The sequence below is a fragment of the Salipiger sp. PrR003 genome (assembly GCF_010500785.1).
GTDB classification, from domain to species: Bacteria; Pseudomonadota; Alphaproteobacteria; order Rhodobacterales; family Rhodobacteraceae; genus Salipiger; species Salipiger pacificus_A.
Genome location: NZ_JAAGOV010000039.1, coordinates 1 through 55,141 on the forward strand (window position 1 = coordinate 1; position 55,141 = coordinate 55,141).

54 protein-coding genes, 1 tRNA gene and 1 pseudogene (1 of these 56 cut by a window edge) are annotated in these 55,141 nt (G+C 66.8%); 27 read left to right on the plus strand and 29 right to left on the minus strand.

What is annotated here, in order from left to right; all coding sequences use genetic code 11:
- Positions 1–220: 220 nt before the first annotated feature.
- Together G0D83_RS12555 and G0D83_RS12560 are read right to left on the minus strand one after the other, a co-directional pair.
- Positions 221–472, minus strand: coding sequence for a hypothetical protein (locus G0D83_RS12555; protein WP_108967212.1), 252 nt, complete (start codon positions 470–472; stop codon positions 221–223).
- Between the two features lie 185 nt (positions 473–657).
- The gene (locus G0D83_RS12560) at positions 658–894 is read right to left on the minus strand and encodes a hypothetical protein (protein WP_108967210.1); all 237 of its coding nucleotides are present in this window, start codon (positions 892–894) and stop codon (positions 658–660) included.
- Positions 895–1,306: 412 nt separating this feature from the next.
- Between G0D83_RS12560 and G0D83_RS12565 the strand changes: the two genes are divergently transcribed.
- Entirely contained in the window at positions 1,307–2,299 is a 993-nt protein-coding gene (locus tag G0D83_RS12565; protein WP_164194356.1) for a zinc transporter ZntB, read from the plus strand.
- A 33-nt stretch (positions 2,300–2,332) separates the two neighbouring features.
- Here G0D83_RS12565 and G0D83_RS12570 read toward each other — a convergent pair whose 3' ends face one another.
- The gene (locus tag G0D83_RS12570) at positions 2,333–2,935 is read right to left on the minus strand and encodes a response regulator transcription factor (RefSeq protein WP_108967206.1); all 603 of its coding nucleotides are present in this window, start codon (positions 2,933–2,935) and stop codon (positions 2,333–2,335) included.
- 167 nt (positions 2,936–3,102) lie between these two features.
- On the opposite strand from G0D83_RS12570, the gene G0D83_RS12575 reads away from it, so the two are divergent.
- Together G0D83_RS12575 and G0D83_RS12580 are read left to right on the plus strand one after the other, a co-directional pair.
- Positions 3,103–3,606: a molybdopterin-dependent oxidoreductase gene (locus tag G0D83_RS12575; RefSeq protein ID WP_164194360.1), complete on the plus strand. Its 504-nt coding sequence runs from the start codon at positions 3,103–3,105 to the stop codon at positions 3,604–3,606.
- Complete coding sequence (locus tag G0D83_RS12580; RefSeq protein WP_164194363.1) at positions 3,603–6,161, plus strand: ATP-binding protein; 2,559 nt, start codon at positions 3,603–3,605, stop codon at positions 6,159–6,161. Before G0D83_RS12575 ends, G0D83_RS12580 begins: the two co-directional genes overlap by 4 nt.
- A gap of 3 nt (positions 6,162–6,164) precedes the next feature.
- On the opposite strand, the gene cueR is transcribed toward G0D83_RS12580, so the two are convergent.
- From cueR to G0D83_RS12605, 5 genes are all read right to left on the minus strand, one after another.
- Positions 6,165–6,557 carry a Cu(I)-responsive transcriptional regulator gene (gene cueR, locus G0D83_RS12585; protein WP_164194367.1) on the minus strand — a complete coding sequence of 131 codons (393 nt, stop codon included), beginning with the start codon at positions 6,555–6,557 and terminating at the stop codon, positions 6,165–6,167.
- A complete protein-coding gene (locus tag G0D83_RS12590) occupies positions 6,554–9,043 on the minus strand; it encodes a heavy metal translocating P-type ATPase (protein ID WP_164194371.1) in 2,490 nt (829 codons plus the stop codon). The genes cueR and G0D83_RS12590 overlap by 4 nt, the downstream gene beginning before the upstream one ends.
- A gap of 99 nt (positions 9,044–9,142) precedes the next feature.
- On the minus strand, positions 9,143–9,568 hold the full coding sequence (locus G0D83_RS12595) for a hypothetical protein (RefSeq protein WP_164194376.1): 426 nt from the start codon (positions 9,566–9,568) through the stop codon (positions 9,143–9,145).
- A 103-nt stretch (positions 9,569–9,671) separates the two neighbouring features.
- Positions 9,672–10,868 (minus strand): 23S rRNA (adenine(2503)-C(2))-methyltransferase RlmN, encoded by a 1,197-nt coding sequence (gene rlmN / locus G0D83_RS12600; protein ID WP_108967194.1) that lies wholly within the window; start codon positions 10,866–10,868, stop codon positions 9,672–9,674.
- Between the two features lie 164 nt (positions 10,869–11,032).
- Complete coding sequence (locus G0D83_RS12605; RefSeq protein ID WP_193989037.1) at positions 11,033–11,560, minus strand: invasion associated locus B family protein; 528 nt, start codon at positions 11,558–11,560, stop codon at positions 11,033–11,035.
- Between the two features lie 189 nt (positions 11,561–11,749).
- On the opposite strand from G0D83_RS12605, the gene G0D83_RS12610 reads away from it, so the two are divergent.
- On the plus strand, positions 11,750–12,766 hold the full coding sequence (locus G0D83_RS12610) for an asparaginase (RefSeq protein ID WP_108967192.1): 1,017 nt from the start codon (positions 11,750–11,752) through the stop codon (positions 12,764–12,766).
- 115 nt (positions 12,767–12,881) lie between these two features.
- Here the strand turns inward: G0D83_RS12610 and serB are convergent, their stop codons facing one another.
- The gene (gene serB, locus G0D83_RS12615) at positions 12,882–13,748 is read right to left on the minus strand and encodes a phosphoserine phosphatase SerB (protein WP_164194379.1); all 867 of its coding nucleotides are present in this window, start codon (positions 13,746–13,748) and stop codon (positions 12,882–12,884) included.
- Between the two features lie 188 nt (positions 13,749–13,936).
- Here serB and G0D83_RS12620 point away from each other — a divergent pair, with 188 nt between their 5' ends.
- The 10 genes from G0D83_RS12620 to G0D83_RS12665 all read left to right on the plus strand — a co-directional run bounded on the left by G0D83_RS12620 (position 13,937) and on the right by G0D83_RS12665 (position 24,572).
- Positions 13,937–15,325 (plus strand): trypsin-like peptidase domain-containing protein, encoded by a 1,389-nt coding sequence (locus G0D83_RS12620; protein ID WP_164194382.1) that lies wholly within the window; start codon positions 13,937–13,939, stop codon positions 15,323–15,325.
- Positions 15,326–15,336: 11 nt separating this feature from the next.
- Positions 15,337–16,656, plus strand: coding sequence for a replication-associated recombination protein A (locus G0D83_RS12625; RefSeq protein ID WP_164194385.1), 1,320 nt, complete (start codon positions 15,337–15,339; stop codon positions 16,654–16,656).
- Positions 16,657–16,820: 164 nt separating this feature from the next.
- Positions 16,821–17,195 (plus strand): fluoride efflux transporter CrcB, encoded by a 375-nt coding sequence (gene crcB / locus G0D83_RS12630; protein ID WP_108967185.1) that lies wholly within the window; start codon positions 16,821–16,823, stop codon positions 17,193–17,195.
- Positions 17,192–18,244 (plus strand): RluA family pseudouridine synthase, encoded by a 1,053-nt coding sequence (locus G0D83_RS12635; RefSeq protein ID WP_164194389.1) that lies wholly within the window; start codon positions 17,192–17,194, stop codon positions 18,242–18,244. Before crcB ends, G0D83_RS12635 begins: the two co-directional genes overlap by 4 nt.
- A gap of 13 nt (positions 18,245–18,257) precedes the next feature.
- A complete protein-coding gene (locus G0D83_RS12640) occupies positions 18,258–18,935 on the plus strand; it encodes an HAD-IA family hydrolase (protein ID WP_164194393.1) in 678 nt (225 codons plus the stop codon).
- A complete protein-coding gene (locus G0D83_RS12645) occupies positions 18,932–19,645 on the plus strand; it encodes an ATP12 family chaperone protein (RefSeq protein WP_164194396.1) in 714 nt (237 codons plus the stop codon). Before G0D83_RS12640 ends, G0D83_RS12645 begins: the two co-directional genes overlap by 4 nt.
- A gap of 195 nt (positions 19,646–19,840) precedes the next feature.
- Positions 19,841–20,860, plus strand: a complete 1,020-nt coding sequence (locus tag G0D83_RS12650; RefSeq protein WP_164194401.1) for an amino acid ABC transporter substrate-binding protein — start codon at positions 19,841–19,843, stop codon at positions 20,858–20,860.
- Positions 20,861–21,017: 157 nt separating this feature from the next.
- The gene (locus tag G0D83_RS12655; protein ID WP_164194404.1) at positions 21,018–22,454 is read left to right on the plus strand and encodes an amino acid ABC transporter permease; all 1,437 of its coding nucleotides are present in this window, start codon (positions 21,018–21,020) and stop codon (positions 22,452–22,454) included.
- A 1-nt stretch (position 22,455) separates the two neighbouring features.
- The gene (locus G0D83_RS12660) at positions 22,456–23,772 is read left to right on the plus strand and encodes an amino acid ABC transporter permease (RefSeq protein ID WP_164194407.1); all 1,317 of its coding nucleotides are present in this window, start codon (positions 22,456–22,458) and stop codon (positions 23,770–23,772) included.
- 11 nt (positions 23,773–23,783) lie between these two features.
- Positions 23,784–24,572, plus strand: a complete 789-nt coding sequence (locus G0D83_RS12665) for an amino acid ABC transporter ATP-binding protein (protein ID WP_108967173.1) — start codon at positions 23,784–23,786, stop codon at positions 24,570–24,572.
- Positions 24,573–24,918: 346 nt separating this feature from the next.
- Here G0D83_RS12665 and G0D83_RS12670 read toward each other — a convergent pair whose 3' ends face one another.
- From G0D83_RS12670 to G0D83_RS32190, 7 genes and pseudogenes are all read right to left on the minus strand, one after another.
- Entirely contained in the window at positions 24,919–25,410 is a 492-nt protein-coding gene (locus tag G0D83_RS12670) for a histidine phosphatase family protein (RefSeq protein WP_164194410.1), read from the minus strand.
- Positions 25,411–25,441: 31 nt separating this feature from the next.
- Entirely contained in the window at positions 25,442–26,335 is an 894-nt protein-coding gene (argB, locus tag G0D83_RS12675) for an acetylglutamate kinase (RefSeq protein WP_108967169.1), read from the minus strand.
- A gap of 77 nt (positions 26,336–26,412) precedes the next feature.
- Complete coding sequence (gene yihA, locus G0D83_RS12680; protein WP_108967167.1) at positions 26,413–27,069, minus strand: ribosome biogenesis GTP-binding protein YihA/YsxC; 657 nt, start codon at positions 27,067–27,069, stop codon at positions 26,413–26,415.
- Positions 27,066–27,809 carry an MOSC domain-containing protein gene (locus G0D83_RS12685; protein WP_164194414.1) on the minus strand — a complete coding sequence of 248 codons (744 nt, stop codon included), beginning with the start codon at positions 27,807–27,809 and terminating at the stop codon, positions 27,066–27,068. The genes yihA and G0D83_RS12685 overlap by 4 nt, the downstream gene beginning before the upstream one ends.
- Positions 27,806–29,632, minus strand: a complete 1,827-nt coding sequence (gene yidC, locus G0D83_RS12690; protein ID WP_164194417.1) for a membrane protein insertase YidC — start codon at positions 29,630–29,632, stop codon at positions 27,806–27,808. Before yidC ends, G0D83_RS12685 begins: the two co-directional genes overlap by 4 nt.
- Positions 29,633–30,006: 374 nt before the next feature.
- Positions 30,007–30,918, minus strand: coding sequence for an EAL domain-containing protein (locus G0D83_RS32185; RefSeq protein ID WP_235958070.1), 912 nt, complete (start codon positions 30,916–30,918; stop codon positions 30,007–30,009).
- Between the two features lie 95 nt (positions 30,919–31,013).
- Positions 31,014–31,313 (minus strand): annotated as a pseudogene (locus G0D83_RS32190) (diguanylate cyclase domain-containing protein); the annotation flags it as partial.
- Here G0D83_RS32190 and G0D83_RS32195 point away from each other — a divergent pair.
- Entirely contained in the window at positions 31,284–31,544 is a 261-nt protein-coding gene (locus tag G0D83_RS32195; RefSeq protein ID WP_235958072.1) for a hypothetical protein, read from the plus strand. The pseudogene G0D83_RS32190 and the gene G0D83_RS32195 overlap by 30 nt on opposite strands.
- Positions 31,545–31,629: 85 nt before the next feature.
- Here the strand turns inward: G0D83_RS32195 and ttcA are convergent, their stop codons facing one another.
- From ttcA to rpmH, 4 genes are all read right to left on the minus strand, one after another.
- Complete coding sequence (gene ttcA, locus G0D83_RS12700) at positions 31,630–32,520, minus strand: tRNA 2-thiocytidine(32) synthetase TtcA (protein ID WP_164194421.1); 891 nt, start codon at positions 32,518–32,520, stop codon at positions 31,630–31,632.
- Positions 32,521–32,528: 8 nt separating this feature from the next.
- The gene (gene yidD / locus G0D83_RS12705; protein WP_164194425.1) at positions 32,529–32,750 is read right to left on the minus strand and encodes a membrane protein insertion efficiency factor YidD; all 222 of its coding nucleotides are present in this window, start codon (positions 32,748–32,750) and stop codon (positions 32,529–32,531) included.
- Entirely contained in the window at positions 32,747–33,124 is a 378-nt protein-coding gene (gene rnpA / locus G0D83_RS12710) for a ribonuclease P protein component (RefSeq protein WP_164194621.1), read from the minus strand. Before rnpA ends, yidD begins: the two co-directional genes overlap by 4 nt.
- Before the next feature lie 133 nt (positions 33,125–33,257).
- Entirely contained in the window at positions 33,258–33,392 is a 135-nt protein-coding gene (rpmH, locus tag G0D83_RS12715; protein ID WP_066102660.1) for a 50S ribosomal protein L34, read from the minus strand.
- Between the two features lie 350 nt (positions 33,393–33,742).
- Here rpmH and G0D83_RS12720 point away from each other — a divergent pair, with 350 nt between their 5' ends.
- From G0D83_RS12720 to G0D83_RS12735, 4 genes are all read left to right on the plus strand, one after another.
- Complete coding sequence (locus tag G0D83_RS12720) at positions 33,743–34,483, plus strand: TVP38/TMEM64 family protein (RefSeq protein ID WP_164194430.1); 741 nt, start codon at positions 33,743–33,745, stop codon at positions 34,481–34,483.
- A gap of 18 nt (positions 34,484–34,501) precedes the next feature.
- Positions 34,502–35,920, plus strand: coding sequence for an NAD(P)/FAD-dependent oxidoreductase (locus G0D83_RS12725; protein ID WP_164194434.1), 1,419 nt, complete (start codon positions 34,502–34,504; stop codon positions 35,918–35,920).
- Between the two features lie 19 nt (positions 35,921–35,939).
- Positions 35,940–37,322 (plus strand): HAMP domain-containing sensor histidine kinase, encoded by a 1,383-nt coding sequence (locus G0D83_RS12730; protein WP_164194438.1) that lies wholly within the window; start codon positions 35,940–35,942, stop codon positions 37,320–37,322.
- A 65-nt stretch (positions 37,323–37,387) separates the two neighbouring features.
- Positions 37,388–37,464 (plus strand) — tRNA-Arg (locus G0D83_RS12735).
- Positions 37,465–37,542: 78 nt separating this feature from the next.
- On the opposite strand, the gene G0D83_RS12740 is transcribed toward G0D83_RS12735, so the two are convergent.
- Positions 37,543–38,238: a CbiX/SirB N-terminal domain-containing protein gene (locus G0D83_RS12740; protein WP_164194441.1), complete on the minus strand. Its 696-nt coding sequence runs from the start codon at positions 38,236–38,238 to the stop codon at positions 37,543–37,545.
- Between the two features lie 95 nt (positions 38,239–38,333).
- Positions 38,334–38,894 (minus strand): DUF4202 domain-containing protein, encoded by a 561-nt coding sequence (locus G0D83_RS12745; protein ID WP_164194445.1) that lies wholly within the window; start codon positions 38,892–38,894, stop codon positions 38,334–38,336.
- Between the two features lie 249 nt (positions 38,895–39,143).
- On the opposite strand from G0D83_RS12745, the gene cydD reads away from it, so the two are divergent.
- The 7 genes from cydD to G0D83_RS12780 all read left to right on the plus strand — a co-directional run bounded on the left by cydD (position 39,144) and on the right by G0D83_RS12780 (position 47,775).
- The gene (gene cydD / locus G0D83_RS12750; RefSeq protein WP_164194449.1) at positions 39,144–40,817 is read left to right on the plus strand and encodes a thiol reductant ABC exporter subunit CydD; all 1,674 of its coding nucleotides are present in this window, start codon (positions 39,144–39,146) and stop codon (positions 40,815–40,817) included.
- The gene (locus tag G0D83_RS12755; protein ID WP_164194452.1) at positions 40,811–42,487 is read left to right on the plus strand and encodes an amino acid ABC transporter ATP-binding/permease protein; all 1,677 of its coding nucleotides are present in this window, start codon (positions 40,811–40,813) and stop codon (positions 42,485–42,487) included. Before cydD ends, G0D83_RS12755 begins: the two co-directional genes overlap by 7 nt.
- 175 nt (positions 42,488–42,662) lie before the next feature.
- A complete protein-coding gene (locus G0D83_RS12760; protein WP_164194456.1) occupies positions 42,663–44,276 on the plus strand; it encodes a cytochrome ubiquinol oxidase subunit I in 1,614 nt (537 codons plus the stop codon).
- Positions 44,277–44,281: 5 nt separating this feature from the next.
- Positions 44,282–45,442: a cytochrome d ubiquinol oxidase subunit II gene (gene cydB / locus G0D83_RS12765; protein ID WP_164194459.1), complete on the plus strand. Its 1,161-nt coding sequence runs from the start codon at positions 44,282–44,284 to the stop codon at positions 45,440–45,442.
- A 16-nt stretch (positions 45,443–45,458) separates the two neighbouring features.
- Positions 45,459–45,581 (plus strand): cytochrome bd-I oxidase subunit CydX, encoded by a 123-nt coding sequence (cydX, locus tag G0D83_RS12770; protein ID WP_164194462.1) that lies wholly within the window; start codon positions 45,459–45,461, stop codon positions 45,579–45,581.
- 139 nt (positions 45,582–45,720) lie between these two features.
- Positions 45,721–46,173 (plus strand): NUDIX hydrolase, encoded by a 453-nt coding sequence (locus tag G0D83_RS12775; protein ID WP_108967139.1) that lies wholly within the window; start codon positions 45,721–45,723, stop codon positions 46,171–46,173.
- A 330-nt stretch (positions 46,174–46,503) separates the two neighbouring features.
- Entirely contained in the window at positions 46,504–47,775 is a 1,272-nt protein-coding gene (locus G0D83_RS12780) for a hypothetical protein (protein WP_164194466.1), read from the plus strand.
- A gap of 12 nt (positions 47,776–47,787) precedes the next feature.
- Here G0D83_RS12780 and dtd read toward each other — a convergent pair whose 3' ends face one another.
- The 3 genes from dtd to G0D83_RS12795 all read right to left on the minus strand — a co-directional run bounded on the left by dtd (position 47,788) and on the right by G0D83_RS12795 (position 50,321).
- Complete coding sequence (gene dtd / locus G0D83_RS12785; protein ID WP_164194469.1) at positions 47,788–48,231, minus strand: D-aminoacyl-tRNA deacylase; 444 nt, start codon at positions 48,229–48,231, stop codon at positions 47,788–47,790.
- The gene (locus G0D83_RS12790; protein WP_164194473.1) at positions 48,228–49,139 is read right to left on the minus strand and encodes a carbohydrate kinase; all 912 of its coding nucleotides are present in this window, start codon (positions 49,137–49,139) and stop codon (positions 48,228–48,230) included. The genes dtd and G0D83_RS12790 overlap by 4 nt, the downstream gene beginning before the upstream one ends.
- Before the next feature lie 63 nt (positions 49,140–49,202).
- Positions 49,203–50,321, minus strand: coding sequence for a TFIIB-type zinc finger domain-containing protein (locus G0D83_RS12795; protein ID WP_164194476.1), 1,119 nt, complete (start codon positions 50,319–50,321; stop codon positions 49,203–49,205).
- 232 nt (positions 50,322–50,553) lie between these two features.
- Here G0D83_RS12795 and G0D83_RS12800 point away from each other — a divergent pair, with 232 nt between their 5' ends.
- The gene (locus G0D83_RS12800; RefSeq protein ID WP_203594973.1) at positions 50,554–51,168 is read left to right on the plus strand and encodes a hypothetical protein; all 615 of its coding nucleotides are present in this window, start codon (positions 50,554–50,556) and stop codon (positions 51,166–51,168) included.
- Here G0D83_RS12800 and G0D83_RS12805 read toward each other — a convergent pair.
- The 4 genes in view from G0D83_RS12805 to G0D83_RS12820 are tightly spaced (at most 54 nt apart) and all read right to left on the minus strand, a layout consistent with a single transcriptional unit that may run on beyond the window.
- Positions 51,134–52,258, minus strand: a complete 1,125-nt coding sequence (locus tag G0D83_RS12805) for an SPFH domain-containing protein (protein WP_108967129.1) — start codon at positions 52,256–52,258, stop codon at positions 51,134–51,136. The two genes, G0D83_RS12800 and G0D83_RS12805, sit on opposite strands and share 35 nt — an antisense overlap.
- Before the next feature lie 54 nt (positions 52,259–52,312).
- The gene (locus G0D83_RS12810; protein WP_164194481.1) at positions 52,313–53,290 is read right to left on the minus strand and encodes a DUF2927 domain-containing protein; all 978 of its coding nucleotides are present in this window, start codon (positions 53,288–53,290) and stop codon (positions 52,313–52,315) included.
- A gap of 4 nt (positions 53,291–53,294) precedes the next feature.
- A complete protein-coding gene (locus tag G0D83_RS12815) occupies positions 53,295–54,497 on the minus strand; it encodes a toxic anion resistance protein (RefSeq protein WP_164194484.1) in 1,203 nt (400 codons plus the stop codon).
- Positions 54,498–54,520: 23 nt separating this feature from the next.
- Positions 54,521–55,141, minus strand: the 3' portion of a protein-coding gene (locus tag G0D83_RS12820; RefSeq protein ID WP_164194488.1) for a 5-bromo-4-chloroindolyl phosphate hydrolysis family protein. It continues 279 nt past the right edge of the window; only the last 621 of its 900 coding nucleotides appear in the window; the start codon falls outside the window, past its right edge; the stop codon is at positions 54,521–54,523.

The following is a 55,141-nucleotide window of genomic DNA, read 5'->3' on the forward strand; positions in this document are numbered from 1 at the left end:
TCGAGTGATGCGCTTCTGCCCGGTCCTCGGACCGGGCGGGCATTGCGAAGGGGCCGCCCATCGGGCGGCCCCTTTTCGTTGGCCAGTTGTTGCACGCCGTGGCCGCCCCTGCGGCGCCCGGATCATGAACCGGCACACGAAAAGGCCGACCCGCGAACGGACCGGCCCTCGCGCCGCGATCGGCGCATCTGGGGCTGCGGAAGCCGCAGCCCGGAGTGGCTTATTGCTCTGCCTTGAACTGCAGCGACTTGATCAGCGCGCGGGTCACACCGGCTTTCTTGGCGGCGCCGCCGTCGGTGTTCTGCAGGGTGCCCGCGACGGCCACCAGCTGCTCGGTGCTCAGCGCCGAAAGATCGGTGCCGGGCAGCGCGCTTTCGATGATGTTGGTCGCGTTCGCAGCGGTGGAGGCAGCAGATGCTGCACCGGTCAAGGCTGCGGTGGCGATCAGGGCGGAGGTGATGAGGGTTTTCATGGGAGGATCCTTCCGTAACATTTTGAGCGGCATTCTTCGATGCCATTTGGGGAGGCGCCGAGGCGCTGGGGACTGTTGCCCCGGGGAGGGGCGGGTCGTTCAGTTCGGACGGCCCGCCGTATCCGTCACGCGAGGTGTCGCGTGAAGGGGAAAGCGAGGGCGCGTGGGAGGACGCGCCGCGCCGCTCACTGCAGCGATTTGATCAGGGCCTCGCCGGTGCCGATCTTCTGCGCGGCGCCGTCGACGCGGTCCATCGCCTGGGCAACCGAGACGATCTCGGCGGCGGTCAGACCCGACAGTTCTGCCTGCGGGATCAGGGACAGGATTTCCCTCTGTGCGGCAGCGGAGGTCGAGGTTGCTGCGGAGGCAGCGCCTGTCAAGGCAGCGGTGGCGATCAGTGCGGATGCGATGAGAGTTTTCATGACGACATTCCTATTTCTTGCGGTTGATTGCGGTGGCGTCAGGCGTCGCCGCATCCCTTCTTGCGTCGGGGATGAGAAGTAAATCGTTGTTCTGAGGACATTTATCAAATCACCGGATTGCTCACGGCTGATCGCGAAATCGTGGGCTTGAAAGTGAGCGACCGGCTTCCCATAGGGCGGGAACCTGCAGATTTTCTGAGGAAATGAACTGAGGGGTTTAGTTTCAGGCGCAGATTTTTTGTGAACTAAACTTAAAAAACCCTAGGGTTTCCAAAAAATCACCAGGCCCTGTGCGTTTTTGAACAGCCTGGATCGACGCCCGGGTCCACCCAGTGGAGTCCTTGAAATGGCGTCGAATTTCCGCGCAACCGGAGCGCTTGTCCTTTGCCTGATCCGGTGTACTTTCTGGCCCATGCAAGAGCTTGTCCCACACCCCGAAAACCTGATCGAAACCGGATTCGTGCTCTCGGGGCCGGAGCGTGGGCGGCGCCTGCTACCCCCAGAGGCCCCGGAGGTGTTGCGCAGCGACACGCTGGGCTGGGTGCACCTGCGCGCCGCGCATCCCGATGCGCCGGGGTGGATCGTGGATAACCTCTCGTACCTCGACCCGACGATCATCGACGCGCTGGTGGCCGAGGAAACCCGGCCGCGCATCACCCGCATCGGTGACGGGCTCATCGTCATCCTGCGCGGCATCAACACGATCGAGGGGGAAGACCCCGAGGACATGGTCTCGATCCGCCTGTGGATCGACGAGAACCGCATCGTCAGCCTGTCGCGCCGAAAGGTGCGGGCGGTGGAGGACATTGCGCAGGCGCTCGAACTGGGCAGCGGTCCCGAGGATTGTGCCGCGTTCCTGTCGCTGCTGGTCGAGCGGCTGACCTACCGGATCGAGGCCTTCTGGAGCGGCATCGAGGACGAGGCCGACCAGCTCGAGGAGGACGTGCTCGAGGAGGGGCACGAGGCGATGCGCCAGCAGCTGGTCGAGTTGCGCCGCCGCGCCATCATCCTTCGGCGCTACCTGCTGCCGCAGCGCGACGCCCTGCGGGCCTTGCAGAGCAGCCATCCGGACTGGCTTGAGATCGACGACCTGCGCCAGCTCGAGGAGGAGCTGGATGCGCTGGAGCGGGTGGTGGAAGATGCCGACGCGATGCGCGAGCGCATGGCGCTGGTGCGCGACGAGCTGGCAGGGCAGCTCTCGGACCGGCTGAACCGCAACATGTACATGCTGTCGGTGCTCTCGGCGCTCTTCCTGCCGCTCGGCTTTCTGACCGGGCTCTTCGGGATCAACGTCGCGGGGATGCCGGGCGCAAGCGAGCCGGTGGCGTTCTGGCTGTTCTGCGGCGGACTTCTGATCGTCGTCGCGCTGCAAATGCTGATCCTGCGCAAGCTGCGCTGGATCTGAGGGCATCCACGCCCGCGCCGACCTCAGGCGTGGTCAGGCCAGGTTGAGCTCCTTGGCGATCATGGCCGCGTGGGTGCGATTGCGCGCCTCGAGCTTGCGGCTGAGGGTCTTCACGTGCAGCTTTATCGTCACTTCCTGCAGGTCGAGATCGCGGGCGATCTCCTTGTTGGACTTGCCGGCGCAGAGGCCACGGAGCACCTCGCGCTCGCGCGGTGTCAGCTCGGCGGCCTTGCCGTCGGGAACCTGGGTCATGAAGCTATAGGGGGCAAAAACCTCGCCCGCGGCCATCACCTGCGCGGCGCTGACAATCGTCTTGGAGGGCAGGGTCTTGGGAATGAATCCCGCCGCGCCGGAGCGAATCGCCGCCTGGGCGATGTCGGCCGTCGCGGTGCCCGAAAGCAGCGCCACGGGCACACCCGCGCAGGCCTCGCGCATGCGGTCGAGCCCCGTGAGGCCGGACATGCCGGGCATATTGTAGTCGAGCAGGATCAGGTCGAAGGAAATGCCTCGGTCGACAAGCGCGATCGCCTCGTCCAGCGTTGCCGCAGTGTCCACGTCATCGATACCCTCCGAGCGCAGGAAGGCGGCAATCGTTTCTCGGACGAGGTCGTGGTCATCGGCGACCAGAATACGCATATGTCCTCCGGGTGCGGCCTATGCCACAAGCGATTTCTGGCGCAAAATTATTACCGGTTGGTTTCGCTAACTGGTTCGGTCACTCGCAATATGGTAGCTCTTTGCGCTTGGGTAACTGGCTCGTATGATATTGAGCGGCAATAAGGTTCGCAAGGAGGTTGAGCGTCATGTTCCGTTGGGTAGCTTGCTGTGCGTTTCTCCTTCTCAAAACCGTTCCGGCGTTTGCCATTTCGCTGGAAGCGCCCCAGGGGCCGGTGCTGCTGACGGTGACCGGCGCGGTGCCCGTGACAAACGCTCCCGAGGGCGCCCAATTTGATTTGCACATGCTGGAATCCATCGGGACCACGACCTTCACCACCGCCACCATCTGGACCGAGGGAGCGCAGCGCTTCACCGGCGTGTCGCTGCACGATCTGATTCAGGCGCTGCAGGTGACCGAGGGGTCGCTGCGGGCGGTGGCGATCAACGAGTATTCCGCCGAAATTCCGCTCGAGGACGCGGTTCCGGAGGGGCCGATCATCGCCTGGGCCCGCAACGGCTCGCTGATGAGCGTGCGCGACAAGGGGCCGCTCTGGATCGTCTACCCCTTTGACGACTATCCCGAGTACCGCAGCGAGATCATCTTTGCGCGCAGCATCTGGCAGCTCAGCCGGATCGTTATCGAGCCGTGAGCGCCGCAACCTCCTCCGAAGAGGGCAGTAGCCTTCCAACCCGCAAACGCTGGGCCGCGCTGAGCGCGCCCTTTATCGTTTTGTGTCTCGCGGCCTTGGTGTTGCTGACGGTCGATGCCGCCCGGCAGATCCAGGGGCTCGCCACCGCCAATTCGGACAATGGTCAATGGTCGCTGGCGCAAATGGAGGTGGAATTCAGCCGCCTGCAAAGCGAGCTGGACCGGCCGGTCGAATATCTGCGGATCGACGAATTGCGGTTGGCCTTCGACATTTTCTTCAGCCGTTACCAGACCGTTTCGCGGGGCGCGCTTTACGCCGGGATCGTGAATACGCCGAACGCGCAGCAGCCGATGGAGACGGTGAGGTCCTTTCTCGACCGGGCCGTGCCATATCTAGATGGCCCCGACAGCGGGCTTCTGGCTGCGCTGCCGAAGCTGCGCACCGAGGCCGAGCAGGTGCGGCTTGCCGTGCGGGAGGTCTCGCTCTCGGGGGTGCGGGCCTTCTCGGCGGCTTCGGACATGCAGCGGCGCAAGGTGATGAATTCGCTCGTGCGCCTCTCGGGCATGGCGCTGATCCTCGTGCTGGCGCTGGCGCTCGGCGTCGTGGCGCTGTGGCAGCTGATGCATGTGGCGCGCGACCAGGCGCAACGGCGGGCGAAGGCAAACCACCGGCTCGAGGCGGTGGTCTCCACCGCGCTCGACGGGATCGTGGTCACAGATCGTGACGGGGTCATCCTGCAGTTCAACGGTGCGGCGGGCTGTATCTCGGGCCATGACCGTCGGCAGGTGCTGGGCCAGCGCGTCTCGACGCTGCTGTTTCCGAAAGACAGCGAAGAGGCCAAAGGTCAGGGCCTTGGACGCCACGCAGGGCGCGGGCGGGTGCGGTGCGAGGGGGTGCGGGCCGATGGCAGCCGCTACCCGATGGAACTCTCGGTGACCGAGACCGAGCACGAGGGCGATCTGCTGCGGGCGATCTACTTCCGCGATATCACCCGCGACATCAGCGCCGAAGAGGAGCTGGTCGAGGCGCGGGACCGCGCAGTCGAGGGGGAGCAGGCAAAGGCCCGCTTCATCGCGATCATGAGCCACGAGATGCGCACCCCGCTGAACGGGATGATCGGCGCGCTCGAGCTGCTGAGCGAGACCGAACTGGGCCGCGATCAGCGCGAATACCTGCAGATCCTGCGCCGCGCCGGCGACGTGCTGCTGCAGCACGTGAACGACGTTCTCGACCATTCGCGGCTCGAGAACGGGCGGTTCAGCTTCGCCCGCACGCCCTATTGCCCGGTGGATCTGGTGCGCGAGGTCGTCGACGTGCTGCGCCCCACCGCCGCTGCGCGAGGCAACATGCTGCAGGTCCGGCTGCCCGATGAGACCGTCCCGCTGCTGATGGGTGACCGGGCGCGGCTTCGGCAGGTGCTGGTGAACCTCGTCGGCAATGCGATCAAGTTCACCGAGAACGGCGAGATCCAGCTCTCGCTCTTCGCCCTGTCGCAGGACGGGAGGTTGACCTTCGAGGTCGACGACAACGGCATCGGCATTCCGCAGGACCAGCTTGAACGCATCTTCGAGGATTTCGTCACGCTCGACTCCTCCTACATGCGGGCCGCCGAGGGCACCGGGCTCGGCCTTGGCATCGTACGGAGGCTGGTGCGGGCCATGGGCGGCGAGGTTTCGGTCGAGAGCGATCCGGGCGAGGGCACGCGGTTCCATGTCTCTCTGCCCGCCGAGCGCGCGCCGAAGAAGACGGTGCTGACGCAGCCGGTCGAGTCCATCCCCGAGATGGCCCCTTCGCGGGTCCTCGTGGTCGAGGACAACCCGGTGAACCGCCTCGTCGCGACGGCCATGCTGCGCAAGATGGGCCATTCGGTGACCGAGGCGCATGACGGCGCCGAGGGGCTGCGCATCGCCGCGACAGAGCGTTTCGACATCGTGCTGATGGATATTTCCATGCCGGGTCTCGATGGGGTCGAGACGACGCGGCGCATCCGCATCGGCGGCGGCGCCAACGTCGAGACACCGATCGTCGCACTCACGGCCCACGCGTTGCCGGCCGACGTGGCGCGCTTCCGCGATGCTGGCATGAGCGCCACGCTGACCAAGCCGATCACCTGGCGCGCGTTGGCCGAGGTGATCTCCGGCCTCGCGCCGAGGGCGGACAGCAGCACCGACCGCTCCGGCACCGGCGCGGATGGCCCACCAGGGACGGCCGAGGATGTGCTCGACGACGTCGCGCTCGGCGCGGCGGCAGAGTCGCTCGGGCCCGAGCTTTTCGCCACCCTGCGCGACCGTTTCCTGCAGGAAACCGAGACCGGCCTCGCCGGTCTGGCCGAGGAGCTGGGCGCGGGGATCGAGCCCGAGCGCTACGCGGAAAAGGTTCACCGCATCGCCGGCTCCGCGGCGGTCTTCGGCGCCAGTGCGCTGCACCGAGTGCTGCGCCTTCAGGAGGACAGGGCGCGCGCGGGTGCGCAGCTGCCTCCGGACAGCCTGGACGTGGTCCTGCCGGTCTGGCGCGCCACGCGCACGGCGCTGCTCGGGCTGGAGCTTCAGGACTGAGGTTCAGCCCTGGCTGCGGGCAAGGTCCGTGAGGATCGGGCAATCCGGGCGGTCGTCGCCGTGGCAGGCCTGGACCAGATGCGCAAGCGTGTCGCGCATCTGCTGAAGCTGGGAAAGCTTCTCGTCGATCTGCGCCAGATGCTCCTCGGCGATGTGCTTCACCTCGGCGCTGGCGCGGCTTTCGTCCTCGTAGAGGGCGAGCAGAGCGCGGCAGTCCTCGATGGTGAACCCGAGCGCGCGGGCCCGTGCCAGGAAGGCCAGCTTGTGCACGTCCCGTTCGGTGAAGGCGCGGTACCCGTTGCTGCCGCGGTGCGGGGTAACGAGGCCGATGTCCTCGTAATAGCGGATGGTCTTGGGCGGCAGCCCGGCGCGGGTCGCGACGTCTCCGATGTTCATGCCTGCGCCTCCTCGTGGCTGTGGCCTTGTGCCCGGTGCGGGCGGGTCTCTGGCGGCATGGCGGGGACGAGCCGTCGCAACCGCAGCGCGTTGCTCAGTACAAAGACCGACGAAAGCGCCATCGCCCCCGCCGCCAGCATCGGCGAGAGCAGCGTGCCGAACGCCGGGTAGAAGACACCCGCCGCCACCGGGATCAGCGCGACGTTGTACCCGAAGGCCCAGAAGAGGTTCTGCCGGATATTGCGCAGCACCGCGCGGCTGAGATGCACCGCCTCGACCACGCCTTTCGTGTCACCCGAGACCAGCACCACGTCGGCGCTTTCGATGGCGACATCCGTGCCGGTGCCCATGGCGAGACCCACCTCGGCCTCGGCCAGCGCCGGGGCGTCGTTGATGCCGTCCCCGACGAAAGCCACGGCGCCATGCGCATCGCGCAGCGCCCGCACCGCGTCGCGCTTGCCTTCGGGCAGCACCTCGGCCTCGACGTGGTCGATGCCGAGCTCGGCGGCGATGGACCGCGCCGTGGCGCGCGTGTCGCCGGTGATCATCGCGGTCTTGAGCCCCATCTCGTGCAGCTTCGCAACCGCTGCCCTGGCCCCGGGCTTGACCTTGTCGGCGACGGCCAGCGCCCCGGCGATCTGCCCATCGACCGCAACCAGCACGGGCGTCTGCCCGGCACCGGCGATCTCGTCATGCGCGGCGCTGAGAGGGCCGAGCTCTATGCTCTCGCGCGCCATCAGTCGGGCGGCGCCAACCAGGATGCGGCGGCCCTCCACGGCGGCGCTGAGACCATGCCCCGCGATCGCCTCGACGTCCTCGGCCTGTGGAAGGGGGCCCTCGGCGGCGCGCTCCAGCGCCCGTGCGATGGGATGCTCCGAGCTTCGCTCGGCGCTGGCGGCAAGGCGCAGCACCTCGGCCTCGGCGAAGCCCGGCGCGGCGACGCTGCGGACCAGCTCGGGACGGCCTTCGGTCAACGTGCCGGTCTTGTCGAAAGCGACGATGCCGACGCTTTCCAGCCGTTGCAGCGCGTCCCCCTTGCGGAAGAGCACACCCAGTTCGGCCGCCCGCCCGGTGCCCACCATGATCGAGGTCGGCGTGGCGAGCCCCATGGCGCAGGGGCAGGCCACGATCAGCACCGAGACCCCGGCGACCAGCGCGTAGGTGAGGGCGGGGGAGGGGCCGAAGATGAGCCAGGCCAGAAAGGTCAGCGCAGCCACGGCCATGACCGCGGGCACGAACCAGATCACCACCTTGTCGGCGAGCGCCTGGATCGGCAGCTTGGCCCCCTGCGCCTCTTCGACCATGGCGATGATCCGCGCCAGCATGGTGTCTGCGCCGACAGCCGTCGCCCGGAAGCTGAGTGCGCCCGCGCCGTTGACCGTGCCGCCAACGACGGTGGCGCCTTCGGATTTCTCGACGGGCACAGCTTCGCCGGTGATCATGCTTTCATCGACGTAGGAGCGCCCGGTGAGCACCTCGCCATCGACTGCGATGCGCTCGCCGGGGCGGACATGAAGCACATCGCCGAGCGTCACCTCGGCAATTGGCTGCTCGGTGATCTCGCCGCCGCGCTCGACCCGCGCGGTCGAGGGTTTCAGCCCGACCAGCCGCTTGATCGCCGCACCGGTGAGGCCCTTCGCCCGTGCCTCGAGGAATCGACCGAGCAGGATCAGCGTGACAATGACCGCCGCGGCCTCGAAATAGACCGCCCGCGTGCCCTCGGGCAGCAGCCCGGGCAGGAAAAGCGCGACGGTGGAATAGAGCCAGGCCGCCAGCGTGCCGAGCGCAACCAGCGAATTCATGTCCGGAGCGCCCTTGAGCAGCAATGGCAGGCCGATCTGGTAGAAGCGCCGGCCCGGCCATACGAGCACGGCGGTGACCAGCACGAACTGAATCAGCCAGGCGCTGGTGGTGCCGATGGTCGAGGCGATCAAATGATGCACGCCGGGGATGAAATGCCCGCCCATCTCCATTAGGAAGACTGGCGCTGTCAGCGCCGCGGCAATGATCAGGTCACGCTTCAGCGCCGCCTGCTCGGCGGTCTTGCGCGCCGCCTGTTCGGCGCTGTCGTCGCTGGTGAGGCTGGCCTTGTAGCCCGCCCCCTCGACCGCGCGGATCAGCGCGGGTGCCTCGGCGGAGCCCGCGAGCAATTTCACCTCGGCGGTCTCGCTGGCGAGGTTCACATTGGCCGAGAGCACACCCGGTACACCCGCCAGCGCCCGCTCCACGCGCCCCGCACAGGAGGCGCAGCTCATCCCCGCGATACCAAGCCTCAGGGCGGCCTCGCGCGCTGGGTAGCCCGCCTTGTCGAGCGCGGCGCGCAGGGCAGGGACGCCGGCGCTGCCCTCGACCCGGGCCATCTTCGTCGCGAGGTTTACCGAGGCGTCGGTCACCCCCTCGACCCCCGCGAGCGCCCTTTGGGCGCGCCCGGCGCAGCCGCCGCAGGTCATCTTCATCACTTCGAAGCGCAGGCTGTCTTGGGCCATGGCGCGACTCCTTCCAATACTGGTCGGCTCCCTACATAGGGGTTCCAGTCACTGGAAGGTCAAGGGGCGCAGTGTCGCATTGTGCGATGGAGGCAGCGGTCAGTTGAGCGGACACTCCAGCCGCCTGCGGCATTCCTCGCAGAGCAGCGGCAGCCCGACCCGCTCGGCGGCATTGGCGAGCGGCAGGATATGCGCCGGCAGCACCAGCATGGCGGCCTCGGCCAGCGCGAGGTCGCGGTCCTGCTCGGTGGCGGTCATGACGAAGCGGGCGATCGCGCGCTCGTCGTCCGAGACACCCAAGGCGTCGGTGGGCAGAATCAGCGGCCCGTGCCAGCCGTGGCGGGTCAGGATCTCGGCGAAGTCCCCAAAGGCGCGCAGGCAGGAACGCGCGCGGCTGAACCCGAGCGCATCGCGCAGCTCGAGCTGCGCAGTGGCCTCGTCCGCCTCGCGCCAGAGCCGCAGCAGCTGTACCACCCGCGTTTCCGCGGGGCGCAGAGCCACCCGGTCGAACCTTTCATGTCGCATGGAACCTCTCCCAGCCAGTCGCCCCTGAAGGGCCGTCGATCCGGGCTGTCCCGAAGACGGGACTGGCTGGGTGAGGTAATCCTGATTGTTTAAATCAGGTAAGTCAAGCCGCGCCGCCGAGGCCAGTCTCGGCCTCGATTTGCTTGCGCGATTTGCGGGCGCGTTCGGTGGCCGATTTCAGCTGGCCGCAGGCGGCCATGATGTCCTCGCCGCGCGGGGTACGGATCGGCGAGGCGTAACCTGCCTTGTAGATGATGTCGGCGAACTGCTTGATCCGCGGCCAATCCGAGCGCTGGTAGGGGGCGCCGGGCCATTCGTTGAACGGGATGAGGTTGATCTTGGCGGGAATGCCCTGGATCAGCTTCACCAGGCGGCGCGCATCGGCATCCGTGTCGTTCACGTCCTTGAGCATCACATACTCAAAAGTGATGCGCTCGGAGTTCGACAAGCGCGGATACTCGCGAAGGGTGTTCAGCAGCTCCTCGATGTTCCAGCGCTTGTTGATCGGCACCAGCTTGTTGCGCACCTCGTCGGTGGTGGCGTGGAAGCTTACGGCCAGCAGGCAGCCGATCTCTTCGGCGCATTTGGCGATCTCCGGCACCACGCCCGAGGTCGAGAGGGTGATGCGGCGGCGCGACAGGGCGATGCCCTCGCCGTCCATGGCGATCTTCATCGCGTCGCGCACGTTGTCGAAGTTGTAGAGCGGCTCGCCCATGCCCATCAGCACGATGTTCGACAAAAGGCGCGGCCCGCTCTCGCCGGTGCCTGTACCGGGTTCGGGCCACTCGCCGAGGTCGTCCCGCGCCAGCATGACCTGGCCGATGATCTCGCCCGCGGTGAGGTTGCGCACCAGTTTCTGCGTGCCGGTGTGGCAGAACGAGCAGGTCAATGTGCAGCCCACCTGGCTCGAGATGCAGAGCGTGCCACGGTCTTCCTCGGGGATGTAGACCACCTCGACCTCGTGTCCGCCGGCGATCCGTACGAGATACTTGCGGGTGCCGTCTTCCGAAACCTGTTTCGAGACGATCTCGGGCAGGTCGATGGTGAACTTGTCGTCGAGCAGCGTCCGATAGTCCTTGGCGAGGTTGGTCATCTCGGCGAAGTCGCGCACGCCCCAGTGATAGACCCACTGCCAGATCTGACCCACACGCATCTTCGCCTGCTTCTCGGGCGTTCCGGCCTCGATCAGCGCGGCGCGCAGGGCGTCGCGGGTGAGCCCGACGAGGTTCAGCTTGCCGTCTTCCGGCAGCTTGCGGGGGATCGTCACCACGTCCTGGGTGATCGGCGCGCTGGCAGTCATCACGTCATCCTCGGAAAAAGAAGGCCTCTCCATACAGGATTCGGCTGCAATAAGTCAAAGGGAACGCGCAGGCGCGTTCCCTCGAAGAAGCTCATCTGTGGATGGCCCCGGAAAAATTCAACAGACCTGCGGCCTTTCGGCCCCGAGGGCGACGTGCCTGCGGCTCAGCCGCTGCAGCGCTTCTGGGCGTCTTCCACCGCGGCCGTGAAGCCGAGCAGCGAGAAGGTGTCCTTGGTCTTGGTGCCGCGGCTCGAACCGGCGCTGAGCACCGCGTCGGAGCCGCGCTTCATCGCCGCGATGATCTTGGCATCGTCCTGCGGAGTCGCCGGCCAGGCCCATTCCCCCTCGGTGTAAAGGTCGAACTTCTCGCCCGAGATGTCCACGGCCACGGTCGAGCCGCCCGCAAAGGGATAACCGCCGGTGAAGGCCACCTGACCCATGACATTGGCCTCGGGACGGTAGAAGACCATAAGCAGGATGTCGCCGCGCTTCACCGATACGACGCGGCCGTCCTTGGTGTTGACGCTTTCCTTGTAGGTGGTCACCGCCCAGCATTCGCGGGGGCTCTGCCCCTCGAAGACCGACCAGTCGGTGATCGCGTTCACCCGGTTGGTGCTTTCCTCCTGCGCAACCGCAGCCGTCGCGCCAAGCGCGAGCGCCGCGCCCAGAACCCCACCGAGAATTGACTTCATACCTGCAGCCTCCAGCCGTGCTTGCCTCTTGTTGCCCGTTCGCGCCCCGACCTGTGACAGCTCTGTTCCAGACATCTGTCGGTCTCTTGACCGGCGCGACCATTCGTGCTCGACGGCGGGACAATAGACCGAAACACGCGGGGCGAGAAAGCCCCGATGGCAGAATATCGCTTGTTTGTGAGGACCCACATGCCCCAAGACACCGTCACCGCTGCCGTGCCCCTCGTCGAGGTTCGCCGCGGACCGCTGACCGAGAGCCTGCACCTTGGCCATGCGGTCATCTGTGACACATCCGGCGGCATCGTCGAGGCCTGGGGTGACCCGCAGGCGGTGGTCTACCCGCGCTCCTCGTCGAAGATGATTCAGGCCCTGCCGCTGGTCGCCTCGGGCGCCGCCGAGGCCTGGCATCTAACGCCGCCGCAGCTGGCGCTCGCCTGCGCCTCGCATCAGGGCGCGCCGATGCACGTGGGGGCGGTCGAGGCCTGGCTCGCCGACCTCGAGCTCTCCGACGACGACCTGCGCTGCGGCCCCCAGCCGAGCCGGGACAAGGCGCTGAAACTGCAGATGATCCGCGAGGGCAAAAGCCCCTGCCGGGTGCACAACAACTGCTCGGGCAAACACGCCGGCTTCCTGACATTGAGCCAGTATCTTGGCGCGGGCCCGGACTACGTTCTTCCCGAACACCCGGTGCAACTTGCAGTGCGCGACGCCTTCGAGACCGTCACCGATGAGGTCAGCCCCTGCTATGGCATCGACGGCTGCTCGGCGCCAAACCTTGCCACCTCGATGCTTGGCATGGCGCGGGCCATGGCCTGGTTCGCCGGCGCGCATCACCGCTACGACGGTCTCAGCCGCGCCGGGGCGCAGCTGGTCGAGTCGATCTACACCTATCCCGATCTCGTCGCCGGCGAGGGCCGCGCCTGCACGCTGCTGATGCGCGCCGCGCTCGAGCCGGTTGCCATCAAGACAGGCGCCGAGGGGTATTTCGTCGCGATCCTGCCGCAGCGTGGCCTCGGCGTTGCGGTGAAGATTCTCGACGGCGCAACCCGCGCGGCGGAATGCGTCATGGCCTCGCTTCTGGTGCGGCTTGGCGTCGCGGATCCGGCGCATCCCGACGTGCACCGTTTCCTCAACCCCGAGCTGTGCAATTTCGACGGGCTGGTGACCGGCGAGGTCCGCCCCCTCGACACGCTCTTTGCCGCATGAAAGGATAAGGGGCGCCAAGAGTGCCCCTTCTTCTCTTTGCAATCGCGCCGGGGTGAGTTGACCGAAGGCCAAGAGGGTCTGATCCCCCCTTGCTCCTTCCCCAATCGCCGTCCGTTCAGCCCTCGAAATCGCTGCGGGCATAGCCCTGCAGGAACAGCAGCGCCGTCAGATCGCCGAGGTTCACCCGCAGGTCGCACTCCGCCTGAACCGAGGGTTTTGCATGCAAGGCGACGCCAAAGCCGGCACGGCCGAGCATGCCCAGGTCATTCGCCCCGTCGCCCACCGCCAGCACGTCTGCCTCGGAGATGCCGAGCCGCGCGCTGATCTCCTCCAGCGCCTGCACCTTGGCCTCGCGCCCCAGGATCGGCTGCGCCGGCACGCCGGTCAGCTTGCCGTCTTGCACCAGCAGCGTGTTGGCGCGGTTCTCGTCGAAGCCGATCCTCTCGGCAACGCGCGCGGTGAAGGCGGTGAAGCCGCCCGATACCAGCGCGGCATAGGCGCCATTCGCCTTCATCGTCGCGACCAGCTCGGGCCCGCCCGGCATCAGCGTGATGCGGGTCTCGAGCACCTTGCCGATCACACTCTCAGGCAGGCCCTTAAGCAGCGCAACGCGCTCGGTCAGCGCGCCCTCGAAGTCGAGCTCGCCGTTCATCGCGCGGGCGGTGATCTCTTTCACATGCGCGCCGACCCCGGCTTCCTCGGCCAGCTCGTCGATGCATTCCTGCTGGATCATCGTGCTGTCCATGTCCGCCAGCAGCATCTTCTTGCGGCGCCCCTCGGCGGCCACGATGTTGACGTCGGCTTGCGCGGTAAGCGAGCTGCGCACCTCCTCGAAATTGCCGGGCATTGACTCGACCGGGAATTCCGCCGCCTCACCGTCCGAGAGCACGGTGACCGGACCGCCGCCGAAGGCGTTGCGCAGGCTCTCGACCAGCGCGGTATCCAATGTGCCGGGGCGGGCGATGAGCGAGACGATCTGCATGAGGAGCACTCCAATGTCTGACGCGGCGGCTTCTGGCACGGCGCGCGGGGCTTTTCCAGCCTCCGCGGCGGGGAGGGCGGCGGCATGTGCGTGAGATGTGCACGAAATGCGCACGCGAAGCGCACTGGCCCGTGACTTGCAATCGCGCCCTTGCCCCGACATATCCAAGGGCACTGGAGGACCGCACAATGCTCCGAAACATCCTGATCATTCCCGCATTTGCCATCGCCGTCACCGCAGCCCCGGCCCTCGCCGAGAGCCAGGTTCCGCAGAGCCAGGCGGAGATTTCCCTCTCGTTCGTACCACTGGTGAAACAGGCCACCCCCGCGGTGGTGAACATCTACGCCAGCCGCGTGGTCGAGGCCCACAGTCCGTTTGCAGGAGATCCTCTTTTCGGGAACCTTTTCCAAGACTTCCGCGGCCGCCCGCGGGTACAGAACTCGCTCGGCTCGGGGGTGATCCTGTCCGAAGACGGCATCGTCGTGTCGAACTACCACGTGGTCGGCCAGGCCACCGACATTCGCGTGGTGCTCAACAATGGTGCCGAATACGACGCCGAGGTGCTCTTGGCGGACGAGGAGGCCGATCTCGCCATCCTCAAGCTCGACGGCGCCAAGGGCATGCCGTTCCTGCCGCTGCGCGACAGCGACACCGTCGAGGTGGGCGAGCTGGCGCTGGCGATCGGCAACCCCTTCGGCGTGGGGCAGACCGTGAGCTCGGGGATCGTCTCGGGGCTCGCCCGCTCGGGCACCGCGACCGGCAATGCCCGCGGCTATTTCATCCAGACCGACGCGCCGATCAACCCGGGCAACTCCGGCGGTGCGCTGATCGACGTGAAGGGCCAGCTCATTGGCGTGAACACCTCGATCCTCACCCGCTCGGGCGGCTCCAACGGCATCGGCTTCGCCATCCCCTCGGCGCTGGTGAAGCAGTTCGTCGAGCAGGCCGAGGCGGGCAAGACGTCCTTCGAGCGGCCTTGGGCGGGAATGAGCGGGCAGAGCGTCGACGCAGACCTCTCGCAGAGCCTCGGCATGGGGCTGCCCGGCGGCGTGCTGGTCTCTGAGCTCCACGAGGCCAGCCCCTTCGCGCAGGCCGGGATGGACGTTGGCGATGTGGTGCTGGCGGTGGACGGGCAGGGGGTGAACACCCCCGCCGAGATGCTGTACCGCATGTCGGTCACCGGGCTCGGCCACAAGGCAGAGGTCACCTATCTGCACGACGGTACGCAGCAGCAGGCCAAGGTCGCGATGATCGCGGCCCCCGACGATCCGCCGCAGCAGCGCGTGACGCTGGACGAGCGCGCGGTGCTGCCCGGCCTCACGCTGGCGCGTGTGAACCCGGCGGTGCAGACCGAACTCGGCCTGCCTCTGTCGGGCGGTGAGGGCGTGGTGGTCGTCGATCCCGGCCCCTGGGGCGCCCGGATCGGGCTGCAGCGGGGGGACCTACTGCGCGCGGTCAACGGCCACGGCATCGAGCTGCCGGGCGACGTTGACGGGCTGCTGAAGAGCGCCGCCCCGCGCGTCCAGATTGATGCGCAGCGCGGCAATGGCCGCATCTCGCTGCGCTTCCGCGTCTGAGGGCACCGCGCGTGGCCGATCTCTTCGACGACCCCCCGGGCAGTCGCCCCGAGCCCGAGCGGAGCGGTCCCCGCCCGCTGGCGGATCGGCTGCGTCCGACGGCGCTCGGCGAGGTGATCGGCCAAGCCCATGTGCTTGGTCCCGAGGCGCCTCTCGGCATCATGCTCGCCTCGGGCGCGCTCTCGAGCCTGATTTTCTGGGGTCCGCCCGGAGTCGGCAAGACCACGATCGCGCGGCTGCTGGCGGATGCCACTGACCTGCATTTCGTCCAGATCAGCGCCATCTTCACCGGCGTGCCCGAGCTGAGGAAGGTCTTCGAGGCCGCCCGTATCCGCCACCGCAACGGCCAGGGCACGCTGCTCTTCGTCGACGAGATCCACCGGTTCAACAAGGCGCAGCAGGACGGTTTTCTGCCGCATATGGAGGACGGCACGATCCTCCTTGTCGGCGCCACCACCGAGAACCCCAGCTTCGAGCTCAACGCGGCGCTGCTGTCGCGCGCGCAGGTTCTGGTGCTGGAGCGACTCTCGCGAGACGATCTCGAGCGTCTCGCACAGCGCGCCGAGCAGGAGTTGGGCCGCCCCCTGCCGCTTGACGGGGCCGCCCGCGCGGCGCTGGTGGAAATGGCTGACGGCGACGGTCGCGCGCTGCTCAACTTGATCGAGCAGATCGCGGCCTGGACTGTCGAGGGCGTGCTCTCCACCGACGCGCTTTCGACCCGGCTCATGCGCCGCGCCGCGCAATACGACAAGTCCGGCGACGGGCATTACAACCTGATCTCGGCGCTGCACAAATCTGTGCGCGGCTCGGACCCCGATGCCACGCTCTACTGGTTCGCCCGTATGCTCGAGGCCGGGGAGGACCCGCGCTTCCTCGCTCGGCGCATCACCCGCATGTCGGTCGAGGACATCGGCCTTGCCGATCCGCAGGCGCAGGCGATCTGCCTGCAGGCCTGGCAGACCTACGAGCGGCTCGGCTCTCCCGAGGGCGAGCTGGCGCTGGCGCAGGCGCTGGTCTACCTCGCGCTGGCGCCGAAATCGAACGCCACCTACGTGGCCTACAAGGCCGCTCGCGCCGCTGCGAAGAAGACCGGCTCGCTGCCGCCGCCCAAGCACATCCTCAACGCCCCGACAAAGCTGATGAAGGAACAGGGCTACGGCAGCGGCTACGCCTATGACCACGATGCCGAGGACGGCTTTTCCGGCCAGGACTACTTCCCCGAGGAGATCGGCAGGGACAGCTATTACACCCCGGTCGAGCGCGGCTTCGAGCGCGACCTGAAGAAGCGCCTGGAGTATTTTACCAAGCTGCGGAGGGAGCGGTCTCCTTGAGCTTCTCCTAGGCGGAAATATCCCGGGGCAGTCGCGGCGTGGCCAGAGCGCTCTCTCGGCGCGGCGCGTGCCGGACGCGCGCACATGGCGGCCATGCGCCGCAGCATTGGCTCCGAACCCCCGAAAATCTTGACATTCCGCGCCCCCTCGCACATGTCCCGCGGATGATCCTCACGGTCTTACAAGTTGCGCTCGGGGGAGCGCTTGGCGCCAGCGGGCGCTATCTGACCGGCCTCGCCATGACGCGGCTGCTCGGAAGGGGATTCCCGTGGGGGACGCTGACGGTGAACATCCTCGGCTCCTTTGCCATGGGGGCCCTCGTGGTGATCCTCGCCAATACCTCCAACCGCTTCGCGCCGTTCCTGATGACCGGCGTGCTGGGCGGGTTCACAACCTTCTCGGCCTTCTCTCTGGACTTCGCCACGCTCTACGAGCGCGGGGATGTCGCGCAGGCGGGCCTTTACGTGGCGGCCTCGGTGGCCGTCTCGCTGGCAGCACTCTTCGCGGGGCTGCTGGTCACTCGGAGTTTCTTCGCATGAGCCGCGTTCAGACAGTCACCGTGGGGCCGGGCGACGGCGATCAGCGCCTCGACCGCTGGATGAAGCGGCATTTCCCGCACGTCCCGCAGGGCCGCATTGAAAAGATGTGCCGCAAGGGCGAGATCCGGGTTGATGGCGGTCGGGTGAAAGCCTCGACGCGCCTCGCGGTGGGCAACCAGGTGCGCATTCCGCCGCTGCCGGAGCCCGAGGAGATGGCCAAACTCGCAGCGACGCCGAAGTCCAAGGTCTCGGATGCAGACACCAAGCTGATCCAGTCCTGCGTGCTGTGGAAGGACGATCACATCATCGCGCTCAACAAGCCGCCGGGCATGCCGACGCAGGGCGGCTCCAAGCAGACCCGCCACGTCGACGGGCTGTCGGAGGCGCTGAAGTTCGGCAGCGACGAGAAGCCGCGGCTGGTCCACCGGCTCGACAAGGACACCTCGGGCGTGCTGCTGCTTGCGCGCACCCGCGAGATGGCGCAGGCGCTTACCGCCGCGATCCGCCACAAGGAAACCCGCAAGATCTATTGGGGGCTGGTGGCCGGTGTGCCGACGCCCTACCTCGGCGAGATCAAGTACGGGCTGGTGAAGGCCGGCGGCCATGGCGCCTTGGGCGAGGGCGAGAAGATGCGCGCGATCCACCCGCGCGACATCGACAGCACCCCCGGCGCCAAGCGCGCGCATACGCTTTATGCCACGCTCTACCGGGTTGCCGGGCGGGCGAGCTGGGTGGCGATGGAGCCCGTGACGGGCCGCACGCACCAGCTGCGCGCGCATATGGCCGAGATCGGACATCCGATCATCGGCGACGGCAAATACGGCGGCTCGGGGCAGGAGAACCTTGGCGACGGCTGGGGCGCGCAGCTCGGCGGCATCATCTCGAAGAAGCTGCACCTGCACGCGCGCTCGATGACCTTCCTGCATCCGGTCACCAAGAAACCGATGACCGTCACCGCGCCGCTGCCAGACCACATGGCACAAAGCTGGGAGACCTTCGGCTGGACCGAAGAACTCGCCGCGGACGATCCCTTCGAAGAGCTGCACTGAGGGGGCGGGTGCCATGGATCTGAAGCTGATCATCTTCGACGTCGACGGCACGTTGGTCGACAGCCAGGCGGATATTCTCGCGTCGATGCGCGGGGCCTTTGCCCAGGTCGGCATGGAGGCTCCGAGCCGCGAGGAGATCCTCGGCATCGTGGGGCTGTCGCTGCCTCTGGCCGTGGCGCGGCTCGCACCGGGCGTCGATGCCGCCACCCTCGAGGCCATGGTCGAGGGCTACAAAGCCTCCTACATGCGCCTGCGAACCGAGAATGGCACCGAGGCCAGCTCGCCGCTCTACCCGCACGTCCGCGAGGTGCTGGACGCGCTGCACGCCCGACCCGAGTGGCTGCTCGGCATCGCCACCGGCAAGTCGCGCCGCGGGCTCGACCGGCTGGTCGACGCGCATGGCATCCGCCGCCTCTTCGTCACCCAGCAATGCGCCGACGATCATCCCTCGAAGCCGCATCCCGCGATGATCGAGGCGGCACTGGCCGAGGCCGGCGTCGCGCCGCATCAGGCGGTGATGCTGGGCGACACCAGCTTCGACATGGACATGGCGCGCGACGCCGGGGTCCACGGGATCGGTGTCAGCTGGGGCTATCACGACCGCGCGCGGCTTGCGTCCGCGCGCACCATCATCGACGACATCCGCGCGCTTCCGGCGCTGCTGGACCAACTCTGGAGCCAAGCCGCATGAGCGAATGGGCCCCCCGCCGCTTCTACAAGGACGCCACGGTCGAAACGGCCGAGGGCGGCTTCATCGTGCATCTCGACGGTCGCCCGCTGCGCACGCCGGGCAAGGCGCCGCTGGTGGTGCCGAGCCGTGGGATCGCCGAGGCCATGGCCGAGGAATGGCGCGCGCAGGACGAAAAGATCGACCCGCGCACCATGCCCTTTACCCGCACCGCCAACAGCGCCATCGACAAGGTCGCGCCGCAGCACCCCGAAGTGGCCGACATGCTGGCGGAATACGGCGACAGCGATCTGCTGTGCTACCGCGCCGAGAGCCCGGCGGAACTGGTCGCGCGGCAGGCCGAACGCTGGGATCCGCTGCTCGACTGGGCGGCGCGCGAGATGGGAGCGCGGCTCGAGCCGCGTGCCGGGATCATGCATGCCGCGCAGCCCGAGGCGGCGCTGCGCCGTCTTGCGGAGCGCACCCACGCGTTCAGCCCGTTCGAGCTGGCAGCTTTCCACGACCTCGTTGCGCTGACCGGCTCGCTGGTGCTTGGTTTTGCCGCCACTCGAAGCGAGCACGATGCCGAGGAACTCTGGGCACTGTCGCGTCTCGACGAAACCTTCCAGGAAGAGCTTTGGGGAGAGGACGAGGAAGCGCAGCAAGCGGCGGAAATCAAACGCCTGGCATTCCTGCACGCGCACCGGTTTTTTGCCCTCTGCCAAGCTGCCTAATCTCAAACCTCTCAAGGGATCCTTGCGTAAGATCCGGGCATTTGCATGCCCTTTTCGCGCCGGAGCGGCTTGACCTAGCCAAAACTTTCCTCCCAAACTCCCCTCAGCACAGGGAGGGAGCCCCTGGCTAATAAGCCGATCCAGCAAGGATCAAGGAACCGGCTCAAGAGGGCCGGACAACAGGAAGAGGTTAACATGAAAAAGACCGTAACTCTCGGCGCTCTGACCGTCGCCGCACTCGCGGCCGGTGCAGCCGGCGCCGCGACCCTGGACGACGTGAAAGCGCGGGGGGAGCTGAAGTGCGGTGTGTCCACGGGCCTCGCCGGTTTCTCGGCGCCCGATGCAAACAACGTGTGGCAGGGCTTTGACGTGGCATATTGCCGTGCGCTCGCCGCAGCGGTCCTTGGCGATCCGATGAAGGTTGCCTTCACGCAGACCACCGGTCAGACCCGCTTTACCGCGCTGGCGTCCGGCGAGATCGACGTGCTGGCCCGCAACACCACCTGGACCTTCTCGCGCGACGTCGACCTGAAGTTCGAATTCATCGGCGTGAACTACTACGACGGCCAGGGCTTCATCGCTCCGAAGTCGCTGGGTGTGGCCTCGGCCAAGGAACTCGATGGCGCCACCGTCTGCATCCAGACCGGCACCACCACCGAGCTGAACCTCGCGGACTTCTTCCGCGCCAACAACATCAGCTACGAGCCGGTTCCGATCGAGACCAACGCCGAAGCGCAGCAGCAGTACCTTGCCGGCGCCTGTGACGTCTACACCACCGATGCTTCGGGCCTCGCCGCCACCCGCGCCACTTTCGAGAACCCGTCGGATCACGTGATCCTGCCGGAAATCATCTCGAAAGAGCCGCTCGGTCCGCTCGTTCGCCACGGCGACAGCGAGTGGGGCGACATCGCCCGCTGGACTCTCAACGCGCTGATCGCGGCCGAAGAATACGGCGTGACCTCGGCCAACATCGCGGAACTGTCCTCGGCACCGACGAACAACCCCGAGATCAACCGTCTGCTCGGCACCGAGGGTGAACTGGGCGCGATGCTCGGCCTCGACGCCGAATGGGCCCAGCGTGCCATCATGGCCGGCGGCAACTACGGCGAGATCTTCGAGAAGAACATCGGCGAAGCCACCCCGATCGGCCTGTCGCGCGGCCTGAACGCGCAGTGGACCGAAGGCGGCCTGCTCTACAGCCCGCCCTTCCGCTAATACCGGATTCGGCGAGGGGCGCAGGGACAACCTGCGCCCCTTTCCACCTATCAAGACGATTTCGCCTTCATAATACGAAAGCGCGCTTCCGGCAGGACAGACGGTGGAGCAACCACCGCGGTATCCTTCGGTGACGGAAGCGTCCGGGGAGAACTAAATGGCGACCATCTCGGATCCGCCGGAGCGTGGCTTCCGGCTGAGTCAGCTTATTTTCGACACGCGCTACCGCTCGATGACCATCCAGGTCGTCGCGATGGTCCTGATAGGGCTGCTGCTGTCGTGGCTGATTTCCAACACGATCCATAACCTCGAGGCACTGGGCAAGGACTTCAACTTCGGATTCCTGTCGCAGCCCGCAGGCTATGACATCAACCAGCAGCTCATCGACTACAACAACCAGATGACCCACGGTCGGGCGGCGCTGGTGGGCATCCTCAACACGCTGCTCGTGGCTGTCCTGGGCTGTGCCCTTGCCACGGTGCTGGGCGTGATCGCGGGCGTGCTGCGCCTGTCCAACAACTGGGTCGTCTCGCGGCTGACCGCGGTCTACGTCGAGGGCTTCCGGAACGTGCCGCTGCTGCTGTGGATCGTGCTGATCTTCGCGCTGATGACCGAATCCATGCCGTCCCCGCGGGACTTCCGCGGCGAGGACGGCTCCTCGATGCTGCTGGGTGAGAGCGTGGCGATCACCAATCGCGGCGTCTACATTCCCAACGTGGTGTTCAGCCGCTCGCTGGGGGGCAACGAGATCGCCGCCCCCGAGCCAGAGGCGCCCGCCGCGGCCGCAACGCCCGGCACCAACATGGCCGGCACCTACGGCGCGAGCCGCATCGCCACCGGCGGGGCAGGCGTACAGACCGGTCAAAATGACACCGCAGCCGGCTCGGGCAGCGCCTCGGGGGATGGCGCCGCAGGCGGCGCTGAAGTCGGCGAGGTCATCCCGACCTCTTCCTTCTGGGACTGGCTGCTGATCATCGCGGTGCTCATCGCGGGCGGGATCGGCGCAAAATTCCTCGGCAAGCGCGCTGCGCGCATCCAAGAGGCCACGGGCAAGCGACCGATGACCCTGCCGCTGCAGATTGCCGCGATCCTGGTACCGCTTATCGTGGTCCTAGTGGGGCTTGGCGCCTCGCTCGACAAGCCCGAGCTGGGGGGCTTCAACTTCGACGGCGGCGTGCACCTGCGCAACTCGCTGATCGCCCTGTGGCTGGCCCTGTCGCTCTATACCGGCGCCTTCATCGCCGAGATCGTGCGCGGCGGTATCCTCGCGATCTCCAATGGCCAGACCGAGGCAGCCTACGCATTGGGCCTGCGTCCGGGCACGACGATGAACCTGGTGATCCTGCCGCAGGCGCTGCGGGTGATCATCCCGCCGCTGATCTCGCAGTTCCTCAACCTCACCAAGAACAGCTCGCTCGCCATCGCGGTGGGCTACATGGACGTGCGCTCGACCCTCGGGGGCATCACCATCAACCAGACCGGCCGCGAGCTCGAGGGCATGCTGCTGCTGGGCCTGTTCTATCTGGTGCTGAGCCTGCTGATCTCGGGCGTGATGAACGTCTACAACTCCTCTGTGAAGCTGAAGGAGCGGTGACATGAGCGATACCCACGCACAGACGGTCCCCTTTGTCCGCGACACCATGCTGGACCAGCAGGATCCACCGCTTACCCAGATCGGTGCGGTGAAGTGGATCCGCGAGAACCTCTTCTCGAGCTGGCTGAACATCCTGCTCACCCTGCTCTCGCTCTGGGTGATCTATGCCGCCCTGAGCCACCTTCTGCCCTGGGCGCTGCGGGGCATCTGGGATGCCTCCAACTTGTCCGAGTGCCGCGCGCTGGCGGCAGAGCGCTATGGCGCCGATGCCTCGGTTGCCTGCTGGGCGGTGCTGGCAGAGCGCTGGCCGCAGCTTGTCTTCGGCTTCTTCCCCAAGGAGCTCTACTGGCGCCCGATCCTGGCCTTCCTCCTCTTTCTTGCCGCGGTCGCCCCGGTGCTGTTCAGCTCGGTGCCGCGCAAGATGCTCTGGGTTACGGCACTCGCGCCTTTCTTGCTCTTCTGGCTGATCTGGGGTGGCTCGCTCTGGGGGCCGATCGCGGCGGTCCTCGGCTTCGTCATCAGCTGGGCGATCATGACCTATGCCGCGCCGAAGATCGGCGCGCTGCTGTCGGTCATCCTGGCGATCGTCGTACCGGTGCTCTACTGGCTGTTCGTCTGCGGCCCGCTCGCCGACGCGCTGGCCTCGGTTGTGCCGCTGGCGTTGCAGCCCGTGGCGACCCAGAAGATGGGCGGCTTCCTTCTGGCCACGATCATCGGCGTGTCGGGCATCGTCCTGTCGCTGCCGCTGGGTATCCTCCTGGCGCTGGGGCGGCAGTCGGACATGTTCATCATCAACAAGTTCTCGGTTGCCTTCATCGAGATCATCCGCGGCGTGCCGCTGATCGTCTGGCTGTTCACCGCGTCCCTGCTGCTGAACTACTTCCTGCCGCCGGGCACCAACTTCGACCTGATGCTGCGCGTCATCATCATGGTGACCCTCTTCTCGGCGGCCTATATCGCCGAGGTGGTAAGGGGCGGTCTTGCCGCCCTGCCAAAGGGCCAATACGAGGCCGCCGACGCGCTGGGGCTGGACTACTGGAAGTCGATGCGGCTGATCATCCTCCCGCAGGCGCTGAAGATTTCGATCCCGGGGATCGTGAACACCTTCATCGGCCTGTTCAAGGATACGACGCTGGTCGTTTTCATCGGCCTTCTCGATCCCATTGGCCTGTCCAGCTCGATCCGGGCAAGCACCGATTGGAATGGCGTTTACTGGGAACTCTTCGTCTTTATCGGCCTGTGCTTCTTCATCTTCTGCTTCAGCATGGGCCGCTATTCGCTCTTCCTCGAGAAAAAGCTCCGTAGAGAGCACCGCTAAGGAGACCTTTTATGTCTGAACTTGCAACACGCGAAGTCGATCGCAGCCAGATGAAGGTCTCCGACGAGGTGGCCATCCAGATCACGAACATGAACAAGTGGTACGGGACCTTCCACGTGCTCCGCGACATCGATCTGACTGTCTATCGCGGCGAGCGGATCGTCATCGCCGGGCCTTCGGGGTCGGGCAAGTCGACGATGATCCGCTGCATCAACCGCCTGGAGGAGCACCAGTCGGGCAGCATCGTTGTCGACGGCATCGAGCTGAGCTCGGATCTGAAGAATATCGACAAGATCCGCTCCGAGGTCGGCATGTGCTTCCAGCACTTCAACCTCTTCCCGCACCTGACAATCCTCGAGAATTGCACGCTCGCGCCAATCTGGGTTCGCAAGATTCCCAAGAAGCAGGCGGAAGAGACCGCGATGCATTTCCTCGAGAAGGTGAAGATCCCCGAGCAGGCCAACAAGTACCCCGGCCAGCTGTCGGGCGGCCAGCAGCAGCGCGTGGCGATCGCCCGCTCGCTGTGCATGAAGCCGCGCATCATGCTCTTTGACGAGCCCACATCGGCGCTCGACCCCGAGATGATCAAGGAAGTGCTCGATACGATGGTCGAACTGGCCGAAGAGGGGATGACCATGCTCTGTGTCACGCACGAAATGGGATTCGCCCGGCAGGTCGCGAATCGGGTCATCTTTATGGATGCCGGACAGATCGTGGAGCAGAATGAGCCGGAGGAATTCTTTAATAATCCGCAGCACGAGCGGACGAAACTCTTCCTAAGCCAAATTCTCGGGCACTAATCCACAGAAAAAACCTGAAATTTAGTCACGAGCCCCATTAAATTGGGGCTCGTTTTTTTGTCATTTGTGTTACAGTCCGTTACGAAGCGTCTCAGTTTTGACGCTTTTGGCCAAGAGCCGAAAGAAATCTGTACCGGTTTTCAAGAAGGGACTTGCGCAACGTGGTCGACCGAGCGTCGGCCGAGATCGGATCGCCGTAGGGGAGGATGTGCGATGCGATGCGGCTGACCCGGACCACGTAACGTCAGGGACTTCGCCTAGTGACCGGCACAGCGGCGCTCGCGATCCTTTGGGAGGGGGATCGCGGGCGTCACTTTTTTCTGCGTATCGCGGTGTCAGCGGCTTCTCAGGACAGTAATTCGCGCGGCACGGTAAACGCATGGCAGCGGGCGCCGCCCATGCGCGCGCCCGACCACTCTCCTATCTCGAAATCCGCGACCAGCGTGGCCCCGGTGGGGTAGGTGCCGAATCTCGGGTGCTCGGGAGCGCGCGCAACGAGTCCCCGCGCGAAATCGCCGATTCCCGGATTGTGCGCGAGCATAAGAACGGTACTGCCCTTCGCGCCCTGCAGGCTCTTCAGCAGCGTTGCCGGCTCTGCGAGGTAGAGCCGGTCCTCGAACCGTGTCGCAACTTCTCCAAGGTGCAGCAGGTCCAGGGTCTCGCGGGTGCGCGCGGCTGACGAGCAGAGCACCTGATCGGGCAGGATATCCTGCGCCCGGAGCCAGACCCCGAGCGCCTCGGCGCTCTTGCGCCCGCGCGGGTTGAGCGGTCGCGCGTGATCGGGCATGCCGACCGACCAATCGGATTTCGCGTGGCGCATGAGGATGAGACGTTTCATAGCCCTCTCCCTTCAGGCCACGCGCCGCCGTTCAGCTGCGTGGGCGCGCGGGTTCCAGATCGGCACGGCGGATCAGCGACCCCGCGCCATGCTCGGTGAAAAGCTCGAGCAGGCAGGCGTTGGGCACGCGTCCGTCGAGGATGACCACCGCGCGCACGCCTTCCTCGACCGCCTTCAGCGCGGTCTCGGTCTTGGGGATCATGCCGCCGGCAATGGTGCCGTCCGCGGTCATGGCGCGGACGTCTTCGGGAGTCATCTGGGTGACAACGTCGCCGGCCTTGTTCTTGACGCCCGACACGTCGGTCAGCAGCAGCAGGCGATCGGCCTTCAGCGCCGCGGCGAGCGCGCCGGCGGCGGTGTCGCCGTTGACGTTGAAGGTCTCGAGGTAATCCATGCCGGTGGCGACCGGTGCCACCACGGGGATGATCCCGGCGGCGAAGAGGTCGTGCAGCACCTGCACGTTGCACTCGACGGGGCGGCCGACGAAGCCCAGCTCCGGATCGTCCGCCTCGCAGACGATGAGATCATCGTCCTTTCCCGAGAGGCCAACTGCGCGGCCTCCTTCGTCCATGATGGCCTGAACGATGCGCTTGTTCACGAGGCCGGTCAGCACCATCTCGACCACCTCGACGGTGGCCTGATCGGTGACCCGTTTGCCGCGCTTGAACTCGGACTGGATGTTCAGCTTGGCAAGCATGTCGTTGATCATCGGGCCGCCGCCATGCACGACGACCGGGTTCACGCCGACCTGACGCATGAGCACGATATCCCGGGCAAATTCGGCCATGGCGTCGGTGTCGCCCATGGCATTGCCGCCGAATTTCACCACCACGATCGCGCCCGTGTAGCGCTGCAGGTAGGGCAGGGCTTCGTTCAGGGTGCGGGCGGTGGCGATCCAGTCTCGGTTCATCGTCTGCTTCTTCATCTGGGGTGCATCCTCGATGCGGGAAAGGCTCTGGATGGCAGAACTAGTCCCAACGCCGGGAATTGCGAAGAGGAAATTCAGGAAAGGCCGGCGATGATTGCCCTCAAAGTGGGAATGCCGTCGCCCTTTTCCGAGCTGGTGAGCACGATCTCGGGATAGGCCGCGGGGTGCTTCGAGAGCTTTTCGCGCACCTGCGTCAGGATCTTGTCGAGGTCATTGGCCTTGAGCTTGTCGGTCTTGGTCAGGACCGCCTGGAAGGTCACGGCGGACTTGTCGAGAAGGTCCATGATCTCTTCGTCCACGGCCTTCACCCCGTGACGGGCGTCGATCAGCACGAAGGCGCGGCGCAGAGAGACGCGACCCGAGAGATACTGCTTGAGCAGACGCTGCCATTTCTCGACCACCGCGACGGGTGCGTTGGCAAAGCCGTAGCCCGGAAGGTCGACGAGATAGTGGCTCTCGTTCAGCGTGAAGAAGTTGATCTCCTGCGTCCGGCCCGGCGTATTCGACGCGCGGGCGATCCCCTTGCGTCCGGTCAACGCGTTGATCAGGCTTGACTTGCCGACATTGGAGCGCCCTGCAAAGCAGACCTCGGGGCGGTCGTCGGGCGGCAGCCCGTCCATGGCGACCACGCCCTTGAGGAATTGAACGTCACCGGCAAAGGCCTTGCGCGCCGCCTCGCGGGTCGCGTCATCGGGCTCTTCGGCGATGGGAAAGGGAAGGGGGGTCGTCACAGCAGGGTCACCTCGTCGTCATGGGCGATCTCGCCGCCCGTCGTCACTTCGGCCTGCACCGAGAAATCCGTATGTCCCCAGTGACGCAGCGCACCAAGCGTATCCGCATCGCGCTGGCCTGTCTCGGGGTTTGCAGTGGTGGCGGCGCAGCGGCCGGTCCGTTCGCGCACGATCAAGGTCGCGCCGCCGATGCGAATCTCGCGCCCGACCCAGTCGAATTCTTCCCAGGGCCCGAGCCCGTCCAGCCAGATATTGCCACGCCAGCGGTGAATCGACAGCGGCTGGCCGATCTGGGCTTCGACCGCGCGGTGCGAGGCCATGTTGCACAGGGTGATCGAGGGGAAGGCCGCGTCGGTCATGCCGCGCGCCTGCGCCCGGATCAGCCGCGCCGATTGCGTGCGGTCCTCGGGCATCAGCGGGCGGACCCAATCGAGGAACGTCTCGCCGTCGCGGTCGGGATCGATGGTCAGGTCGGGGCGGTCCGGGTGGTGCAGGGTGATGGTGCCCGCCGCCTCGTTCATCTCGGCGCTGATCGCCATGAGCTGGGGCGCCTTGGCGCCCCGGCTGAAGTTGCCGCAGCGGACCCATTCGGAGCCGTCCGCGTCCGAGAGCTCATGCGCCACGGCCCAGGCCCTATCGAAGGGCAGGCATTCATGGGCGCGCAGGGTCACCCGGTCCAGCGCCTCGCGGCCATGGGCCTTGATCGGGTGGCGCCAGATCTGGGTGACCCGTCCGATCATTTGCTGTCCGACTTGGCGTCCTTGGGCTTGCGCTTGAAGCTCGACCTGATGTTGCCGAAGACATCAGGCTTGGCCCCGTGGCTGCGCATGATCAGGTACTGCTGGGTGAAGGTGATCGTGTTGTTGGTGATCCAGTAGAGCACCAGGCCGGAGGCGAAGCCGCCGAGCATGAACATGAACACCCAGGGCATCCAGGCAAAGATCATCGCCTGCGCCGGATCGGTCGGCGTCGGGTTGAGCTTCTGCTGAAGGAACATCGAGATGCCGAGCAGGATCGGCAGGATGCCGATGAAGATCAGCGCCAGCGTGCTGCCCACCTCGGGCGCTGCCCAGGGCAGCAGGCCGAAGAGGTTGTAGAGCGACGTGGGGTCAGGTGCCGAAAGGTCCTGGAACGGGCCAAAGAAGGGCGCGTGCCGCAGCTCGAACGCGACAAAGATCACCTTGTAGAGCGAGAAGAAGATCGGAATCTGCAGCAGGATCGGCAGGCAGCCCGAGGCTGGGTTGACCTTCTCGCGCTTGTAGAGCGCCATCATCTCTTGCTGCAGCTTCTGGCGGTCGTCGCCGGCCTTCTTCTTGAGCTCCTCCATCTGCGGCTGCAGTTCCTTCATCTTCGCCATGGAGACGTAGGATTTGTAGGCCAGCGGGAAGAGCAGCGCCTTGAGGAAGATGGTCAGCGCGATGATCGACACGCCCATGTTGCCGATCCACTGGTGCAGGTGGTGCAGCAGCCAGAAGATGGGCTTGGTGAGGAAGAAGAACCAACCCCAGTCGATGCTGTCGACGAAGCGGTCGACGCCCTGGTCCTGGTAGGCATTGATCACTTCCCAGACCTTGGCGCCCGAGAACATGCGGGTCGAGACCTCGGCGGTGGCGCCGGGGGCGATGGTCTGCGTCGGCAGAACGATCTCTGCCTGGTAGATGTCGCGGGCTTCGTTGTACTTGATCGCCTGGCGGTAGCTGGTGCCGCTGTCGGGGATCAGCACGGTTTCCCAGTAATGCTCGGTGAAGCCGATCCAGCCGTTTTCCGAAACCTGGTAGGTCTCGGCGCGGGTGCCCGCCTCGGCCGCCGGGTCAAAGTCGCGGATTTTCTTGTACTTGTTCTCGGCGAGGGTGCCGTCGGTCATCGACATCGCGCCCTCGTGCAGAACGAAGAAGTTCTTCAGGTCCTTCGGTTCGCCGTGGCGGGCAAGGATGCCGTAGGGCGCGGCCGAGACCTCGGCGCCCGAGGTGTTCTCGACCGATTGGGTCACGCGGAACATGAACTTGTCGTCCACCGTGAAGGTGCGGCGGAAGATCAGGCCGGCGGGGCTCTCCCAGCGCAGGGTGACCGGGCTGTCCACATCGAGGGACTCGCCGCTTTCCACGCTCCACTCGGTGTTCGGGCCGGGCACGTCGCTGACCTGCAGACCATTGCCGGGCGCCCAGCCGTAGACGGCGTAATAGGGGCTGTCGCTGCCCACGGGCTCGAGCAGCGTCACCATGGGCGAGCTCTCGTCGTTGGTCTCGTGGTACTGGCTCAGCTTCAGATCGTCGATCCGGCCGCCGGTGAGGGCGATGGAGCCGATCAGGTTCGGTGCGGCGATGTCGACGCGCGCAGTCTCGAGCGCGGGGGCCGGGGCCGCGGTGCCAGCGGTGGTGGACGCCGCCGGGTCGGTCGCCGTCGTCGGCGCGCTCACGCCGGGCGCGGTCTCGAGCGTCTGCTCGGTGGTTTGCGCCGTCTCGTCCACCGTGGCTTCGGGTGGCGGGAAGAGCACGAACCAGACGAGGATCACGACGAAGCTCAGCGCCGTAGCGATGAGCAGATTCTTGTTCTGATTGTCCATGCGAGAGACCGCCACCTGTCCTTGGAAAGTCAAGGCCGGGTTCAACAGGGCGGACCCCCAAAGGTCAAGCCGAATCATGACAGGCAAGGGGGTTTGTCGGCGTTTCGGACCATGGAGCGTGGCGTTACGAAGGGGTGGGGCGGCGCCGGCAGGTTGGATCAAGCAAGCCAAGCGCAGACCGTTCCGCCAAGTTCGGCTGGGCAGAGGCTTGCCGGGACGCTCCGGTTGCGTGACCTAGGGACCCGCATTCAGCATGTCCTCTCCACGACTTCGGCGGAGCAGGGCAGATGTCTGGCCGGCATGGGCGCCCGCGTGGACGTCGATCTGGGCGGGTCCGGGGTCCTGGCGGCGGTCAGATGGGGCGGCGCTGCAGGTCAGCCGTTGCTGCGCCCGAGTCTTTGCGCGGCCGCGATGCGCTGCGCGTGTGCGCGCGCCCAATCGGCGAGCTGCGGTGCGGGCATGGGGCGGGCGATTCCGAATCCCTGTGCGTGGTCGCAGCCGAGCTGGGCCAGAAGGGCGTGTTCGCCGCTGCTTTCGACGCCCTCGGCCACGGTTTCCAGACCCAGACGGTCGGCCAGCCCGAGAATCGCCGCGAGCATGCGCCGCTGGTCCTCGCTCCGGTCGATGCGGGCGACGAAGCTGCGGTCGATTTTCAGCCGGTGCACGGTGACCCGGCGCAGCGCCCCGATCGAGGCGTGGCCGGTGCCAAAATCGTCCAGATCGATGCGGCAGCCGATCCGCGCCAGGGCGGAGATATTGCGCGCGATGATGCCGTCAGAGCTCTCGGCGATCACCGTTTCGAGCACCTCGACTCCAAGCCGGGTCGCGGGCAGGCCGAAGCGGTCGAGATCCCATTTCAGCCGGTCCACGAGCCGCGGGTTTCGCAGCTCGACCTCGGAGAAGTTGATGCTGACGCGGGGAATGCGCAGCCCGTCCTGATCCCAGCCGCGCAGCGCTGTCAGGCTGTGGTGCAGCACCGCGTCGCTGAGCTGTTCCATGCGGCCCGACTCCTGCAGCGCGTCGAGAAACCGGGCGGGCGGCACGATGCCATGCTGCGGGTGCAGCCAGCGCACCAGCGCCTCGACACCGCTGATCTCGCCGGTCGAGGTGCAGAGCTGGGGCTGGTACCAGGGCTGGATTTGCCCCTTGGCCAGGGCGGTTTCGACCTCCGAAAGCAGGGCAGTGCGCGCGCGGCGCTCGGCGCGCATCCCCTCGCTCCAGGGGCGGATGGCGGAGGGGGCATTGTCCATCGCCTCGCGCAGCGCGGCCTGGGCGCAGTCGAGCATGTCGGAGCCCCGGCGCCCTTGCGCAGCCGCGAGGAGCCGCATAAACCCACGGCGACCGAAAGGTAATGCACGCCCGTGTCGGTGGTGGCGGGCTCTTCCAGCGCGTGCTGAAGCCGGTCGGCGAGGGCGAGCAGGGTCTCGAGATCGAGGCGAAGGCCGGGGGCGATCAGCGCCATGAAACGCGAGTCGCCGATGCGCATCGCGCTGTCCTCAGGGCGCAGCGTCTCGCGCAGGCGGTGGAGGAACAGAGCCCGCAGGGTTTCCGCCACATCCTCGCCCATGCGGCGCGAGATGGCCTCCAGCCCCTCGGCTTCGAAAAGTAGGCAGGCGGTGTGCGTTTCCGCGGCGCGGGCGCGCTCGAAGCTGTGTTCGGCAAGCTCCTGGGCCATGGCCATGCTGACGAGGTCGCCGCCGCCGCGGGCGGAGCCGAGCGCGGCCGCAGAGTCGCCGGTGAGCAGAAGCCCGTAGATCAGCGGAATGGTCAGGGCCAGTGCCAGCAGCAGGACTTCCCCGCCGAGCCAGAAACCGGCGAGAGAGATGGCGGGGAGGAAGGCCAGCATGTGCGGCCCGAGCATCCAGCGGTGCAGGACCCGACGCGCCCGCGCCGCGCCCAGGCGGAAAGATGACCTATGTGCGAGATCCGGCGGCATGATGCGCCCCCTACGTCATCAGAGACGGGACCACATCTAGCGCAAAGGGGTGAGGCGAGGCTTAACGCAGGTCGGGAATCCCGTCGTCGGCATCCGGGGCGCGCGCGGTCATGTCGCGCATCAGCCCGGCGAAGTCGAAGAGCTTGGAATCCATCATGTGCGAGGGGCGGACGTTGGTCAGCGCCTTGAACATCACCTGCCGGCGGCCGGGCGAGTTCTTTTCCCAACCGTCGAGGATTTGCTTCACCTGCTGACGCTGCAGACCGTCCTGCGAGCCGCAGAGGTCGCAGGGGATGATCGGGTAGTTCATGGCGCGGGCGAATTTCTCGCAATCGGCCTCGGACACATGCGCCAGCGGACGGTAGACGAAGAGGTCGCCCTCCTCGTTGACCAGCTTCGGCGGCATGGTCGCGAGGCGCCCGCCGTGGAAGAGGTTCATGAAGAAGGTTTCGAGGATGTCGTCGCGGTGGTGGCCGAGCACGACCGCAGAGCAGCCCTCCTCGCGAGCGAGGCGGTAAAGGTTGCCGCGGCGCAGGCGCGAGCAGAGCGCGCAATAGGTGCGGCCCTGCGGGACCTTGTCCATGACGATCGAGTAGGTGTCCTGATACTCGATCCGGTGCGGCACGCCCATCTTCTCGAGGAATTCGGGAAGCACCGTCGCGGGAAAGCCCGGCTGGCCCTGGTCAAGGTTGCAGGCCAAGATGTCCACGGGCAGCAGGCCGCGCCACTTCAGCTCGTGCAGCACCGCGAGCAGCGTGTAGCTGTCCTTGCCGCCCGAGAGGCAGACCAGCCACTTTGGCAGGCTGCCATCCTCGCGGCGCTCGATCATGCCGTATTGCTCGACGGCCTCGCGCGTGTTCTGCACGATGCGCTTGCGCAGCTTCTTGAACTCGGTGCTCTTGGGGGCGCCGTAGAACAGCGGGTGGATGTCGTCGGCGTCGTCGTCGAACATGGGCGGCCTCAATCGGGGACATTGTCGATGCCGGACCCGCCGAGCGGGTGGCAGCGCAGGATGCGGCGGATCGTCAGGTAGGAGCCCTTCACCGCCCCGTGCCTTTCAAGCGCTTCCAGCGCGTAGGCGGAGCAAGTCGGTTGAAAGCGGCAGCCATGGCCGACCCAGGGCGAGAAGATCAGGCGATAGGCGCGGACGGGCAGGGCGGCAATATGCGCGAGCGGGCTCACGATTGCGGCTTCCGGGGTTTCCGGGGCGCATGAATCTGCCGCACCGCTTGCACAAGCTCGCCCTGCAGCGCGGTGAATTCGCGCTCGGCGGTGGCGCCGGCGCGGCCGATCAGAACGTAATCCCAGCCCGGCTTGCCGAGTTCTGGCAGAGCGAGGCGCGCGATCTCGCGCAGCCGGCGCTTGGCGCGGTTGCGGGCGACGGCATTGCCGACCTTCTTCGAGCAGGTGAAGCCCACGCGGATAAGGTCCGAGCCGTCATCTCGATAGCGCGCCTGCAACAGGAAGGACGGCACCGGCTGTCGCCGGGCACGCGCCGCCGCGAGGAAATCGCTGCGCTTGCGCAGGACCTCGAGCTTCGGGGTGTCCGTCCCCATCAGGGCATCGCCTTGGGGGTTGCTGAGTTCCGCATCCGCACGCACGCCAAGCGCAAAGGCCGCCTCGGTCTGTCCCGAAGCGGCCTTGGCCGGTGTCTTGTGCACACGCTCCGCCATGGGCAGAGCGCGCGGCTCAGGCGCTGAGCTTCTTGCGGCCGCGGCCGCGGCGCGCGTTCAGAATCGCGCGGCCAGCTTTGGTGGCCATCCGTGCGCGGAAGCCGTGGCGGCGCTTGCGAACGAGGTTCGAAGGCTGAAAGGTGCGTTTCATCGCGCTCTTCTCCGTCTGATCTGGCCTCGGGGGAGGCCGGTCTGTCTACATGGTCTCATTGCTGCCTGCGGCGTCCGCCCGGTGCGCCAGTGGATTGGCAGCAAGAGCTTACATCACAGAAGGCCCTAAGCGGATTCGCCGGGCCGGGTCATTCGAGGCCCGTGCTATAGGCAGGAGTGGCCCCCATGTCAAACCTCTAACCGGGGCTGAAGGCAAGAATTCCGGTGCGGCGCGCGGTGTGCCTTGGCGCCGTCGGCGCTCGGGGCGCAAAATCGCCCGCAGGGGCAGGTCGTGATCAAGGCCGCGTGATAGGGCTGTGCGCGGGCGATTCCACACGCCATTCTAGGGGGATGACAGATCAGGACCCCACGCCTTCGCCGACCCGTGCGCGGCTCCTGCGGCACCTGCCGCTGGCGCTCATAGCAATTGTGGCGGTGACTGGTGCGCTCACGCTGCGCGACTACATCAGTTTCGACACGCTGCGCGAGAATCGGGTGGCGCTGCTGGCGCTGCGTGACAGCAACTACCTGGCGGTGGCCGGGGGATTCGTGGCGGCCTATGTCGCCATCGTGGCCTTCTCGCTGCCCGGGGCCGCCGTCGCCTCGGTGACCGGCGGTTTTCTTTTTGGCCTCGTCCCGGGCACAGCGCTGAACGTGCTGTCGGCCAGCATTGGTGCCGTCGTCATCTTCCTCGCGGCGCGTGCCGGGCTCGGGCGGGTGCTTTCGGCCAAGCTCGACGGGTCCGAGGGCAAGCTCCGGGCGCTGCGCGACGGGCTGCGGCAGAACGAGGTGAGCGTGCTTCTGCTGCTGCGGCTGGTGCCGGCAGTGCCCTTCTTCGTGGCGAACCTGCTGCCCGCGCTGGTGGGGGTCAAGCTCTGGAACTTCGCCTGGACGACCGCTTTGGGCATCATCCCGGGAGCGCTGGTCTTCACCTCGATCGGGGTAGGAGTCGGCTCGGTCTTCGATCGGGGCGAGACGCCGGACCTGAGCCTGCTCTGGGCGCCGCAGGTCATCGGCCCGCTGCTGGGGCTTGCCGCGCTGGCGGCGCTGCCCATCGTTTTGAGAGCCTGGCGCCGGCGCAAGGGTATCTGAGATCAAGGGACCAGTTCGATGGAAACGATTAAGACTGACCTTCTGATCATTGGTGCGGGCTCGGGCGGGCTCTCGGTCGCCGCGGGCGCGGTGCAGATGGGGGCCAGCGTGGTGCTGGTCGAGCGCGGCGAGATGGGCGGGGATTGCCTGAACTACGGCTGCGTGCCCTCCAAGGCGCTGATCGCCGCCGCGGCGCAGGCCCATGCGGCCGAGGTGTCGGGGGCCTTCGGCGTCGATCTTGCGCCGGCACGGGTCGACTGGCCTCGCGTCCGCGCGCATGTGCAGGAGACGATCACCCGCATCGCCCCGGTGGATTCGCAGGAGCGTTTCGAAGGGCTGGGCGTGCGGGTGATCCGTGCGCAGGCGCGCTTCGTGTCCGACCGCGAGGTCGAGGCAGGGCACCACCGCATCATCGCGCGCCGCATCGTGCTTGCCACCGGCTCGGCCCCCGCCGTGCCGCCGGTCCCGGGGCTGGCTGACGTTCGATACCTGACCAACGAGACCCTGTGGGAGCTGGAAGAGCTGCCCGCGCATCTGTTGATTCTCGGCGGCGGCCCCATCGGCATGGAGATGGCGCAGGCCTTCCGCCGCCTCGGGGCGCAGGTCACCGTGGTCGAGGGGGCCCGGGCGCTCGGGCGCGAGGATTCTGAAATGGCGGCAATCGTGCTCGATCACCTGCGCGGCGAGGGGGTGACGATTCTCGAGGGCGAAACCGTGACGGCGGCGCGCCAGCAGGGCAGCGCCATAGAGTTGCGACTGGACAGCGGCAAGAGCCTCACCGGCTCGCATCTGCTGGTGGCAGCGGGGCGCCGGTCGAACACCGAGGGCCTCGGCCTGGAGGCGGCCGGGATCGAGACAACAAAGTCGGGCATCAAGGCCGACGCCGGTCTGCGCACGACGAATCGCAGGGTCTATGCCATCGGCGACGCGGCGGGCGGGCTGCAGTTCACCCATCTCGCGGGCTACCACGCCGGCATCGTCCTGCGCTCGGCGCTCTTCGGCCTGCCGGCCAAGGCCTCGACCCACCACATCCCGCGCGCCACCTACACGCGGCCCGAGCTTGCCCATGTCGGCCTGACCGAGGTCGAAGCGCGGCAGCGCTACGGCGACAAGCTCGAGGTGCTGCGCGAGGCGCTGCAGCACAACGACCGCGCCATCGCCGAGCGGGAGACCGCCGGGCTCGCCAAGGTCATGGTGCACAGGGGGCGGCCCGTGGGGGCCACAATTGTCGGCGCGCAGGCCGGAGATCTTATCTCCACATGGGCGCTTGCGATCTCGGCGAAGGTGAAGATCGCGCAGATCGCGGGCATGGTCGCGCCCTATCCGACGTTGGGGGAGCTTAACAAACGGGTTGCCGGATCCTATTTCACACCCAGATTGTTTGAAAACCGCACGGTCAAGGCTGTTACACGAACAGTTCAACGCCTGCTCCCCTGAAAGCTCAAGACCGCCCTTCATGTTCAACTCGCTCTCAGGCCGCTTTCTTGTCCTCACGACTGTTTTCGTGATGCTGGCCGAAGTGCTGATTTTCGTGCCCTCGGTGGCGCGATTCCGGCAGGATTTCCTCACCGACCACCTCGAGCGCGCGCAGATCGCCTCTCTGGCGCTGCTGGCCGACGATGTACTGGCTCCCGAGCTCGAGGCCGAACTGTTGGACAACGCCGGGGTCTACAACGTGGTGCTGCAGCGCGACGAGCGGCGCGAGCTGGCGCTCTCGTCGCCGATGCCGGGCTCGGTGGACGAGACCTACGACCTGCGCGAAGCGGGGCCGCTGATCCTGATGAAGGACGCGCTGCTTCGGCTTGTCGATACCCAGCCGCGGCTGATCCGGGTTCTGGGCTATCCCAAGGACGACGGCGGCGAGCTGATCGAGGTCACCATGGACAGCCTCCCGCTGCGCACCGCGATGATCGACTTCGGCCTCGGTGTCCTGCTGGTCTCGGCGCTGCTGTCGCTGATCACTGCGCTGCTGCTCTTCCTCGCGGTGCGGGTGCTGCTGGTGAAGCCGATCAAGGGCGTGGTGGGCCACATGCAGCGCTACGCCGAGGATCCCGAGGACGCGCGGCGGATCATCAAGCCCATCGCCAGCGTGCGCGAGATTCGCGAAGCCGAGGAGGCGCTGCAATCGCTCGAGACCCAGCTTTCGCAGTCGCTGCGGCAGAAGGAGCGGCTGGCGCAACTCGGCGGCGCCGTGGCGCGGGTCAGCCACGACCTGCGCAACATCCTGAGCTCGGCGCAGCTGTTCACCGACCGCATCGAGATGTCGGAGGACCCGGCGGTGAAGCGCATGGCACCCAAGCTGGTCAGCTCGATCACCCGCGCCGTGTCGCTCTGCGAGACCACGCTGGCCTTCGGCAAGGCCGAGGAGCCCGCGCCGATGCTCACCCAGTTCAACCTCGCCGAACTGGTCAACGAGGTGCTCGAGGCCGAGCGCTTGGCGATCGGCGAGCACGAGGTGAGCCTGTCGGAGGACATTCCCGCCTCGATGCAGGTTCGCGGCGATCCCGAGCAGATCTACCGCGCCATCGCGAATCTCGTGCGCAACGCGCGGCAGGCGATCACCGGCTCGGGGGTGGAGGGTGAGATTGCCGTCTCGGCCCGCGCCGAGGAGGACGCCTGGGTGATCGAGGTCACCGACACTGGCCCAGGCCTGCCGCCGAAAGCGCGCGAGCATCTGTTCCAGCCCTTCCAGGGCGGTGCGCGCAAGGGCGGGGCGGGACTCGGTTTGGCCATTGTCGCCGAGCTTGTGCGGAATCACGGCGGGAAACTGCAGCTGCTGCGCTCCGACAAGGGCGGCACCTGCTTCGAAATTCGCCTTCCGAACGGTGACTTAGGGTAAGATGGGAAGTTTTTTCGAAATCTCTCTTGCGCATCCTCCGAACAAACTCTAAACCCCGCCCTCACGGACCGATAGCTCAGCTGGATAGAGTACTTGACTACGAATCAAGGGGTCGGGGGTTCGAATCCTCCTCGGTCCGCCACTCCCCACCGGGGGACGGCAAAAAAAGAAGGTCACCGCGATGCGGTGGCCTTCTTTTTTGTGTTTGCGCCCCCTCACGTCAGGCGGAGGAAGCCTGCGTTTCAAGGCTTTGCGCGATCAGTTCGGGGATTTCCGGCCAGTCGATGAAGGCGGGAAGCACCGGGCCTGCGAAGTCCGCCTCCGCCAGCGCCTCGGGAACATCTTCCAGCATGTGGCCGGCGTTGAGCGCGAATTGCGGCAGGCAGATCGCCTGGCCGAGTCCGCGGGCCGACTCATTCAGGTAGGGGGGCTCTTCCACGTAGCCGACGCGCGCTTTGGCGAATCCGATCTCGGCCTCCAACGCGGCGGCAAAGTCGCGCGCGCTCTCGGCACTGGTGCGAGACACGTTGCTGCCATGCGCGGCGACCAGCAGAGTTGTCTCTGCCGCCTGCCAGCCCTTGTCGCCAAGCGCGCGCTGCAGCGCATGGGCGGCGCTGGTCACCAGCGCGGGCTCGGTGCCGAAGGGCTCCAGCACCCGCAGGCCCAGAGGCTCTGCACGTTCGGCGAGCACCTTCTTGGTGAAATAGCCGCGTGCCATGAAATAGGGGTAGATCCAGGGAGCCCCGAGGTCGGCTACCGCCGCGTCGAAGGCCCCTTCCTTCGCCAGGGTCGCGCCGCCGATGCGCCAACCGGGCAGCAGAGCACCGACGCGCGCCGCGAGATCCTTCAGTGCCGCTTCCTGCGGATCGGGATCGGAGGGACTGCCATGGGCGACAATGAGGGCGGATCTGGTCATGTCATCAGGTCTCGATAGTCTGTCCTGCGGCGTGACGTAGCACCGCAAGTGTTTTCGAAAACTCTGGCAAGGTCTTTCGATGGACCTTGCCCGGCTCAGTCGCGGAACGCCCCGGCGAAGGGCTCGGGCAGGTCGAACTCCTGCAGCACCCGCGCGCGGCCCTCAGGCGACATCTTTAGCGCGGTCTTCTCGACGATGCGCTGCAGCGCCTCGGCGTCGCGCCCCTCGGCGAAGGGCGAGAAATACCACTTGAGGAAGGTGAAGCAGATCACGTCCTCCAGCGCCTGCACCTCGGCGTCGCGCTTGATACCCTCCTTGCGCAGCAGCACACCCACGCGCTCTTGCGCCTCGGTGTCAAAACCCGCCTTGGACATCATCCCGGCGAGCCGCGCGGCGTGGCGGCGGCCTTGCTCCTTGCGCCAGGCAAAGTAGCCGGCGCGGTCCATCGGGTAGGAGTCGCGGGGCAGCAGCCAGCGCTCGACGTGCTGGCCGCGCGCGGCGATCTGCAGCACCTCGGAGGCCTCGGGGAAAAGCCGAGCCAGCTCCGCGCTCATCCGCTCGCCGTAGAGCAGCGCGGCGGGTTGGCCTTCTTCGCGGTTCGGGTCCTGTGCATTGGCGGAATCGATCTCGGACAGAACGTCTTCAAGCGCGCTCATGTCCGGGCTCCTGCGCGGTTAGGGGGCTGGGGCATAGGGGAAATCTCCTGTCCGGCTGCTGCAAGCAAGGTGGCACGCGCAATCTTTTGGCGCAATCTCCGGCGCGGCGGTCGCGCATGTTTCGCCGGGTTGCCCGCGGAGCAGACCGCGAAAACGGCGTCAGAGTGACGCGTGGGGTGGCTTGGGGTTGAAACCCCGGCGGATCATCTATCACATTGAGCGAAAAACGGATTTTCTAACGGAGCCGCCATGTCTTCAGACCCTGAGCCAGAGCGGTCGCGGGCCGAGAGCCTGCTCGGCGCCGAGGCGCGGCACCAGCTGAACCTGGCTGGGCGCCTCTCCGCGCTCGCTGCCGCGCTCTGGCTGCCGCAGGCTGCCGCGCTGGCCTGGGGCATTGCTGGCTGGGCCGAGGGTGCGCCGCTTTCGCGCACGCTCTGGATGGCGCTCGCCTTCGCCCTGGTTGGGCTCTTTCGCGGCTGGGCGGAGCGCCGGGCCGCAAGGCTGGCCTATCGCGCCGCCGACGAGACGCTGCACGCTCAGAGGCAGGCGCTGCTGAATCGCGAGGCGCTGCGCGTGGGAGAGTCGTCTTCGGCGGCGCTTGCGGCCCTACTGACCGAGAAGCTGGCTGTGCTCGGCCCCTGGATCACCCGCTTCCGCCCGGCCATGGCGCGCGCCCGGGTGCTGCCGTTGCTCTACCTTGCGGTGATCCTGCCGATCTCCTGGGCGGCGGGGCTGGTGCTGCTGGTCGCCGGGCCGCTGATCCCGCTCTTCATGGCGCTTGTGGGCATGGCGGCGCAGGACGCGAGCCGCAAGCAGATGGTCGAGCTGGGCGCGATGAACACGCTGCTGATCGACCGAATCTCGGCGCTGCCGGACCTGCTGCTTCTCAACGCCGCCGAGGCCTCGCGCGCCGCGTTCGAGGTCCGCGCCGAGGCACTGCGGAAACGCACCATGGCGGTGCTACGGGTGGCCTTCCTCTCCTCGACCGTGCTCGAGCTCTTCTCGGCGCTCGGGGTGGCCATGGTGGCGGTCTACGTCGGGTTCTCGCTGCTGGGAGAGATCGGCATCGGCACCTGGAGGCTCTTCGGGCCGGAGCTGACGCTGTTTCAGGGGGTGTTTCTGCTGCTCCTGGCACCCGACTTCTTCCAGCCTCTGCGCGATCTCGCCTCGGCGTGGCACGACAAGGCGGCGGCCGAGGCGGTGGCGGACGACCTTGCGGCGCTGCACGCCTCGGAGGCGATCCCGGTGCTGGGGCAGGGGGCGGAGGCCGTGGCATTGGCCGGGCCTGCTACGGTGACGTTGACCGGGGTGCGGGTCCGGCGGGGCGCGCAGTGGGTGGCGCTGCCGGACGTCGAGGTGGGGCCGGGCGGCTCGCTGGCGCTGCGCGGGCCGAGCGGGGTTGGCAAATCCACGGCGCTCGACCTGATCGCGGGGCTGCTCGTGCCGAGCCAGGGTGAGCTGCGGGTGGCCGGGCAGGCGCTCGACCACGCGACCGCCGACGCCTGGCGTGCCCGCCTCGCCTATGTGCCGCAGCTGGTGCATATCCCCGAGCTCTCGCTACGCGCCTTCTTGAGCGGCAGGCCGGACGGCGAGGTGCCTCTTGAGGCGCTGCGCCGGGTCCGAGCCGAGCGCTTCGTCGCGGCGCTTCCCGAGGGGCTGGAGACGGTCCTCGGCGAAAGCGGGGCGGGGGTCTCGGGTGGCGAGGCCCGGCGGCTGCTGCTGGCCCGCGCGCTCATCCGTGGCGCCGATGTCATCCTTGCCGACGAGCCCACCGCCGATCTCGACGCCAGCACCGGCGCCGCGATCATCGCGCTGCTGAAGGGGCTCTCCGACGAAGGGCGCACGGTGATCGTCGCCACCCATGACCCTGCGCTGGCCCGGGCCATGGACCGGATCGTCGACTTGGAGCCCGCCCCATGCTGAAGCTCTGGCAGGTCCTCCGCCTGCTGTGGCGGGCGCATCCCTTTGCGATGTGGCGCGGCGCGGTGCTCGCGGTGCTCGTGCTGCTGATGGGGGCGGCGCTGCTCGGCCTCTCGGGGTGGTTCATCACCGCGACGGGTATGGCGGGTGTCGCAGGGGTGGGCATCGCCTTTGACGTCTTCCGGCCGAGTGCGGGCGTGCGCGGGCTGGCACTTGGCCGGGCCGCGGCGCGCTACGGCGAGCGCCTGCTGACCCATGACGCCACGCTGCGCGCCCTCGCGGCGCTGCGGGTCACCTTACTCGGGCGGCTCGAGCGCTTTCCCGTGAGCGACCTGCGGCGCTTGCGGGGCGCCACAGCACTGACCCGGATCACCGCCGACGTGGACGCGCTCGACGGGGTGGTGCTGCGGCTGGCGCTGCCCATCGCCGCGGCACTGCTGACCCATGTCGCGGTGTTCTTCGGGCTCTGGGCGCTGACCTCGCATGGCATCGCGCTCTCGGTCGCGGGGGGGTACCTGCTGGGCGGCGGCGTGGTGCTCTGGCGGGTGGCGCGCGCGACGCTGCGCCTCTCGGCGCGGGGAGAGGAGGCCTCGCAAGACCTGCGGCGCCGCGCCATCGGACTGTTCCGCGGACGGCGCGAGGCGATCCTGCAGGGGGCGTTGCCGCTTTGGCGCGCAGGGCTGGACCGGGCGGAGTCCGAGGCGCGCGACGCCATGGACCGTCTCGATCGCATCGACACCGGCGCAGGGCAGGCGCTTTCGGCGATCGTGACGTTGGTCGCGGCTGGGGTCTTCGCGCTGGCGGGCTGGTTGGTGGCCGAGACCGACCTCGACCCGGCGCTTGCCGCCATCGGCGTCTTCGTGGCGCTGGCGCTTGGCGAGACGCTCGTGCCGCTGCGCAGGGGCATGGCCGAGATCGGCCGGATGCGCGACGCGGCGGGCCGGGTTCTGGCCGAGCCGCCGGTGCGGTCTCTCTCCCCCAAGGCTCGCGTCGCCGCCCCCGCAGCGGTAATGTCGGAGCAGGTTCTGGCCTTGCGGCACCTCTTTCTGGCGCGGCCCGGATGGTCCCGGCTCCTGCTGCACGACCTTTCGCTGTCGGTGCGGGCGGGGGAGACCCTCGCCCTTCGCGGCGCCTCGGGGCTCGGAAAATCGACCCTGCTCGACGTTGTCGCCGGATTGGAGCCCGTGACGGCGGGAGAGGTTCTGTTGCTGGATCGCCCCCTGGCCGCGTGGCGCGACAAAGAACTGCGCCAAGTGCTGACCCTCGTGCCGCAGCGCGCGGCGTTGGTGTCTGGCACGGTTCTCGAGAATCTCGCGCTCGCCCGCCCGGGGCTGAGCGAGGCAGAGGCGATGGACGCTCTGGAGGCAGTGCATCTGGCGCAGACGGTCGCGGAGCGAGGCGGTCTCTGTTCACCTTTGGGTGAGGGCGGGGCCGGTCTTTCGGGCGGTCAGGCCCGCCGCCTGGTGCTGGCGCGGGCGCTGCTGCGCCGCCCGAAGCTGCTGCTTCTGGATGAGCCAACCGAGGGGCTCGATCCGGAAGCCGCCAGGCAAGTCTTGGCAGGGGTGAGGAAATTTCTGCCAGCCGCGGCGATTGTCACGGCCTCGCACCGCGCCGCGGAGCTGGCGGCTGCCGATCAGGTGATCGATCTCAAAAGCTATATCCCAGAAACATGATGAACTTGATGCAGATCAATCCGCTGTCACAATGGCGGGGTGTAGCAGGGCACCTGAAGGGTGTCGTTCGGTAAAAAGTAGCCGCCCACCTCGAAATTTAACTTGTGGACCAGAGGGCTCGGGGCCGCCGTTCGGGGGGCCAGACTCCAGGTCACATGCGCAGAGGAGTACTGACATGGAGCTCGATGTTGTCGAGCTGTCGCGTTTGCAGTTTGCGATGACGGCCCTTTATCACTTCCTCTTCGTGCCGCTGACGCTGGGTCTGTCGATCCTCGTCGCGATCATGGAGACGGTCTACGTGATGACGGGGCGTCCGATCTGGCGACAGATGACGAAATTCTGGGGCACGCTGTTCGGGATCAACTTCGTTCTCGGGGTGGCCACGGGGATCACCATGGAATTCCAGTTCGGGATGAACTGGAGCTACTACAGCCACTACGTCGGCGACATCTTCGGCGCGCCGCTGGCGGTCGAGGGGCTGATGGCCTTCTTCCTCGAGGCGACCTTCGTCGGGCTGTTCTTCTTCGGCTGGGACAAGCTGTCGCGCGTCGGGCATTGTATCGTCGCCTGGCTGGTGGCGATCGGATCGAACTTCTCGGCGCTCTGGATCCTCATCGCCAACGGTTGGATGGTCAATCCGGTCGGGGCCGAGTTCAATCCCGAGACCATGCGCATGGAGATGACCAACTTCGCCGAGGTGGTCTTCAACGAGGTGGCGCAGGCCAAGTTCGTGCACACCGTCTCGGCGGGCTATATCACCGCCTCGATCTTCGTGCTGGGCGTGTCCTGTTGGTACATGCTGAAAGGCCGCCACGTGGAGCTGGCGCGCCGGTCTATCTCGGTCGCGGCCTCCTTCGGGCTCGCGGCCTCGCTGTCGGTGGTCGTGCTGGGAGACGAGTCGGGCTACTCGGCCAGCCACACCCAGAAGATGAAGCTCGCCGCCATCGAGGCGATGTGGGAGACCGAGCCCGCCCCCGCGCATTTCACCCTGATCGGCTTTCCCGACCAGAACGCGCGCGAGACCCATTACGCAGTGCATGTTCCCTGGGTCATGGGGCTGATTGGCACCCGCTCGCTAACCGAGGAAATCCCCGGCATCAACGAGTTGGTCGCGGAATCCGAGCAGCGCATCCGCTCGGGCATCATCGCCTATGACGAGCTGATGACGATCCGCGCCGAGCGCAACGCCACCCCGGAGGAGGTGCGGGCGAGCTTCGAGCGGCACTCGGCCGACCTTGGCTACGCGCTGCTGCTGAAGCGCTATGTGGACGACCCGCGCGAGGCGACCGAGGAGCAGATCAAGATGGCGGCCGATGACACCGTGCCGGGCGTGGCACCGCTGTTCTGGTCGTTCCGCATCATGGTTGGCCTCGGCTTCTCGTTCATCGCGCTCACCGGGCTTTTCTTCGTGCTCAGCAACTTCCGACGCGGGACCTATCCCCGCTGGGCGCTGATGCTCGCCGTTGCGTGGATCCCGATGCCCTGGATCGCCGCCGAGATGGGCTGGATCGTGGCCGAATACGGCCGCCAGCCCTGGACGGTCGACGGCATCCTGCCAACCGCGCTCTCGGCCTCGCACCTGAGCGTTGGCGACTTGCTGTTCACCCTGGCGGGCTTCGCGCTCTTCTACACCGTGCTCTTCATCATCGAGATGGGCCTCATGCTGAAATACATCCGCAAGGGCCCGCAGGAGGATGTCGAGGAAACCGAACAATGGATGACGCGGCACGAGCACCGGCTGCGCACTCATGACGGCAAGGGTCCCTTTGCCGATGTACCTGCGGAGTAACAGTCATGATCTTGCATGATCTTATCAGTTTCGAAGTTCTCCGCCTGATCTGGTGGGCGCTGCTCGGGGTGTTGCTGATCGGCTTCGCGCTCACCGACGGCTTTGACATGGGGGTCGGCGCGCTGCTGCCTTTCGTCGGCCAGACCGATGTCGAGCGCCGCGTGGTGATCAACACCATCGGCCCGGTCTGGGAGGGCAACCAGGTCTGGTTCATCCTCGGCGGCGGCGCGATCTTCGCCGCCTGGCCGCCGCTCTACGCGGTCAGCTTCTCGGGCTTCTACCTCGCGATGTTCGCCATCCTCGCTGCGCTGATCCTGCGCCCGGTAGGCTTCAAGTACCGTTCCAAGCGCGCGAGCGCGCGCTGGCGCAGCGGCTGGGATTGGGCGCTCTTCGTCGGCGGCGCGGCCCCGGCGCTGCTCTTCGGTGTGGCGGTGGGCAATGTGCTGCTGGGCGTGCCCTTCCACCTGACCGAGGACCTGATGCCGATGTACGACGGCACCTTCTATGGCAAATTCCTCGGGCTGCTGCGGCCCTTCGCGCTGCTCTGCGGAGTTGTGTCGCTGTCGATGCTGATCATGCACGGCGCGGCCTGGCTCTCGGTGAAGACCAAGGGAATGGTCGCCTTCCGCGCGCAGCGCATCGGCACCGTGGCCGGGATGATTGCCGCCGGTGGGTATGCGCTGGCGGGGCTGTGGTTGGCTTTCGGCATCGACGGTTTCCACATCACTTCGGAGATCGTGACGGACGGCCCCTCGAATCCGCTCTTCAAGCAGGTGGCGCACGAGGGCTCGTGGCTCATGGCCTATGCCGAGCGCCCGTGGATCCTGATCGCGCCGATCCTCGGCTTCAGCGGCATGTTCATGGCGGTGCGCGGCCTGCGCGAGGGCTTCGAGGTTTCTACCTTCCTGTGGTCCAAGATGGCAATCCTCGGGGTCATCTCGAGCGTCGGGCTGACCATGTTCCCGTTCATCCTGCCGTCGACCGTCGATCCACGTAGCTCGCTCACCGTCTGGGACAGTTCGTCCTCACATTTGACGCTCTTTGTCATGCTGGTTGCGACGGTGATCTTCCTGCCGATCATCCTGGCCTACACGGCCTGGGTCTACAAAGTGCTCTGGGGCAAGGTCACCGAGGAAGACGTGACAAGCTCGCACAGCGCCTACTGAAACAAGGAGAGACCTTATGTGGTATTTCGCCTGGATCCTCGGCCTCCCGCTGGCGGCACTCTTCGCGGTGATGAACGCGATGTGGCTCGAACTGCGCGAGGACGCGCGCATGGTGGCCGAAGCCGAACGCGAGAGCTGATCACGCCAAGTGCTTCTGCCTGGGGGCGGCCCGGATCGGGTCGCCCGTTGCGGTTTCTGCGCCCCGCATTGTCCGTCGTCACATCCCGGTTACATTGCTCACGTAACAGGCTTGGGTTTCCCAACAGGTATCGGACGGAATGACCTCACTCGGTGAGCAGATCGCGGCGCTTCCCATGCAATGGGACAAGACCGGAAAGCTTCGGGTGCTGATGGTGACCTCGCGCGATACCGGGCGCTGGGTGATGCCCAAGGGCTGGGAGATGGACGGCAAGAAGCCCTGGGCTGCGGCCGAGATAGAGGCGCTCGAGGAAGCCGGGGCCAAGGGGCATATCGGCAAGAAAGAGATCGGCGTCTATCACTACCCGAAGCAGCGCGATGACGGCACGGCGCTGCGCTGCCGTGTGCGGGTCTATCCGATGATCGTCGACACGCTCTCGCGCGACTGGAAAGAGCGCAAGGAACGCAAGCGCAAGTGGTTCACTCCCAAAGCCGCCGCCAAGCGGGTGGACGAGCCGGAGCTTTCCGAGCTGTTGCTCACTCTTTGCGATGCGCCGCACAAGATTCCTCTCATCTCCGCGCTGCTGGGCTGAACTGTCGCCCCGGCGACCATGCGGCATTCCAGCAACGACAGCGTCGCGATCGTGGCCCGTGCGCACGCGTGAGCTCTTTGAATGTGGCGAAAATAAGGTAACCCCGGTGCAGGAGCGCGGTCGCCGGTCCCATTACAAGAGCGGCCCGGTTCAGGCAGAGCAGTGCGATCTTCGACGAGTGCGGCTACGGCGCGTCCTGACCGGCGCGCCGTAGCCGCCTTGCCACGTCCGGGGCAAGTGGCGCCGGGCGGTGGGATTTCTCGCCCTGCGGGATTGTAGGAGAGCGGCGCGTTGCCGCGTGTGTTGAACGAGTGATCGAGGGGAGGAGAGATGCGTGCATCGTCTTTCCGTCTGGGCTGCGGCATTGCGCTGGTCGCGTTGCTGCCCGGATGCATGCAAGTATACACCAACGCGGGTTCGGACCCCGGCGGGACGACCGCGCCGCAGGCCATGCGCCTGCGCGCAGACGGTCGGGGCACAGTGATCGGAACCTTGGCGCAAAGACCGGGAGCAATTCTGCCCGGGACGCCCTACGCGGCCATCGCGCGTGCGGTGCTGGAGGGCGGCGGCTTCCGGTCGGCCTCCGAGCTGCGCCTGGCCTGGCTGCGTGGCAAGGCCGACGAGTTGGACTGGCTGCCCGATCTCGGCCCGCACCTGTCGCTGGCAGTGCTGGCGCATTTGTCCCAGAGCGTTCAGTCCCGGCCCGAGCGCTTCGACACGCCGCGCAAGCAGGCGGAACGCGACCTCGCCCTGGCCGAGATTGACCAAGCCGCGCTGACGCTGGTGGACGAGGCAAACGCGCAGGTCTTCGAGGCGATCGGTCAGCATCTCGATGCCGAAGAGGCGCGCGCTCGAGCGGACCTGCTCGAGGCGGCCTATCGCGATGTCGCCTCGCTAGACTGGCCGATTGCGCGGGCGGTTGCGGCGGGCCTCGTCCCCGCGCAGCGCCTGCAAGAGCTGCGCATCCGGGTGGCGTGGCTGCGCGCGGAAGGGGTCAATGCCCGGGCAGAGGCGCAGCGCGCCCGCTCCGGGTTGGCGGCGATGGGTGACAGCCGGCTCGGCGGAGTTGCGGGCATCGGCGCGATACGCGAGTTTGTCTCGCCGCCGCTGCTCTCGGATCTGCAGGCCGGTATCCTGCGCGCCGGGGTGGAGGCGCAGGAACGCCGGACCCTTAACATGTTGTTCGATGGCCTTGATGCGCGCCGCTCGCCCGAGGAACTGGCCGCGCTGGAGGAAGCCTTTGGCTATGACGGCGAGGGCAGCGAGGCGGGGGACTGGGCTCCGCCCACCGCGGGCCCCCGCTGGTCGCCGGTGGAGTCACCCCCGGGCGACTTCGAGATCGCTGCGGCGGCACAGGAGCGCGAGGCCCTACGCATTGGGCTCGGCGAGGCGGAAAAGATGCGGGCTTCGGCCGTGGCGGAGGCGGTTCGCACAAGGCAGATGGAACGCACCGGGCAGATGACCGCGGCGGACCTCCTCGGCCCTCTTTCGAGCGCGCTGCGGGCGCAGGAGGAAGAGATCACCCAGAGGTACGCGCTGGCCCGTGCAGATCTGCGGCTGGCCTACCTGCGCGGGACGCTGGTCGACGGGTCGGCTCTGTGATCCGGCGGGGCTTCAGTCCTCGCTGTCCATCCAGATCGTCACCGGCCCGTCGTTGAGCAGCGCCACCTTCATGTCGGCGCCGAAGCGGCCGGTGGCGGTTGCGATGCCCTGCGCCGCCACGCGCCCGGCGAAATACTCGTAGAGCCGCTCGCCCTCCGCCGGGGCGGCGGCGGTGGAAAAGCCGGGGCGGTTGCCGCGCTGGGTGTCCGCGGCGAGGGTGAACTGGCTGATCACCAGCGCCGCGCCTCCGGTGTCGAGCACCGAGCGGTTCATCCGCCCCTCGTCGTCGCGGAAAATGCGCAGCTTGGCGATCTTGGCGGCGAGCTTGTCGGCCTGCGCCTCGGTGTCGCCCTGCATGGCACAGATGAGGATCAGCAGGCCCGGGCCGATCTCGCCGACCACTGCGCCTTCGACCGTCACGCTGGCTTCCGAGACGCGTTGGATCAGCGCCCTCATGCGCCGGCCTCCAGTTCGTGCGCCCAAGGCGGGTTGGCGCCGGCGCGGCTGACGGTCACCGCTGCCGCCCGCGCGCCGAGTGCAACCGCCGGGCGCAGTGCGTCGAGGGTGGCCTCGCGCAGGGCGGCGCGGGTTAGCAGGCGGTCCCGCTCCAGCCCCGCCAGCAGCCCTGCGTTGAACGTGTCGCCGGCGCCGACGGTGTCGACGACCGTCGCACGGGTCGCGGGCACGTCGATGCGGCCGCGCGCGGTCACCGCGAGCACGCCCTCGGCACCACGGGTCTCGAGCACGAGCGCGGTGCCGCCCGCGATCAGCGCCTCGGGAGTGGTGCCGAGCCACTCCATGTCCTCGTCCGAGATCTTCACGATATCGGCCCGCGCGAGCATCCCGGCGAGCCGGGTGCGGTAGCGCGCCTCGTCCTTGATGAACCCGGGGCGGATGTTGGGATCGATCATCACCACCCGCTCTCCCGCCCGCGCGCAGAGCGCGGCATAGGTGTCGGCGCAGGGCTCAGACACAAGGCTGATGCCGCCGAAGAAGAGCGCCGAGGTCTCATCCCCGAGCCTGGGCAGGTCAGACTCCGCCAGCGTCCGTCCGGCGGTGTTCTCGTCGTAAAAGGCATAGCGCGCGTGCCCGTCGACCAGGGTCACGAAGGCCAGCGTCGTGGGGCGGTCGGAGCGCGGGCAGGCGGTAAAATCCACCTGCGAGGCGGTCAGCGCCTCGGCGAGGATGGTGCCGAAGAGGTCGGTGGACAGCCCCCCGAAATAGCCCGCAGGCGCCCCCAGCCGCCCCAGCGCTATGGCGGTGTTGAACACCGCGCCACCGGCCACCGGGGCAAAGGCGGGCTCGCCGCCGGAGCTGGTCCGGGGCAGCATGTCGATCAGCGACTCGCCACAGCAGAGGATCATCTCGCGCTCCCTCGTGTTCTGAGATGTGTTAGCGCTATACCTAGCGCGGAGCCCCGGTCGCGCTCAATAGCCAATGGGCACCGTGAAGCCGCCACTGCCCTGCGACTGTGACAACATGTAGCCGATCAGCGCTGCGGCGATGGTGCCGAGGATGATCGCCACGGCGATCTTCCAGGCCGACCACGGGCGCTCCCCCTGCACCCGCCCGGTGGTGCCATTGACCACGAAGCGGTAGGTCTGGCCGCGGAACTTGTAGGCCGCCAGCCAGACCGGCAGCAGCACGTGCTTGAAGGTGACCTCCGAGACCTGCGTGTCGACCGAGGTGATCCGCTGCTGGTCGCCTCCGATGTCGAACTTGATGTCGCGGGTGATCTGCCGGTCCATGAGGTGCCGCGCCTCGACGAAGCCGGCGTCAAGGTCGACCTGGTAGCCCTCGGCGCGGAACCCGGCGAGAAACTCGGGGCGGTAGGGCTCGAGCCGGCTGAGGTCCCAGGGCTCGAGCGCGTCGGTGAAACGCTTGGGCAGCGACTTCGAGGCCAGCACCAGCACGTCGTCGAAGAACCGGGCCACCCGTCCCCGCACCGGGGTCCAGCGCACCTTGGGCACCTGCACTTGCTGGCGCTTGCCATCGCGGATGACGGTATGGGTTTCGTAGTAGACGGTGCCGCGCGCGCCGCTGTACGCGCTGCGGGTCTTGGCGTCGAAGGTCCAGTAGGGCACGTAGATCCCCTGCATCTTGCGACCCTTGCGCGCGTAGTCCCTGAGCCCGTTCGGCGCGAACCAGAGGCGCCCGAGCCAATCGTTCATCGCCTTGTGCGCAGTCGTTTCGTCGAGCGCGAAGGGCAGCACACCCTTGGGCTTGATCTGCCGGTTGGTGCCGGTGTCGGCAACCACTGGCGTCGCGCAGAAAGGGCATTCTGTGGCATGGGCATCTGGGTCAAACTCCACCTCGGCGCCGCAGTTCGGGCATTTGGTGACCCGCAGCTCCTCCATCTCCTGCAACGGCAGGAGGTTGTCCATGGCGGCGCGGAAGTCGAGTTCGCGGATGTCGCTTTTCCAAGGACCGGCGGATTCGACCGGCTGGCTGTGGCCGCAGTGGTCGCAGACCAGTTCGTTGGACGCCGGGTCGAAGCGGTAGTCGGCGCCGCATTGTTCGCAGGGAAAACGGTGGGTTTCGTTCATGCCCGAAGGTCCTCCAGATCCGCCTTTTTCCGGCAGGGCCACCCTAGGCGGAGCGGGCGGCGGTGAAAACCGGTTTTGATACGGGGCTCTTGCCTGCAGAGGTTTCGCCGTCCCGTTGCGCGCGCCCCCGCCTTGAGGAAGGCGCGCACACGACAAGTTCACTCTCGGCACTTTTGCATTCCGAGCCGCAGTGTCTACGCTGATGCGCATGCGAGGCACGGCGGAGCAGTACATGCGGAGTTGGACGAAAGGCGCGGGCATTGCGGCGCTTGCGGTGGCGGGCTGGCCGGGCACGGGGCTGGCCTCGGATCTGGCTTGGCGCTTCGAGTGGCGGGGCAACGGCGGCTACGAGATGCGCGGCGCGATCGCGATCGACGCAGCACTGGCCGAGCGGGACTATGTCTATGCCGAGGACGTCGAGTGCTTCATGGTCGAGGGCTATTTCGAGGACGAGCCGATCGGCCGCTGGGCGCTCGGGATGAAGACCAACGAAACCAGTTGGTCGCTGACCTTCCGCCCGAAACAGGACGCCTTCGAGGTATTCAGCGAGCAAAGCCTGATGCCGCAGGCGTGGAACATGAACGGCTTCGGCACGGACTGCGGGCGCGAGGGCTTCGGCTTCAACATCGGCAACGCGGCGCAGGACCTGTGCCTGAACGGACGGTTGGTGATCGCCTCGCAAGTGAGCCCCACGCGACCTTTCCCGGCGACGCGCGAGGACGCGGTGAGTTTCCCGGTGGATGCCTGCCTTGCCCCGGCGCTGCTGGGGCAGGCGGAAACGGAGGCGCCGGTGCCCGCCTCCTACAGTCCCGTCACGCTCCCGGCGGAGGCGGCGGCAGAACGGTGAAGAGCTGTGCCAGCTCGGTCACGTCCTCGGCGCGCTTCCAGCCGTCCTGCCCTTGGGTCCAGACATAGCTTTCACGGGTCAGCTGTCCCTCGGTCACCATCCGGCCCATGCGCGCCTTGGAGAAAGGCCCCTGCGTCTCGCCATTCGCAGCCACGTGCCAGACGTGCTCGACCGGCGGCGGCGGGGGGGGAGGCGGAGCGGCGGCAGCACTTTGCTGCGGACGCGCCCCCCACGGCCCTGCCTGAGCGCCGGTCATCGCGCCCCCCATCGCCATGCCCATGCCGGCGCCAAAGCCGGTGCCCATGGCCTGCCCGGCGGCCGATCCTTCGGCCCCCAGCGCCTCGGCAGCCTGGAAGCGGGTGTAGGCATCGAGATCACCGACCACCCCCATCGAGGTGCGCTTGTCGAGCGCCCGTTCCACAGCGTCGGGCAGCGAGATGTTCTCGATGTAGAGCTCGGGCAGGGTGAGCCCGTATTCCGCGATGGTGGCCGAGATGCCCTTGGACAGCATCTGCCCCAGCTCCTGCGTGTTGGCCGCCATGTCGAGCACGGGGATCCCCGAGGAGGCAATGAGGCGTGAAAACTCCTGCACGATGATGTTGCGGATCTGGAAGCTGATCTCGCCCGAGGTGAACTCGCCATCGGTGCCGACGATCTCGACGAGGAATTTTGCCGGATCCGAAACCCGCACCGAATAGGTGCCATAGGCCCGCAGCCGTACGGGGCCGAACTCGGGGTCGCGGCAGATGATCGGGTTCTTGGTGCCCCACTTCAGCCCGTTGAAGCGCGTCGTGTTGACGAAATAGACCTCGGACTTGAAGGGCGAGCGGAAGCCGTGATCCCAGTGCTGCAGGCTGGTCATGATCGGCATGTTGTTGGTCTCGAGCATGTAGAGACCCGGGGTGAAGACATCGGCGATCTGGCCCTCGTGGACAAAAACCGCTGCCTGCCCCTCGCGCACCGTCAGCTTGGCGCCATACTTGATCTCGTGCCCCTCGCGCTCGAAGCGCCAGACCATCGTGTCGCGGGTGTCATCCGTCCAGTGGATGACGTCGATGAACTGTCCCGAGAGGAAATCCAGAATACCCATGATCGTCTCCTGTCTTGGTCTGACCTTGTGGTGGCCCGTCGTCTTGACCCGCTCTCAGCTCGGCCCGAGCCCGCCGGTGAGCTGCGCGGCAAGCTCCGCCACGATCGGCCGCGTGGCGGCGGCATCCATGCCGGGCTTGAGCTGGGGGTCGTAGAGGATTTTCAGCATCATCTCGTCCATGCTGGTGAGCAGGGCGAACTCGTCGTCGTCGTTGAAGATCGAAGGCCGCGCTTCGGGGCTGTCGTTGCCAAGGCCAAGACCCTGCGCCACCTCCTCGTGCACGCAGGAGCGGCGCAGCAGATCGGGGTGCTCGGAGCGGATCACCGCGATCGCCTGGCCGTAGGCATAGCCGCCCGGTTCCTCGGAGAAGGCGATGACAAGGCAGTGGATCTCGCGCGGGAGGTTGTCGAAGACCGACAGCGCGGTGGGGTTCACGTCGGGCACGAGCTGCTTGATGCGCGGGGCGACATCGGCCTTGTCGTCCTGCGACATGAAGAGCACGTGGAAGTTGGGTCGATTGGTCGACATGGAAATCGGGTGGCCGGTGATCTTGGCGAGCCTGCTGACATAGGAGCCGAGCATGTTGCTGTCGGTCACCTTTTGGTCTTCCGGCACGTGCGCGCCGAATTCGATCGAGACCCGCACCGGTTGTTCCCATTTCTTCACGCGGCCTAGCTCGCCGCGCGAGGGTTTCAGCCCCTCGCCGCGAGCGTATTCCTCGGCCAGCGCGATGCGTTCGAAGTTGCGCGCCAGCATGGTGTCGGTGATCGGGGTGTCGGGACCGCCGCCATCGGTGCGCAGCAGCCCCTGCGAGAGCAGGTCTGCCTGCACCCTCGCGTAATAAACCTCGAGATCGTAGCTCGCGAGGGATTGGCGCGGGGGGGCGATCGCGGCCGGCGGTTCGGGCCTCAGTCCCGACGGGCGGGGCTGGGGCATCACGCCGGTGCTGCGCGGTGCAAGGGCGGAACTGTCGCAGGCCGCGAGGCCCGCGCAAACCAAGATACCCAGTACGAAACGAGCCCACCTCCGCATATGGTCACGACCCCGCGGGAACCGAGGTCGCCGCCACGTCGCCGGTGCCGGTGGAGCGGGCCTTGGCCGAGGCCAGCGTGTCGCGCAGCTCGGCCTCCATGTGCTTGAGATCCTGCTCTGCCTTGGCGCGGCGCGCCTTGCCTTCGTCGGCGATGCGCAAGCTGTCCTCGATCGTGGCGATCAGGTCGGCGTTGGCCTGCTTGACCGACTCGATGTCGAACACGCCGCGCTCCATCTCGGTGCGGATGGCGGCGTTGCTCTCGCGCAGGTTCTTGGCGTTCGAGGTGAGCAACTCGTTGGTCAGGTCGTTGGCGTCGCGCACGGCGGCGGCGGCCTCGGACGAGCGCTGGATGGTCACCGCCTGCGCCAGCTGGGTCTCCCAGAGTGGCACGGTGTTGACCAGCGTCGAGTTGATCTTGGTGACGAGGCTCTTGTCGTTTTCCTGCACCAGCCGGATCGAGGGCAGCGACTGCATGGTCACCTGCCGCGTCAGCTTGAGGTCATGCACGCGGCGCTCGAGATCGTCGCGGGCGGCACGCAGGTCGCGCAGTTCCTGCGCTTTCATCACCTTCTGGTCCTCGGAGGCGGCCTCGACGGCGGCTTCGCGGGCGGGAATGTCGGTGGCGTCGATTTCCTGGAGCTTCTTCTCGCCGGCGGCGATGTAGAGCGCCAACTCGTCGTAGAAGTTCAGGGTCTTGATATAGAGCATATCCAGGGACTTGATGTCCTTGAGCAGCGTATGCTCGTGCTTCTGGAGGTTGTCGGTGATCTTGTCGATCTGGGTCTGCACCTCCTCGTAGCGGGCGGTGAACTTGGCCATTGGGGCGGCCTTGCCGATCAGCTTCTCCCACCAGCTGCGCTTGCGGCGCACGTCCAGTTCCGAGACAGAGAACCCGCGGATGGTGGTGACGATGTCGCGCAGGCTGTCGCCCGCCGGGCCGACGTCCTTGTTGCGCACGTCGGAAAGCATTGCCTGGCTGATCTCCTGCAGCTCGGCCTGGGCGGCGGAGCCGAAGGAGACGATCGACTGGGTGTCCTCCATGTCGATCTCGTCCATGCGCGCGCGAATCTCCTCGGTCACCTCGGGCGAGGCAGCCTCGAAGCTCTCAACCTCATCCGCGGGCTTGGGGTCGGGCAGGATCACAGCATTCACCTCTTCCACCAGTGCCAGCTCCTGCTGGGCCTTGGTTCTCACATTCTCGGACATCGGACTTCCTCCGTGACTGTCTCTCATTCAGGCTTTTTCAGTCGCACGCCTTCGCGCTGCAACCTGTCGCGCAGCACGTCGATTTCCACCGTAAGATCGGCATTGTTATCCAGCAGGAGCTTCTGGTTCTTCTGGCCGAAGCTCTCTTCGAGGTCGGTCAGCAACATCATGAAATCGGATTTCGCACCACGGTCCTGGGTGCGGCTGTAGATGTCGGCGAATTTCACCGCGGCATCGCGCGCGCCCATCATGTACACGCCCAGGTACTTGCGCGCGGCGGTCAGGTCGCGCGGGTCTTCCTCGACGGTGCGGATGAGGTCCTTGGCCTTGGAATGGAAGCGCTGCACGCGCGCCTCGACCTGGCGGTCGCCAGCGCGGCGCACCGCGTCCTCCATGGCGGTAAGATAGCTCTCCGCGTCGTCCACAACCTTGGCAACGCGGTCCTGCTGGAAGGTGTCGACGCCTTCCATGCCCTTGTGCTTCATCGGATCGATGCCGAAGGCGCCGATGTGCAGAGCAAAGGCCGACAGGCCGTAGAGCACCGGGGCGACCATGCCGGGATCGGTCTTGAGGGCGGCGAGGCCGACGCCGACACCGGCGCAGACCGCGGCGAAGAATTTCCGGGGAATCGCCGGGCGGCGGGC

Coding starts and splice junctions, on each gene's coding strand:
- G0D83_RS12685 (WP_164194414.1), bottom strand. CDS start 27,809: ATGATCGGACGGGTCACCCAGATCTGGCGCCACCCGATCAAGGCCCAT.
- G0D83_RS12595 (WP_164194376.1), bottom strand. CDS start 9,568: ATGCGACATGAAAGGTTCGACCGGGTGGCTCTGCGCCCCGCGGAAACG.
- G0D83_RS12815 (WP_164194484.1), bottom strand. CDS start 54,497: ATGTCCGAGAATGTGAGAACCAAGGCCCAGCAGGAGCTGGCACTGGTG.
- G0D83_RS12620 (WP_164194382.1), top strand. CDS start 13,937: ATGCTCCGAAACATCCTGATCATTCCCGCATTTGCCATCGCCGTCACC.
- G0D83_RS12645 (WP_164194396.1), top strand. CDS start 18,932: ATGAGCGAATGGGCCCCCCGCCGCTTCTACAAGGACGCCACGGTCGAA.
- G0D83_RS32185 (WP_235958070.1), bottom strand. CDS start 30,918: ATGCTCGACTGCGCCCAGGCCGCGCTGCGCGAGGCGATGGACAATGCC.
- G0D83_RS12605 (WP_193989037.1), bottom strand. CDS start 11,560: ATGAAGTCAATTCTCGGTGGGGTTCTGGGCGCGGCGCTCGCGCTTGGC.
- G0D83_RS12805 (WP_108967129.1), bottom strand. CDS start 52,258: ATGGGTATTCTGGATTTCCTCTCGGGACAGTTCATCGACGTCATCCAC.
- G0D83_RS12780 (WP_164194466.1), top strand. CDS start 46,504: ATGCGTGCATCGTCTTTCCGTCTGGGCTGCGGCATTGCGCTGGTCGCG.
- G0D83_RS12665 (WP_108967173.1), top strand. CDS start 23,784: ATGTCTGAACTTGCAACACGCGAAGTCGATCGCAGCCAGATGAAGGTC.
- G0D83_RS12575 (WP_164194360.1), top strand. CDS start 3,103: ATGTTCCGTTGGGTAGCTTGCTGTGCGTTTCTCCTTCTCAAAACCGTT.
- G0D83_RS12555 (WP_108967212.1), bottom strand. CDS start 472: ATGAAAACCCTCATCACCTCCGCCCTGATCGCCACCGCAGCCTTGACC.
- G0D83_RS12720 (WP_164194430.1), top strand. CDS start 33,743: ATGACAGATCAGGACCCCACGCCTTCGCCGACCCGTGCGCGGCTCCTG.
- G0D83_RS12760 (WP_164194456.1), top strand. CDS start 42,663: ATGGAGCTCGATGTTGTCGAGCTGTCGCGTTTGCAGTTTGCGATGACG.
- rlmN (WP_108967194.1), bottom strand. CDS start 10,868: ATGACTGCCAGCGCGCCGATCACCCAGGACGTGGTGACGATCCCCCGC.
- G0D83_RS12590 (WP_164194371.1), bottom strand. CDS start 9,043: ATGGCCCAAGACAGCCTGCGCTTCGAAGTGATGAAGATGACCTGCGGC.
- G0D83_RS12670 (WP_164194410.1), bottom strand. CDS start 25,410: ATGAAACGTCTCATCCTCATGCGCCACGCGAAATCCGATTGGTCGGTC.
- cydB (WP_164194459.1), top strand. CDS start 44,282: ATGATCTTGCATGATCTTATCAGTTTCGAAGTTCTCCGCCTGATCTGG.
- serB (WP_164194379.1), bottom strand. CDS start 13,748: ATGCAGATCGTCTCGCTCATCGCCCGCCCCGGCACATTGGATACCGCG.
- G0D83_RS12810 (WP_164194481.1), bottom strand. CDS start 53,290: ATGCGGAGGTGGGCTCGTTTCGTACTGGGTATCTTGGTTTGCGCGGGC.
- cydX (WP_164194462.1), top strand. CDS start 45,459: ATGTGGTATTTCGCCTGGATCCTCGGCCTCCCGCTGGCGGCACTCTTC.
- ttcA (WP_164194421.1), bottom strand. CDS start 32,520: ATGTTCGACGACGACGCCGACGACATCCACCCGCTGTTCTACGGCGCC.
- G0D83_RS12775 (WP_108967139.1), top strand. CDS start 45,721: ATGACCTCACTCGGTGAGCAGATCGCGGCGCTTCCCATGCAATGGGAC.
- G0D83_RS12790 (WP_164194473.1), bottom strand. CDS start 49,139: ATGATCCTCTGCTGTGGCGAGTCGCTGATCGACATGCTGCCCCGGACC.
- G0D83_RS12740 (WP_164194441.1), bottom strand. CDS start 38,238: ATGACCAGATCCGCCCTCATTGTCGCCCATGGCAGTCCCTCCGATCCC.
- G0D83_RS12655 (WP_164194404.1), top strand. CDS start 21,018: ATGGCGACCATCTCGGATCCGCCGGAGCGTGGCTTCCGGCTGAGTCAG.
- G0D83_RS12755 (WP_164194452.1), top strand. CDS start 40,811: ATGCTGAAGCTCTGGCAGGTCCTCCGCCTGCTGTGGCGGGCGCATCCC.
- G0D83_RS12650 (WP_164194401.1), top strand. CDS start 19,841: ATGAAAAAGACCGTAACTCTCGGCGCTCTGACCGTCGCCGCACTCGCG.
- G0D83_RS12795 (WP_164194476.1), bottom strand. CDS start 50,321: ATGAACGAAACCCACCGTTTTCCCTGCGAACAATGCGGCGCCGACTAC.
- crcB (WP_108967185.1), top strand. CDS start 16,821: ATGATCCTCACGGTCTTACAAGTTGCGCTCGGGGGAGCGCTTGGCGCC.
- G0D83_RS12570 (WP_108967206.1), bottom strand. CDS start 2,935: ATGCGTATTCTGGTCGCCGATGACCACGACCTCGTCCGAGAAACGATT.
- rpmH (WP_066102660.1), bottom strand. CDS start 33,392: ATGAAACGCACCTTTCAGCCTTCGAACCTCGTTCGCAAGCGCCGCCAC.
- G0D83_RS12730 (WP_164194438.1), top strand. CDS start 35,940: ATGTTCAACTCGCTCTCAGGCCGCTTTCTTGTCCTCACGACTGTTTTC.
- G0D83_RS12725 (WP_164194434.1), top strand. CDS start 34,502: ATGGAAACGATTAAGACTGACCTTCTGATCATTGGTGCGGGCTCGGGC.
- G0D83_RS12635 (WP_164194389.1), top strand. CDS start 17,192: ATGAGCCGCGTTCAGACAGTCACCGTGGGGCCGGGCGACGGCGATCAG.
- G0D83_RS12800 (WP_203594973.1), top strand. CDS start 50,554: ATGCGGAGTTGGACGAAAGGCGCGGGCATTGCGGCGCTTGCGGTGGCG.
- G0D83_RS12610 (WP_108967192.1), top strand. CDS start 11,750: ATGCCCCAAGACACCGTCACCGCTGCCGTGCCCCTCGTCGAGGTTCGC.
- G0D83_RS12745 (WP_164194445.1), bottom strand. CDS start 38,894: ATGAGCGCGCTTGAAGACGTTCTGTCCGAGATCGATTCCGCCAATGCA.
- dtd (WP_164194469.1), bottom strand. CDS start 48,231: ATGAGGGCGCTGATCCAACGCGTCTCGGAAGCCAGCGTGACGGTCGAA.
- G0D83_RS12560 (WP_108967210.1), bottom strand. CDS start 894: ATGAAAACTCTCATCGCATCCGCACTGATCGCCACCGCTGCCTTGACA.
- rnpA (WP_164194621.1), bottom strand. CDS start 33,124: ATGGGGACGGACACCCCGAAGCTCGAGGTCCTGCGCAAGCGCAGCGAT.
- G0D83_RS12565 (WP_164194356.1), top strand. CDS start 1,307: ATGCAAGAGCTTGTCCCACACCCCGAAAACCTGATCGAAACCGGATTC.
- G0D83_RS12660 (WP_164194407.1), top strand. CDS start 22,456: ATGAGCGATACCCACGCACAGACGGTCCCCTTTGTCCGCGACACCATG.
- yidC (WP_164194417.1), bottom strand. CDS start 29,632: ATGGACAATCAGAACAAGAATCTGCTCATCGCTACGGCGCTGAGCTTC.
- cueR (WP_164194367.1), bottom strand. CDS start 6,557: ATGAACATCGGAGACGTCGCGACCCGCGCCGGGCTGCCGCCCAAGACC.
- cydD (WP_164194449.1), top strand. CDS start 39,144: ATGTCTTCAGACCCTGAGCCAGAGCGGTCGCGGGCCGAGAGCCTGCTC.
- argB (WP_108967169.1), bottom strand. CDS start 26,335: ATGAAGAAGCAGACGATGAACCGAGACTGGATCGCCACCGCCCGCACC.
- G0D83_RS12640 (WP_164194393.1), top strand. CDS start 18,258: ATGGATCTGAAGCTGATCATCTTCGACGTCGACGGCACGTTGGTCGAC.